This window comes from Magnetococcus sp. PR-3 (genome assembly GCF_036689865.1).
In the GTDB taxonomy this organism is placed as follows: Bacteria; Pseudomonadota; Magnetococcia; order Magnetococcales; family Magnetococcaceae; genus Magnetococcus.
This window is the reverse complement of sequence record NZ_JBAHUQ010000030.1, coordinates 1-57,671: the sequence shown is the minus strand read 5'-3', so window position 1 is coordinate 57,671 and position 57,671 is coordinate 1. Positions and strand designations below refer to the sequence as shown.

Here is a 57,671-nt window from a genome sequence, read left to right as displayed (position 1 = left end):
GCGCCAAGTAGATGGTTCCCGCATACGATTCAGGATCATGATTTTCATGATTGATGATCTCCAAGTTTATAGTACGGGCATGACCCGTCATGGTTAAGATGATCCTCGGAATAGATATCCCGGCAGGATGTAATCATTACGCAGCCAGGGCGGCCACAATCGACACCTACACGCTCCCGGCCTACAGCGACGTCATCAGCAGCATCCAGCCCAGTGCGCCTATTGCCGCCATGGTGGTCAGGATGACGTACAGGTCCTGTGGCCATCGCATTACTGTTCCTCAATGTAGGTATCAAACGCCTGTTCCAGACGCACGATGGTTGATGCCAGGGTACACGCTGCTTGTGCCTTTCCCGTCGAATCGGAGTGTTGATAATCAAAATCACCCATCAACATTTCCAACGCGGTGCTCAACACTGTAGGCAAAGTAGGAATCAACTGGGTCAATTCAGGCCCTGCAGATCCAGCAAGCCCCTGACGTACTTCAGCCATCAACTGTTCAGCGGTCATTCCTCACCCCCAGATTGTGAAAGCCATGTAGCCGGTCAGGGCATAGAGCCCCAACACCACGGACCAATGGGACATGACACGCCAGATTGGCATAGCAATCCACATCACGGGGTAGAACAGAACGGCAGCGAAACCAAACGATCCGGACATCTCAATACCCCCACGTAACGTTTTTGGGCTTATCAGGGTCAGAATCCACATGAATGAATCCACGATCTGAATCAATGCCCATCCGATTGAAGCCAGCCTGAATCAAGCCCAGCATGACCCGGAAACGGGTGTGGCTATCAGCAGCTTCGATATCCACAGCACAGCCTTTGGTGTGGCTGCTTCCCGGCTTTCCGCCTACAAAGGCGTTGTGCTTCTCACAGCGGTAGCCCGATGTGATTTTGAAGGGGACGCCCGCCAAATGCCGTGCATGGTCCAACTTCATGGCAAAATCGAAATCCATGGGGTGTTGACCACAGCAAGCACAGGCAAACTCATGCGGTTCGAAATGATTCAATTCGAAATCCATGGCTATACCCCCAAAAAGAAAGGCCCCGCCATAAAGACGGGGCCATCAGCCAAACCCAACGAAAGAAAGGAACATGCAAGCAGACAGGTAGATCACCCCAGAACGACAAAGCCCCGCACTCCAGAGGGAGGCGGGGCCTTCGCGTGATCGGTTGATCATGGGCAGGTTCTCATGGTTTTCTGCTAGCAGCAACCGCTTTTTTAGTCTTCACTTTGATAAGTTAGTTTTGCCACCTCAACGAGAGAGGCTGGCACAGTACCACGTTTCACTTGGTTGGAAAGGTATCGAGGAAGTTTCTCTGGCAAATAAACCTCCCTCATCCAGCGACGATATTCAGGCAAAGCAGACTCAGGGTAACAATTGGCTTCTTGAGGGTTTGATAAGGCTTGAGCAAAGTAGTCAGGATAGCTGTGATCGTATTTTTTTCTTTCTCCAAATTGCGCTGAAAGATTCTCATTTTTCCAATATTTACCCCACGCAATGCCTACACTAATATCGGGGACAAACTCAGGGCCAAAATTTGCCCCATTACGAATCAGATCAACCACTACATCCGAAATTTCCTTGAAAACACTAAAATAACCAGCAGGGATGTTTTGATAACCAGATGTTACCCTATCGTGAAATTGCTGCCATGCATCGGGAACAATTTTATTGGGATCATAACCCACCTGAGTATAAACAAATTGTCTCAAACTCTGGCGAGCCATGAGACGGTAATTACCCAAAGCAGTTTCATTGGGTGTTCTTGCTTCAAAAGCATAATGCTCCAATACAGCCATACACACAGAATCTGGATAGGCGTTATGCTTTCTATTGTCTACTTCAATAACTAAAAATGGCTTGCTTAGCACAACCCCCTGAGCCTTCAAGCTCTGCTTGACCTTCCAGGCAATTGTATTATCTGAAGCTGTTTCCCAGCTATCTGCCATTTTGATTATAGATGTCTTGCTGACACCGCATAGTTTAGCCAAGCCATTTTGATTCATATAGGCAGTGCCATCCTTCAGCACTCCCATTGTTACATCATCAAAATGAGCTTCCTTTTCTACTTTCAAATCTAAGGTGAGTTGAGTTTCTGTTGAAACATCTGTTGACATCAGAACCCCCATGTAAGCATGGTACCCAAACTGAATTGATTATCGCTCAAGTCATTGTTTTCATGTCATTCCGACAGGAACCCAAGCAGAAGATAAAACCATATTTCCATACAAACAACCTTTAGCCAAGGGATCTTATTGTCAACTGACACTTAAACCCCCTAACTCATTCAATCTTCCTTGCTTATTAAGCCATAGAGCCTCAAACAAAGCTTCTGCCCGAGACTCCCATTTCTGCACAGTACCTCTTGATAAAGACCATCGTTTAGTCAATTTGGCTTTGATGAGACGCTTAGCAACCAAGGCATGAGGCAATCTTTCTGACTTCCTTAGCTTGATGATTTCTGTCTCCAATGGATAAGCCTTACCCATAACCGTCAGAATTGTTTCTACAGCCTCAGCCACAGAATCTGGCGGCACCACATCCCCCTTGATCCCACTGCGCAGGTCCACCCCCACACGACAGCTATCCTCGATGATCCCAGTCATGGAGCGGCTATGCCCATGTGGTCCTGTCTTGCCTCTTGACCAATGCCCCCAATGATCCAAAGCTTCCATGGCCTGGGCCTTCAGATCCTCCATCTCTTCATCCATGCTCTACGCTCCCGATAACTCCGAACATTTGAGCTCTCCACTCAAATTGCTTCCAGATTGATCCCAGGCCCATTGGTGACATAATCCAGCAACGCCAGTGCATCCGCCTCGTTGTCATCGCCAGGGCTGAAGCCCCTACCCTTCGCTTCAGCAATCATCTCCTCTTTCCCGGCATTGCCTTTACCGGTCCAGTGCTTTTTGATCTGCCCCACCCCGACGCTGGTGTATGGGATTTGATGGTGTTCACACCAAGCGGTGACAGTGGCCAGCAGACCGCCATACTTGTGGGAAGCATCCACCCCTTTGTGATTTCGAACCTGCTCCACCACCACCATGTCCAGATCCCGGTATTGATCCTTCAATTCCGTCAGCCACTGGCGAAACCGCACGAAGGTGATACCGCCACCCTCAAACCGATCCAGTTTTTTGAATGCCACCGATCCGCTATCCACATTTCCAACCGACCCGTTGTGACTAATTGCCCAACCAAGTTTTGTTCCCAGATCCAATGCCAAGATTCCCATCTGCTTCGCTCCTCGTTTTTTGTTCTCATTCGTCGTTTGGGGATAACCCCTCTGGGTGGGAGCTTAGGTTCTCTCCTGGGGAGGGCCCCCAGCCCGACCCCAGGGAGAGCAACCGCCCCCTAATAGGGGGATGTCTTTATATCCCCCTATAGGGGGGGCTCCCAGGGGCGTTTGCATGCCACCCATAAACACCATATTTTCAACAACTTACAAACCAAACAAGCACATCACCCTAAAATTCTGCATGCCACCTGAATGTTTTCAATCACTTCCATGCCACTTTCTGCAAATATTCAGGGTGGGGTGGCACGCAGATTTGATTCTGCGTGCCACTGCATGCCACTTTGTTTATTTTCAATATCTTCTGCGTGCCATCTGTGCATTTTGTAAGGACATTTTCACCTACATCATGCTATTCACCCTCAATTCTGCGTGCCACTTTCTTTATTTTCAATACCTTCTGCGTGCCACCCCACCCTGTTATTCACCACCCCATGTATCGATAATCCTCAGCCCTTTCTTACGTGATTTACTACTTCCTTCACGATATTCCACCATGCCAATCACACCATTTGAGTAGAGGTCCATCATCGCTTCTTCATAGTCAGACTTGGTCCATTTCAGACCTTCGGCACCGCGCATATTGGGCATCAATGCGGGAGCGTATTGAGTGCGAGATTGAGGGCTGTTCGACATGTTGACACCATCATCAATGGCATCCTGCAGCAGCCTTAAAAAGTCCTGCTTACACGCTTCGTGTTCGGGGTCAGCCTGGGCTTGTGTGGCATCCTCCAGGATGTAAGACCAATCCTTCCAAATCAGGTCAATTTTCTCATCATCAGCCACTTCCTGGGCTGATGCCGCCGCCTTGGCCCCGTTGGCCTTCATCTTCATCAACCGGGCCTTATCACCCTTGATCTTCTTGAAGAACAGACGTGAGCGAACCGCCGCATTCCAGGCCGTGGACCCGCCATCCCCGCTGGCCTCGCCAGACTTGGACGGGTGCGCCAGGATCACCACAGCACAATCAAACTCTTTGGCAATGCTGGTAAACAGGCGCTTGATAAACTCATTCACCTGGGAGCGGTTATTCTCATTTCCACCAAAGGTGTCAGCAGCGGTATCCACAATCACGAGCAAGGGCCGATACTTGGCCACAGCAGCACGAAACTGCCGATAGACTTCAGTGGGTACCCCAACCCCATCCCTGTTATAGGTCATGAAGATATTGCTCTCGCCAACACGGGAAACCCATCGATGATTGGTCAGCTTCTCGTTTTTGATTCCATACCGGTTGTTGATGCCGTACTGGCGTCGATGCAGTTCTTCATGGTCGTCCTCACACATATACAGCAGGGTTCCACCGCGTTTTGCCTTTAGCCCAAAGACGGGCTCGCCAAGGTTAATGCAGGTGGCTATCTGCATCGCCAGAAGGCTTTTCCCGGCTCCACCACTGCCATAGAGCAGCGTGGTTTCACGGTGGGGAATCCACTGGTCCACGATCCATTGACGGGGTGGTGGACGGTCATCTGTGAGGGTGGCCACATCAAAGGCATCAAAAGCCACTGGGGCCGTTAAGGCTTGATCAAATAGCGTCTTGACTCTCTCCCACCCTTCAGAAACAGCCAGATCATTAAAATCCGTTGGGCGGGCTGAGAGATCCCGAAAGGGTGGGAATAGCGTTTCCCCACCCACAGCCTTGGCCGCTGCTTCTGCTTTCTCCCTGCCGGGGTTGATGGGCTTGCCATCCATACCGACTGTCCAGAGATCTTCATCACCAGCAATGATAATTCGGGATTCCGGGTGATTCCCTCGAAGGGCCTCAGCAACAGGCTTCAGGTTGCCTGCATTGAACGCCACCGCCACAGGAAGACCCGTTGTAGCGGCGATACTGCTACCGGTGGCATAGCCCTCACACACCACCATGGTCTGTCCGGCATCACCGATCTGAAACCAACAGCCGGACACCTCACCACCAGGCATAAATAGCTTCTTCTTTTCAGAGTCAGCCGGGATGGTCTGATAGGAACGAATCTCTCCCTGAGCATTGCGCATGGGAAGCAGCAAATCATCACCACGCGACAACAACTGCCCCATGGCTAAAACCTGCTTCCGCTCCAGGTAGGGGTGACTATGCGCTGGGGAGAGATAGGCCACCGTGTTTTGTGCCTCAACAGCTTTCTCTTCCCAGATCCGTAACTGCTCTTCATGGCGTCGGCGGCGGGCCTCCTCGATTCGGGCCTTGAAGGTTGCAGCCTGATCCATGGTCATCCGGCTTTCATCAATCGATGACCATGTGTGTTTATCCCCATAGCGCCAGCTACCCCAAGCTGCCGCCCACAGATCCAGATCCGCAAAAACCACTAGCCAGCCATTTTTCTCTCCAGGCTTATCGCCATGAATGCCATAACGGCGTAAAGCACCATCGGGGATGATGTCTGGATTGATCAGCCCAAAAGCTTCGAGTTCTTGATGAAGCTGGTGCTCTGGTATTTGTGATATTTTCGGTGCTATCGATGGTAACGGCACAAACGCCCCGCCTAGAGCTTGCGTAAGGTCAACCATGGGCGCGACCACTACTGTGCTTGATAGAGCCTGAGGTCATAGGTATAATTCCTCTGTTGTTATTGAAAACCGCCCCGCGTGTCAGCGCGATAAGGGCGGTTTTTATTGCCCGCCACACCCCTCTGGATGTGGCGGGCCACCCCTGCTACAGTTGTTGTTGCGACACAACCAGTCTTCAGCGGAGGCATATAATGGATAAATTTGAACAGCGTAGAGTTGTTTTGCTTGAGCTATACAAGGGGTGGCAAAACAATCCATCCTCTAAGTACGTTGACTATAATGATCTTCTATCCCGCTGCGGCTTCAAGAAACTTGAATTTGATCAAAGCGCATCATATCTCCATGAAGCAGGCTACATTGAATACGAACCCGTTCTTGGCTTGGACGCCTTCTTTAGCCATGCTCAAATCACCTTAAGCGGCATTGATTTAGTTGAAGAACCTAATGAGTTCAACCGCATGTTCCCGGCAATAGAGCAGAACATTGAGCAACACATTAATGTAAGCGGCTCCATGTCTGGCCCTATCCAGGGCGCAGGTGTAATTCATGGCAACTCAGGTGACGCGTCTTCAGCTAACTGCTTGGAACTTCTTCGCCAGAAAATCGAAGAGTCGTCCGAGATATCTGAAGATGAAAAACTGACTCTTTTGGGCTCTATCAGTCGCCTCACCGCCCATCCTGCTATTGCTGCTATGCTGGGCGGTATTGTCGCTGGTTTGCCAAGCTGATATCGGCGCTACACGAGTCAGTACAAAGACGGCTTCATGCTCTCCATATCCAACGGGCTTGGGGATGGGTTTGGGGCGAAACTCCATACCCATTTTCTGCCCTTTGTTATCCACAAAAGGCACAACGGCTACACCAACCAGCATGTGGGTTGGGCTGTTAAGATAGAGCATGCCGTCGACTCCAACAGATAGCGGCATAGTTACACGGCGCTCCCAGATTTTGATTTTATCCCGCCGCTCGGCTTCTGCTGCTTTCTCTCTGGCCTGCTTTAAAAGCCTATTCAATGGCTTTACCTTACTCATGGTTTCCCCTCCCCGAACACATCGGGGTGTAGTTGGCTTTGTGTATCGTCACTAAATGGCGCAACCCCACCGTCCATCAAATGGAGAAGGCTGGTACCAGTTACTGTGGCGATCCGCTTGGCTGCGTCCCATTGTTTGCATCGGCCATTCTCTTTCCAGCGAATCAGGGTGGCATGACTTGTTCCCGCCAATCTTGCTAGGCTAACGACACCCTCTGCTCTCTCAATTGCTATATCAATCTCATTCATGTGGTAACTCTCCCGACCATGCGAACGTTTTGTTCATTTTTGTACACGATACACTGAACACAAAGAATGTTCAAGAGAACCTTCAGTCCGTTCACTTTTGAACCGATCAGTGTTATTGTTTAGTAGTCCGCACTTTTTTTAGGGAGGGAATCATGGCTGCTGGTCGTGCGAAGAGATTGCAAGAGTTGCTTGTTTTTTTTGGCTGGAAGCCTGCTGAGCTTCATCGTCGTTCAAAGGTGAGTAAGGCAACGATTTCAAACCTGCTCAATTCTGACTACGACGGGACTAACTCCAATAAAGTAGAAAACATCAGCATGGCTTTTGGCATCAACCCTTACTGGATTGAACGTGGCCAGATAAATCATGAAGAGGTAGGGGTAGAGCAAGCTATAGAACATGCTCGAAAAGAGGGCCGGGAACCATCCCCACCTTTGAGTGAAGTTTTCAATGTAGGCACAAAGCTCATGGAAGTTGCGAACGCTCACAATCCAGATAAAAACACCGTTAAACTTCAGAACCATCCAATTCACGCCGATGGAGAGGTATATGGTTCATTAGAACCATGGGACTCCTCCACCCCATTAGGTGATGACGAGGTGATGGTGAAATTTTTTACGGAAACTGAATTATCCGCAGGTGGCGGTTCGATGGGAGGCCAAGAGAATGGCGGGCCAGCACTACGCTTCTCCAGTTCAACATTCCGGCGCACAGGTGTCGACCCAACAAATGCCGTCACAGTTAAAGTCACTGGCGACTCCATGGAACCCATGTTCTCTGATAACACCGTGATTGGTGTGGATGTTGGGCATAAGAACGTAGTGGACGGAAAGATCTACGCCTTCCGCCATGGGGACATGTTGAGAGTCAAATTTCTGTACCGAATCCCCAACGGTTTAAGGCTTGTAAGCCTTAACGAAGCAAAGCATCCAGAAGAAATCGTGAAGGGAGATGACCTCTTAGAGGTAAATATCATTGGTCGAGTGTTCTGGTCTTCAAGTCTGCATTTTTGACGTAGGATTTCTCCATAAAAATGGACAAAAGCTTCTAATTTTTGTACCTTCTACGGACTGAAAGCATGCTTTGTCGGCGTGACGAATGGCGAAGCCTCTGTTATAAAAACACAAATGCTCCCACACAGAACGGAGTCAGTCATGCCATCACTGGCTGAATTAGACACCCAAGAAAAGATTGAAGAATGCGCCCAGCGTGTTGTTGGTACCGCCATGGAAATGCTTGGCGAGCCTGTCAGCACAAACCACGGCGTAACAGATTTTAAAAAATACGCTCTCCAAGTAAAAAACCGAAAAAAAATAAAGCCTTCTTTCAATTGGTGCAAAGCTTACGATGACAAATATTCTAGAGCAGGAAGCTGAAGTCCTCAAAGGGGAAGAATTCGAGCTAATTGGGCTGGAACTATTTGGGTCATATATTGAAAACGCTCAAAAACTTGCTAACACTAAGAGCCTTGACGTTCATGAACTGGTTTTTAGTGAGCACGCATTCTCCGTTGCCATCCGAGAATGCACCAGAGACTTAAAAGCCTTCATTGGCAGGCGTAATCCTGAAACAGGCATTTCTCCGGCAAAACTAGCAGGAATAGCCCTGTTCAGACTTATTCGAGGCGACATCCTCTCCCCGCGCCAGTCCTTGATTGAGAATCCAGAAGCTTTTGACATCCATTACCAAACCGCAATAACCGTGGTATTTGATGTCCATCTCGAGATTGACCCTGACGACATCCCACAATCAGTTATGCTTGAGCTTCTCTACATCCTGCGCTGGCGGCACTACAATCAAGAGATGCTTGGCCTTGTGTTTGAAACTATATACACAATGAAGAACGCTAATTAAGTCCCCCCTTACGCTGAGCTTAAGATACTGACCCACAAGATGGGCAGCAGGTTCGTCAGAACCTTTTAGATTTTGAAGAGGGCCATGGTTTACACCATGGCCCTCTTCTTTTTGTGTGCCCCACCCCAATCCCCGCCATCGTGCGGGGATTTTTATTGCCATCACTCAGAATTATTCCTCCTATCCACTTACTTTTGTTCAAAAACATCAAAATTGAACAAAAGCACACCACTCACTATAAACCATTTGTTCAATTTTTATCTTGCCTTTCGTTCATATTTGAACGTATAGTTTGTTCAACTTAGTGAACAAACCAACTCACCATAACGGAACAGGTCCGCCCCGCGTAACACGGCAAACGGGGCATTCTTTTAAAAATTAATCAAGCAATGGGGAGCAAACCACATGTCACAGCCACAACCCACTGAACTGGATCAGGCCCTGTTTGAACTTCAGGAGGCCAAGAACGTTGAAAAAGTTGCCAAGGATGCCGTACTGGCAGCCGAGCAGCGGGTAATTGATCTGGCCGGCGTTAAGGAAGAGGGCTCACAAACCACCAAATCCACCTACTACAAGGTGACCACCACCGGAAATGTGCGGCGCTCCGTGGATCGTGAAGCCTGGGATAAGATCAAAGATCAGTTGCCAGAGAATGTCACTCCCTTTACCACCAAGGTTGAGGTAAACCGTACCAAGCTCAATGCTTTGAAAGACCACAACCCTGAGCTCTACACCCTTGCTGCTGGGTGTGTCACCAGCAAACAGGGGAAATCCTCGGTCAAGTTTGAGGCCCTGCCCCAAGAGGGTGGCGAATAATGGCCATCCAGATCACATCCACAGCCAATGCGGCTACTCATGGTCTCAAAATCCTGGTGTATGGGCAGGCTGGAGCTGGTAAGACCGTGCTTTGCCGCACCATGCCGGGCAAGAAGATCATCATCAGCGCTGAAAGCGGACTGCTCTCTTTGCGAGGAGAAGATATCCCCGTGATTGAGGTGAAAAGTCTGTCGGTTCTGACTGAGGCATTCAACTACCTCAACAGCCCTGAAGGCCAGCAATACGATTGGATAGCCCTGGATAGCCTATCTGAAATTGCAGAAGCGGTTTTGGCCAACGAGCTTAAGAACGCCAAGCACGCCATGCAGGCCTATGGGGAGACCCAAACCAAGATGCTCCAAACCATCCGGGCCTTTCGGGATCTGCCAGGACGCAACGTCTATATGTCGGCCAAGATGGAGCGCCAGAAAGATGAAGCAACCGGGGCTGTGCTCTATGCCCCCTCCATGCCGGGTAACAAACTGGCGCAACAGATTCCATACCTGTTTGATTTCGTCTTTGCTCTACGCTCTGAGCGGGATCAACAGGGCGTAACACAGCGCTGGATGCAGACCATGCAGGACATTCAATACATGGCCAAAGACCGCTCTGGATCTTTGGAGCCTTATGAACTGCCGGATCTGGCAGTCATCAACAGCAAAATTACGGGAGTTTGATCCATGGTAGGGTTACCGCAATATTTCGACGCCAGTACCGTCGAGCCCAATCAACCTTATGAGCCGATCCCCGCGGGGGATTATGTGGCCCAGATCACTAGCAGTGAAATGGTGGATAACAGCGCTGGCACTGGTCAATACCTGCAACTGGAATTCACTGTGCTCCAGGGTGAATGTGCAGGCCGCAAAGTTGTGGATCGGCTGAATCTGGTCAATCCCAATCCCAAGGCTGTGGAAATCGCCTACGGTGATCTGTCGGCCATCTGCCATGCCGTCAATGTACCGGGCGTTAATGACAGCATGGAGCTCCATGGAAAGCCATTGACTGTCAGCGTCAAAGTTAAATCCTACAAAGATGGCGATGAAACCAAATACAGCAATGAGGTAAAGGGTTACAGCCCCGCCGCTGGTGTTGGAGCCGTACCCCCTCAAGCCCAGCCCCAAATTCAACAACCACCGGCTCAACCAGCCCCCACGACACAAACGCAGACGCCTCCCCCTGCGCATCCGGGGGCTGGTGCTGGGCAACAGGCCGCTGCACCCAATTTTCAGCAGCAGTCTGCATCACCCCAGCAACAAGCCGGCGGTATGCCCCCTGCCCCGCCGCCCCAGCAAGCCGGGGCACCCGCTGGGGTTCCTCCCTGGCAACAACAACAGGGATAGGGGGATAGGATGGCCACGCTACCTGAACAGACCATCACCCAGCGCATCTATGCCGCGTGGGAACGCCGGGCTGGGGACGGGTTCCGCCCCCACCTGGGTGCTTCCATCATCGGTGATGATTGTGAGCGGGCAGCGTGGCTATCCTTTCGTTGGGCCACCTTGGAGAACAAAGGTGGGCGCATGTTGCGCTTACTGGATCGAGGTCAGCGAGAAGAAGCAGTCATCGTTGCCGACCTGAAACGGATTGGGGTCGATGTTCGAGAGGTGGATGCCACCGGCAATCAATACCGTGTTGAAGCCCACAATGGTCACTTCGGCGGCTCCATGGATGGTGTTGGGCATAGACTTCCAGAGATGGGGCGTGATTGGTTCTTGTTGGAGTTCAAAACCAGTAATGACAAGAATTTCAAAAAGCTGGTGAAGGATGGAGTTCGCAAAGCCAAACCAGAGCACTACGCCCAAATGCAGGTCTATATGAAGCTGGGCGGATTGACCAAGGCGCTCTATGTCGTAGTCAACAAGAATGATGACACGCTATATACCGAGGTGGTTGAACTGGATGAGGCTCATGCAGATTACCAGATCAGCAAGGCCCGTGATGTCATTGTAGCGATGGAGCCACCTCCAAGGCTTCATCTCGATCCTACTTGGTACCGCTGCAAACATCTGTGCAAACACCATGGGGTGTGCCACAGCGTGGCTGTGCCTGTACCCACCTGTCGGTCATGCACCTGGGGATCTCCCATGCTGGATGGCCATCACCAGGGATGGCAGTGCATGCGTAACAGCCATAGCCCAGTTTTGTTGGATCTACAGCAACAGAAGCATGGGTGTGAGCAGCATCTTTACGCCAAAGGAATCATAACCTGGGCTGAGAATATCGGGATCACCCAAAGTGGTGGTGTGACCTACAAACGGAATGATAACGGTGGCGTTTTCGTCAATGGCACAGAGAAAGGCGCATGGTCCAGCATTGAGCTATACAAAGGCTGTGGCGCTGCTGGGGTACCTGAGATTGAACAGTTAAAAGAAGGCGTTGGCGTAAGGGTGCTGAATTATGAAGAAGTATCTGACCCCGCCTGAACAGCGCAGGGCCATTGCACAGTTACAGGCAACTATCCAGGCCATACAGGACATGCCTACTGTGACACCCTGCTATGAATGCGATTTCTATCAAGCCAAGGTGGCTTTCTGTGATCACTGGCGCATGTCTGTTCCAGTGGATCACCGTGAGAAAGGGTGCGAGCAATGGATGGAGGCCATTCCATTTTAATTGAATGCAGTTGCGGCCACCGCTTTGAAATGCCCTTACCAGATAACTTTAAAGGGCCAGTGAGTTGCCCTAAAGAAACATGCGGAAGGACAGGACATGTCAAACGAGAACGAACAGATCAAAGCATCGGAAGTGACGGGAGAGCGGATGGAAAACCTACCGATGGAAGCTGGTCACTTCCAACAACTGGTAGGCCGTATCGAGCGCCTTGAAGAGGAAAAAAAAGGCATCGGCGAAGCGATCACCGACATCTACCAGGAGGCCAAAAGCCTAGGCTATGACCCAAAGGTGATGCGCCAGGTGATCAAGATCCGCAAAATGGATCGCCATGAGCTGGACGAACAGGAAGCCCTGTTGCACCTCTATCTCCAGGCTCTTGGTATGCGCTAAATAGAAACTCCCTCTCCCGCCAGTCAACGTGCAAACACTGGCGGGTTTTGGCCCGGCCTGTCTAGAGGTCATCATGCGGGCATGTCGGGCATTTTTTAAAGCATAAGACTTAACTTGTAAGGAAGCCACCATGAAACCACATAAGGACGAAATACAGAGGCGCACACGGGCACGCTTTGCCTATCTTCGCTTAGCGACCCCTTTAGCGCTCTGCCATCGCCCTAGGTTCCACATGGCTCGCTCACCCATTCGCCAGGAACTTCGGATGCCCCATACCCAGCACCACCCCAACCTCCCAATCCTTAGGGGTGCATGATGATTCAACCAGGATGGAACGGTGCCAAACGTGTCTTATCAATTTCAGGCGGCAAAGACTCAACCGCCATGCTGCTACACGCACTGGAACACGGGTACCACATTGATGCAGCCGTTTTTGCAGATACCGGGCTTGAGCATGAATTGACCCATGAATATCTGGACTACCTGGAGAGGGTCACAGGGGTGAGCATCCAAAGGGTAAGTGCGGATTTTTCCAAACAGATTGCCAGAAAGCGGGAAACGATAGCCAACAAATGGCCAGAGGAATGGAAACAGCCCTACCCAGGTTACTGGAGCAAGGCCAAAAAGACCATAACACCAAAACCTGACTGGCAACCAAGCAGCATCTATCAATGGCAACGTCATGGTGATTGGATCTGGCAAGCAGCACGGCCACCACTAAATGAAGAAGAGATTGAAAAAGCGCTTAAAACCGCTCTTGATATCCTTCACCCAAGCGGCAACCCGTTTCTAGATCTCTGCCTGTGGAAAGGTCGTTTTCCCTCACAAGGTGCCCGGTTTTGCACCGATGAATTAAAACGTGATCCAATCATGAAGCAGGTGGTTATACCCATGCAGGATAAAGGGTTTGCCGTTGATAGTTGGCAGGGCATCCGCTGGGAAGAGTCACCCAAGCGGGCCACGGATAACATGGTGGCGTGTCAAGGAGGTGGATACACGATCTACCGGCCCATTATCCACTGGAATGTGGAAAAGGTTATCGCAACTCACAAGCGCCATGGTGTAAAGCCAAACCCTCTCTATACCAAGGGCTGCAATCGAGTTGGGTGCCTGCCATGCATTAACGTCACAAAGGCCGAGATGGCCGAAATTGCCCGGCGCTACCCAGAACAAATCGACAAACTCACCAAATGGGAACGTCTGGTTGGACTTTCCAGCAAGAGAGGGATTTCCAGTTTCTTTGCAGTAGATAAGATTCCAGGCCCTCATCAAATAAATCATGGTCTAAAGATGCCAAATGTTCAGGATGTCGCCCGCTGGGCCATGACCGGCAAGGGTGGTTATAACATAGACATGTTCACGGCCACCGAGGAGCCACCCCAGTGCTCATCATCCATGGGTTTATGTGATTCTCCCACAGAGAGCGTCCAGTGGATCCAGTTTGCGGAGAACGCAGCATGAACGAACTCATCATTGATCTATTCGCCGGGGGTGGTGGTGCTTCCACCGGCATTTATCAGGCTTTGGGCCGTCATCCTGACATAGCGGTTAATCATGACCCCATTGCAGTAGCTGTGCATACGGCCAACTTAGGCATCCAACCCATGGAGAAAGCCGGATGACCCACGAAGATCTGGTGCTGTACGCAAAAAGGTACTTGCTTAAGAAAAAACGCATCCATGTAGTGATTACAGAGCAGTTCATCATTACAACTGAAAAGCCAGATGCCATGGGATACACCACAGGTCAGACCTACTTGATTGAATGCAAGGCTACTCGCAGTGATTTTCTAGCGGATGCAAAAAAGAAATTCCGACAAGAACCTGAACTAGGCATGGGCAGCTACAGGTTTTATCTATGTCCGGCAGGGCTCATACAAAAGCATGAACTCCCAGACGGCTGGGGCCTGCTTTGGGTGGAAGATAACGGAAGAATCAAAACCCTTAAAGCAAACGGCAATATGAGTGCCCCTTTCCAAAACAGGAAAAACACGTCTGCTGAGCACCAACTTTTACTGGCCTACACCAAGCGCCTGGTTAAAGCCTACGGCGTTCATGAAGCTGGAGAGCTAACCCCTATCGAAAAACTGCATGAAGAGATTTCCAGATTAAAACACCACATCAAACTTTTGGAGCATGGCTCCATGCATCAACCACAAGGTGTGCGATAGACCCCCTCTAAACCGGGTGGTTTTACATAGATCAAAAGGGGATTACAGATGGACGTGCCACGCAAATGGAGACCATCACACGGCACTCTTGGTGAAAGCTTTATAGCCGCGTGGTGCAACCCCTGCAAACATGATTGGCTATGCCCCATCCGAGGAGCCACATATCGCCATGATGTAGACCACCCTAATTACCCGGCAGAGTGGCAGACCACCGGAGATGAATTACCGATCTGTACCGCCCAGGAACTCAAAACGGAACTGTTGAATTAGGAGGACTTAACCATGTCGGTACAATACATCCGAGAAGCCTACGGCATCCCCTGCAAACGCGGTGGACGTGTGCGTTACAATGGCAAGTTTGGCACTTTAACCAGCTTCAGCAGCCGCGTACATATCCGCTTTGATGGCGAAAAACGTTCTAGGATATTCCACCCCAAAACCGATGGGCTGGAATACCTGGACCTACCCGGCCCCATCGTCGATGGCCACTCAGACAAAAGCGCCCAATACTGGGCCAAACAGTACGCCGCCAGCAAAGGGGCCTAACCATGGATAAAAAAATCATTCAACGGGTTAAGGCGTTAATGGCCATGGCCGACCCTAAAGGCGGCGCGTCCGCCAATGAGCAGGCGGTCGCCATGGCCAAAGCACAAACCCTTATTGAGCGCCACAGCCTGACCCAGACGCAGCTGGACGCCGCCGAAGTGTGCGAACACACAGCCGAGGCTAAGCGCCGCTATCAATACCCAGATTGGGCATGGATCCTTATCCACGCCATCAATAATGCCTTTGGCACAGACTGTTATACGCAAGGTCACGGCGACCCTTTAAAGTACCAAGTCCATTTTTATGGCCACGACCCTATGCCAGAGCTGGCCGGGTACTGTTTTGAGGTCCTTTACCGCCAAGCGTTCAAGGCGCGTCAAGCGTATGCCCGAACCAACTTAAAGCGCATTGTGCCCCACCATAAAGCGATGCGTGCAGACATCTACGCCGAAGGTTGGGCAAACACGGCTGTATCCAAACTGCACACACTACACCCCTCCCGCTCACAGCAGAGAGCCATGGATGCCTATAAGCAGGAGACCGGAGTAAACCCCTACAAGGAGAGACAAAAAGCCCCCACCCCTTGGCATGTGGCCAAAAACCAAAATCAGGACAGAACACAAGGCTACCATGACGGCCAGGCGGTGGAGATCAATCACGGGATTAGCGGTGTGGAAAACCGACACCCACAACTGACCCAGTAGGTTTCACGCCATGATAGACACCCGCCACACATCAAAGACAGGGATGTAATCATGAACATTGTAACTCTGTACTGCATTTGGTGTCGAAAGGTTCTGACTGATGACGAGAGAGAATATTATGGAAACAGATGTGAAAAATGCGAAGAAAAGTAGCATGACAGAATACAAGCTTGGAGGAAAGGCGCAAGCGATCAAGAGCTTGACCTTTTTTGCAGGTGATAATCTTTACGTGACCCGTGCCTGAAGTCCTAACCGCTTCATAAAAAGGCTATCCAGACAGCACCGCCAGTTGGCAATAGAACAGATCGATCCAAGAAATTGCGGAGAAACATAATGGGAAGCATGGAAGAAGCCATCCAACTATCAATGATCGAAGCACTTCAACAAAGCGGATTACTGAAGGAGCTAAAATCTTTGCGCGAAGAGGTTTCTCAGCTCAGAAAAACAACAGCGCACAATAGTGAAGATCGTGTAATCTCCAGCAGTGAACTGCAAAAACTGCTGGGTGTATCCCGAACAACTATAAATGAAATGCTCAGAACAGGGCGGTTACCCAAGCCTGTTCAACTTTCCAATTCCCGGAAAGGTTGGTCTATGAAGATGATTGAACGGTGGATTCAAACTGAGTCTGAAGGAGCTTCTCAACATACAGCCCCAGATCAGTGAGCATCATTTCAATTTCTTTATCAAAGGTTCTGACCACATAGGTGCGGCTCATATTTGTACGGCCTGAAACATGGTTTTGTAGCTTGTCTATAAGTTCATCACTATAACCCAGGTATGAAAGAATGGTTGACCCGGTTTTTCTTAAAGCATGCGGTGTCCATTTTTGCATATTGCTCTCCACCATCCGATCGGCAACAGACTGGTCAATTTGCCCAATGGTTCGGGTTTTATAGGCAGATCGATTTTTTAGGGCGGGGAAAAGATATACACGGTTCTTTTGTGCAGAGACATCACGCAAGACGGCCAAAGCTTGAGGACTTAAATAGACCCGGTGGGCAATACCGTTCTTAGCGATATCTGCGGGGATGGTCCACCACTCGCGCTCGATCTGACTCCAGGTCATTTGGCAGACCTCTCCCGGCCTCTGGGATGTAAGGAGAACCAGCCTTAAAATGTATTTGACCGATTCATGCCCCCAGTAGCTACCCCAAAACTTTACAATTTCTTCATCATTAAGATAACGTTGATTGCGTTTTTCTCGAATCGGCATTTTAAAGCGATAAACGGGCGAGTGTTCCAGATACCCACGATCAAGCCCCCAGTTCAAGATTGCTTTGAGCGTTGAGAGGGTACGGTTTGCCGCAACGGTCAGACCATCATCAAGCATGGCATCCAGCAATTGGTGGATATCGCCTCTTGTAATATCGTTAGGGGCCAACCTGCCAAGCTTGGGGTAGATGTGGTTTTTAAGGTGGCTTTCATAGCCTTTTTTGGTGGATGGCTTAAGGTTCTTTTTGCCGTGTGTTTCTAAGTATCTTTCAGCCATTATTTGGAAAGTACACAGGCTTTCTTCAGCTTTTTGTTTGGCTTCAGATTCACTTCGTTTTTTCTTAGGGTCTTCCCCTCTATCCAGCATCCCTCTAATTTCACGATGTAGTTCTCGGGCTCTGGCCAGCGTCAGGGCTGGATATTTTCCATGTGTAATCTGTACCGTTTTGCGGTCCTTTTGATATCGACTAACAAAAGAACAGGCCGGTATACCCTTCGCGTTGCTGCGAAATCGAACACCGAAACCTTCTGGTTCCATCAACCATTGTTTGTTACCCTGCTTGATAAATGCTCTGATTGCTTTATCCGTTATGCGCATTGATGCCCTCTGTTCGCCTGGGTATTTACTTTCGGCTTGGGCTACGGGCCGACAAACCACAAAAAGCCATTTGGGCTACGGTTTGGGCTACAGCTTTCACTGTACATAGAATACACCAGACGAACACACCCAAACAAGAAGCACGAAAGAAGCTACCTATCTACAGCGACTTAAACGCATATCTTGTACACACAGAACATATAATGTTCACAAAAAAATAGAGTATAAACCAATGGCGCTTCTGGATCTGAAAAAGATTCGCCTAGGCTACGGCGGTCCCCTCATTCTCGACGGTGTAGACTTTACCATCGAACCGGGCGAACGGGTATGTTTGGTGGGTCGTAATGGTAGTGGAAAAACCACCTTATTCAAAGTGATTGCTGGAGAAGTCCAACCCGATGAAGGTGAGGTTGCCCTATCAAAAGGCATAACCATTGCCCGCATGGTGCAGGATGTCCCTGGTGCTTTGGTTGGCAGTGTTTTTGACATCGTTGCTGGTGGTCTTGGGCAAACGGGAGAGCTTATTGCCAAATATCATCATGCCGTTGTACAGGGTCATGCTGAAGAGATGGCCTCACTGCATGACCAGTTGGAAACAACCCCTGAAGGGTGGAATGCCCAACAACGTATTGAAGAAGCTCTGTCCCGCCTAAATCTTGATGGTGATCAACTCTTTGCCAATCTATCTGGGGGGCTTAAACGGCGTGCCCTTATGGCCCGCGCTGTGGTATCTCAACCGGATCTGCTGCTTCTGGATGAGCCCACTAACCATCTGGATATCCCATCCATTGAGTGGTTGGAAGCTTTTCTTAAAAGCTACCGGGGCACACTCTTATTTATCACCCACGACCGGCGCTTCCTACGTCAACTGGCTACCCGCATTATTGAGCTAGATCGAGGTCAGCTAACCAGTTGGCCGGGTAACTATGATACCTACCTGCAAGGCAAAGCCGATCTCCTGGCTGCTGAAGAGAAACAGAATGCCCGTTTTGATAAGAAATTGGCCCAGGAGGAGGTTTGGATTCGCCAGGGTATTAAAGCCCGACGTACCCGTAATGAAGGACGGGTACGTGCCCTCAAGGCACTGCGCAAAGAGCGCCGTGCCCGCCGGGAACAATCTGGCAATGCCAAGATGCTTATTCAGGAGGCTGCACGCTCAGGGCGGCTGGTGGTGGAGTGTGAACAGGTCGGGTACAGCTATGACCAGACCCCCTACATTCGCGATCTAACCACAACACTGATCCGTGGAGATAAAGTAGGCATTATCGGCCCCAACGGCTGTGGAAAAACCACCCTTCTGAATCTGCTGCTGGGGAAACTCGAGCCACAAAGTGGCGATCTTAAACTGGGCACCCGCTTAGAGATCGCCTACTTTGATCAACACCGCGCCAGCCTTGATCCCAACGCCACGGTACAAGACAGTGTCGCCAATGGCCGTGACCGTTTGGATGTCAATGGCGAGAACCGCCATGTCATCGGCTACCTACAGGATTTTCTTTTCTCGCCAGAACGGGCCCGCTCCCCTGTCTCGGTACTCTCAGGGGGGGAACGTAATCGACTCCTGCTAGCCAAGCTGTTTGCTCAGCCCGCCAACATGTTGGTTTTAGACGAACCCACCAACGATCTGGACGCTGAAACACTGGAGTTGCTGGAATCTCATGTTGTCAACTTTAATGGCACGGTTCTGGTGGTCAGCCACGATCGGGAGTTTCTCAACAACGTGGTCTCTTCCACCTTGGTGTTTGAAGGGGATGCACGGGTTAAAGACTACCCTGGTAGCTACGATGATTGGTTAGATCAACGCCCTGAACAGGAAAAAGAGCCGGTTAAAAAGTCAGAACCCAAGGCAGCCACTAAAGAGAAAACCGCTAAAAAGCCCACCAAGTTGAGCTATAAAGACCAACGGGCACTGGATGCCTTACCGGGAGAGATCGAACAACTGGAAGAGGAAAAAATGGCCCTGGAGGAAGCTCTGGCCGATCCGCAGATCCATCAACGGGAACATGCGGAAAAAGCGGCTCAAACCTCAGCAAAACTGGCTGAGGTTGAACAGCTCTTAGAGGAAAAATATACACTTTGGGATAAGCTGGAGTCTCAAACCACCAACTAATACAGCCCACCCTTAATCGGTTGTACGCTGTTCAAACACTACCACGCGGTTGCGGCCCTCGGCTTTGGCTTGATACAGGGCTGCATCCGCTGCAGCAACCAACTCCGTGACGGTATCGATCTCTCCACCTGTCTGAGCGGTCCCCAGAGAGATGGTGATGGTTGACAAGGCTTTGCCATCCTCATCCATAATCGACATATCTGCAACCGCCGTACGCAGACGTTCTGCAATCATCCGTGCGGATGCATTGTCGGTATCGGGCAAGACCACCCCAAACTCCTCGCCGCCATAACGCGCGGCAATATCTCCAGGTCGCAGGTGATGACTAATGGCTTGGGCTAACATGACCAACGCCACATCACCACCTTGGTGCCCATGGGTATCGTTGTATTTTTTAAAATGGTCCACATCCAACATAATCAATGAGAGCGGTTTATGGCTGTGAACGACCCGGCGCATCTGCCTGTTCATACTCTCATCAAACCAACGCCGGTTATAAATACCGGTGAGAGGATCAACCTTCGCATAGGTCTCCAGCTTACGCTGGCGTTGGGCACCTTCAATGATAACCCGGTTGTTGTGACGCATGCGCTTAGAGAGAATATTCAATAAATTACACGCCACCCCATGCGAGGAGTGGATTAAGGACCACACACGATCTTCATCAATGGTTAAAACCTTAGCATCCCCTTCCGCTAAGACATAAGCAGAAGCCCGACCCTGATCAATAATGGAGAGTTCCCCCACACAGGTCCCAGCATCCAGAATCAACAAAGGTTCTGTATGGATATCCCCTAGGTGAATACGCACCTGCCCCTCAATTAAAATATAGAGCGCATCATTGGGGTGATCAGGTGAGATTAAAATTTCATCATGCTTTAGGGTAAAGACGGCACACTCTTCTAGAACATATGCGACAGACTCATACCCAACCCCCTGAAACATGTGAAGATTAGAATAATTCTCACCATGATATTTGGTCTTAGTCATACTCTGAAACCCCAGTTAAACACTTTAAAAAGATCCAAATAAAAAACATTTTCACAAGCTTACCCTAAAGAGGCAAGGACTCAACCGAAACATTTTCGGTCTTTCTTTTTCAAACACCTGTTTTAGACTTTCCCCGGTGTACTCCATTAGGCTTGTCGTAACTTTTTTTTAACACCAATCCATTGTCCTAATCCCATCATTTGGTACACTTGCAACACCTGTTAAATGACCATCATAAGGGCTGGTTGGCCAATGTCACTGCGCTATTCACTGATACTGCTGTTCTGTCTACTCGTGAATGTTATGCCTGTCACATCCCAGGCAGCAACAGATATGCCGATTATCCACCATGAACTGGTGGTCACGCTCTACCCGAACCGCCACCACATGGAGGTTCGGGATGCCATCCGCCTACCCGAAGCTTGGCAAGATAAAAAGCTACAGTTTTTGCTCTCTGATAAGCTGCGACTCTCTGCCTTGGGGGGGCGTACCATGACGGGTGTGGATCGTGTGGTTGATGCAACCCAGCAGAGTGGGTTTCACACCTATCAACTCAACCCCCACGTGCCTGATCCAAGTGAAGATGAGCCCGCCCCCATTCCCCAACTGGTTTTAAAATATAGTGGTTCAATCCAAAACCCCATGGTACAACGCGCCTCGGGCTATCGTGGTGGGTCTGCCACATCAGCCGGTGGCATTGGTCCAGATGGTATTTTTCTGGGTGGTGGTACAGGCTGGGTCCCTTACTTTGAAGGCACCTTAAACCGCTTTAACCTAACGGTTATTATGCCTGAAGGGTGGCGAAGCTTAAGCCAAGGTAAACCGCTAAGCCGTATGAAGGAACGGGGTCGCATCATTGAAGTATGGGATGCCCCAGCCCCGACAGAGGCCATATATCTGCATGCAGGGCGCTGGACACGGTACAAAAAAAAGGTCACGACCCGTCACAGTAAAAAAGAGCTTCTTCTTGCCGTACTACTACGCCAACCCGATGAAAAGCTGGCACAAAGCTATATTAAAGACACCTTAGACTACATCAACCTGTATGAAGACCTTATTGGTCCATACAGCTATGATAAATTTGTCCTGGCCGAAAATTTTTGGGAAACCGGTTATGGCATGCCTTCTTTTACCATGCTGGGCCCCAGGGTTATCCGTCTTCCTTTTATTCGGACATCCAGTTACCCCCATGAAATTTTACACAACTGGTGGGGCAACGGTGTTTTTGTCGACTATGAACAAGGGAACTGGAGTGAAGGCTTAACGGCCTATTTGGCGGACTACCTGCTACAGGAACATAATGAGCAAGGCTTACTCTACCGCCATACAACCCTCAGTAAATATGCTGGTTTTGTCCGAACTGAAAATGATTTTCCCCTTACCCATTTTACCAGCCGTCATGATGGTGCAAGCCAAGCCATTGGCTATGGAAAAGGTTTAATGTTTTTCCATATGTTACGCAGAACAGTGGGGGATAAATACTTTGTGCAGGGGTTAAGGCATTTTTACAAGAACAACCGATATAAAGCGGCTTCTTATGCAGACTTGCGCCGTAGCTTTGAACAGGTTGCGGGCATTGATCTTATGCCCTTTTTCACCCAGTGGACACAGCGCTCTGGCGCCCCTGATCTGCAGTTGGAGAAAGCATCCATCCAACGGGATGGACAAGGCTGGCGACTGGCCTTTTCTCTTCAACAAATGCAGGACAGCGCCTACCAGTTCACCATACCGGTTCAAGTCATTCTTGAAGGAGAACAGAAGCCTCGAGATATCTCTGTTCCTATGCAGGGGCTCACCCACCAGGTTGCCCGCTACTTCCCTAAACGCCCTGTACGTCTTGATATCGACCCCAGTTTTGACCTATTCCGCAAGCTGCACCCTGGAGAGATACCACCCACACTAAGTGCACTGTTTGGCCATCCTGAGATCCTGGCGGTTTTACCCACTAAAGGGGAAAAAGCAGAACTGCAAGCTTTACGTCAACTGGTTCATGCTTGGGGATTAAGTAGCATCAATGATGATCAGATAAAAAACCTGCCAACCAACCGTGGATTATGGGTTCTTGGTCAGCAAAATCGCTTTAGAGATCAAGCGTTGTCCCCTTTATCCGCACAAGGGGTCCGTTATCAACAGGGCCAATTACACTTGGCCGGTAAAAACTATGATCTGAATACGCACAGCGTGGTAACCATTACCCGCAAGGCAGACCACCCCATTGCTTGGCTAAGCCCCCGCCCGGATCAGATCAAGGCACTCATCCGTAAGCTACCCCACTATGGTGCCTATGGATATTTGGTCTTTGACCCACTGCGCAGTCAAAACCTGAAACGGGGAAAGTGGCCTCAGATGCAATTTCCACTCTCTGTTCAATTTGACCAACAAGGCACGGCAAAACCTGCCAACACAGCCCCACAGCGGAAAAAAGAGGTTGGCCTAGCCGCCCCCTAACAACCCGATCACCAACTAAATCTTATACAGAGGATGATGAACCGTATCGAGAGACTAACGCTTCCAGATCTGACTGACTTTACTAAAAAGCCCGGTAAGCCAAGAGTTTGCTTCTGTATTGTCCACGGGTTTATGCTGCTCTAACGCGGTATAAACGGGCATAATCCAAGCTTGGCTCTTAATTTTTTCTACCGGGGTACCATGGCTACGAAAAACCAAATTTTCATAACTGTTCAAGAGGCTTTGTAGCCCTTCTCGCATGCTATCCGGTTGCGTTAAAAAAGCATCGTACATCAGCATCAACGCCTGCTTGGCAATAGGCTCTACCGCCCCGAACTGCCCCACCAGCATCAGACACACGGCATATTGATGATGATTAACCGCAACAAAAGGTCGAATTATGTCCCCCTGCCCCTCTTGGTTTAGTAGGGGTTTACAGATCTCCACAGCCCGTCTGGCCATCTCCACAGCCTGCTTAAACTGCTTTTCCACCACCAGATGCTGGGCGAGACGTTGAAAATTACGCGCACGTCGCACATAATTTCTAAGCTCAACAACCGGCTCAACCATACGTTGGGTAAAGAGTTTTTCACCCCACATGGCGTAACTTTGGCTTCTTTGGTAGGCATCGACCTCAAACGCCATTTCAGCCATAATCGCCAGCATTTCCGCAAGCTTGCCCGCATGTTGTATTTCGCACTTAAACCCTTCCAGCGGCATGAGCGCACCGTGCAACTGCTCCAAACGTTGCGCCGTATCTTTTTCTGGTTGATGCTCAAACTGTTCTAACAGGCAATCTGCCAACGTTAAACGGGCTGAAAAGTGCAAAGCAGGGCCAATATGCTGCATTTTCTGTTGCTGCTCAACCAGTGTCTTTAAGCTCTCATAACGCCCCTCCTCATCCCCCAAACGCTGTTTTATGAGCGCCAACAGCTCTAAAGACCGCACCCAAAGGGGCTCTATGGATTGCGCCTGACGTTCAACGCATTGGGGCCAGAGATGACACGCTTTGTGCAACTCATCTTGGGCCTCTTGCAAACCCGACTCTTCACGTCCCAGCAAAGTCGCCAAATTGACCCGCTCCGTACCGAGCGTCGGCATAAACTGAGTCTGCCCCGCCAAGACTAAAGCATCAAATACCGCCACGGCCTTGTGGCGGTACTCAATGGCCAATTGCATAAGGCCCAAGGTACGGGCACAGTCAGATGCTTCACAATACCCCTGCCCCATATTAGGCCCGTAGACCAGAGGATCCATCTCATACAAAACAGCCAGCCGATCCGTACCAAATTGAGCCGACTCCATCGCTTTTTCACCAACCCCTTGGGTCACTAAAAGCTGAGCCTTGACCATGGCCATACGACCTTGGCCACTCAACCAAATTAAAGCCAGCTTCTCAGGAGCTTGGTCTGTATGTAGCTCAAACCAAGATTGAGCCTCCTCCATGGTTTCAAACGCGGCATCTTTGCGATCATCCTCAACCAAACTTTTGATCAAGGCTTCCCAACTCTCAAGCAAAGAGGCCCCATCCTCCACAGCTTCATCCCGAAGGACCCGCCGGATTAAGATATCTTTTAAATTACCCAGCGCATCTAGCGCCCCCTGGTTGTTACTCACCCCCTGGCAGAGCAGCCAACGGTTACGACAGACCTGAGGACCAATACGGTCCAACTCCTCTTCAGAGAGCTGAGCATAACCGGAGAGCAACAGCACCATCGCTTCGCCTGATACCTTGGCGGCCTCACTGTTACGGTTGGCATCTCTTAAAAAAAGGCTCAAACTATCCAGGGCTTGAACATGGGCTGGCAGATACGCTTCATCGCCCAACTCCAACACACCATACAACCCTACGGTACGCCGCATGGCGCGAATGGCTTCATGGGTTCGGCCTTGATTGGCCATCACCACACTCTGGTTGTGTAGTGCCATGACCAAGAGCGGGTTATACTCAGAGGGCTGCCGTTGAGCCAGTTGGTCATACAGCTCAACAGCTTCTGTCACACTCTGCAGGGCTAAGGCTTGGTCACCCCGTTCAAAGTTACTATCCGCCAACTGATAAATGGCAGAGGCCAGCCGCTCTTCATAAAGATGAGGGGCCTGCTTGCTAAGCTCTCTATAAAAATTAACCGACTCTTTCAGCAGCTTACTGCTTAATTCATGCTGCCCCAAGCGCTGCAGAGGTTTACTAAACTGCTCACACAGCTCTGCCATAAAAGGGCGATAAATCTCTGGTTCACGCACCATCATCTCTCGCGTAAGGATCAAAGATTTTTCACCTTCAGCCAGCGCTTCTTCATCCCGCCCCAGTTCAGCCAACAGGAATGTACGATTGCTGTGGGATTTTACCGTGTTGGCACCATGAAGGTGGGGATCACGTTGGTAGAGTCGATCAAACGCCTGAGCCGCACGACTCACCCATTCAAGTGCCTCCTCCATACGACCCGCTTCTTTGAGCACATTGCTGGTATTGTTCAAAGCCGCCGCATAGTCAGGTGCAAATTGACGTGGATGTATTTTGGCTAAACGCTCAAAGAGAGAAATCGACTGCGTGCAGTATTGAATGGCGGTTTCATGATCCTTAATCCCCCCTAAGGTCACGCCCAGACTGTTCAGTGCTCGGGCCCAACCTGAGGTAAACTGTTCAGGATCGCGACTGGCCAAGGATTCGAACAAAACTTTGGCTTGATCCTTAACACTAACCGCCTCTTCATAGTTACCCGCTTCCTCCAGCCGCAAGCCACAGGAGCTTAAGGCATCCGCCAGATCTGGCTCAAAGACCTCCGGCGCTTCATCTACCAGCGCTTCAAAGGTAATGACAGAACGCTGGGCATAGCTTAGCGCCTGCTCACTTTTTTGCAGATAGCTCAGCACATAGGCCAACATGTTGCAGTAGTGACCAAATGCTGGGAAGTAGGTATGGGCCACTTCACCTTTAACCACATCATCCAACCGATGCACCAAGTGGCTCAGGATGGTCTGCTCCAAATGACTGACCGGACCAAACCCAGATGGCATGCTATCCACCATATCCATCAGATCATTGAGGGGAAACTCGGGATCTAAAACCAACTCTTCTACCCGCTGTGCCAGCTGGGAAAAGCGTTGGTCATCCTGTTCACCGTGCAGGCAGAGCACCAGCTGCAACAGGGGCCATTTACCCCCCACATGCATGGTGGCTTTTAAAAGGGTTTTTTGATGATCCTGGGGCAGGTCTAGAAAATGTGTGGAGATAAAAGCCATGGCCACAGGCTCAGGCCCCAGAGGAGGTAGCCGTCCATCACCCGCCATGGGCCAGGCAAAAAAGTCCTTTAAGACATAACGTAACCGACGGGCCAACATACGTACCCGATCAGCCTCAATCCCCAAAGAGTCCGCCACCGGCACCATATGCTGCGTCAGTGTGGCTTCGGTTAAGCCGTTACAGAGGGTGTTAAAAAGAATCATCTGCAAAGATAACGCTTCCTGCTCCCCTTCTAACTGCCCCAATAGGTGTTGCCCTAAAGAGGCCCCTAAGGCACGTTCCGCTTTTAAAGGCTCATCCTCAAACAGCAGGCTTAATAGCGCCTCATCTGCTTCATGCCGGGCCATAACAAAAGCCGTCATCCATAAATAAAGAGGATCTTCCGCCCAATCCCGTTTAGACATAGCCTCTATCCAAGGTAAATTAGGCCGATAGCTCCCTAAAGAGTGCCCAGGGCTATAGTGGCTAACCAAGGATTTAAGCAAATTAAAGCGATTTTCAGGCTGCATAAAAACGGACGTGAGTGGCTCCGTCATGCTGTAATCAAAATACTGACTTAAATGCAAACGAGCGCGCCCAGCACTCTCCAACAGATCACGCCACCACCCCCAAGTAGGATCTCCATGATCGGCTAAAAACAGCACTCTTAAACGATAAGGAACTTGATCGGGATGCCGTGCCAACTCATAGAGCCAGCCACTTAGGGCCTCTGCCCGTTCCGGGGCCTGATCTACAACAATCAGTGTTGGACGATCCATCTGTACAGATGAAGGACGGTTTTTACCTTTTTGCCCCCCATCACTCTGCCAAAAGCCACAGCACCACTGTTCAGCAACCTGCTTACACAGTTCAGCAGCCATACGGGTTTTACCCGATAGCGACTCTCCAACCACCACACGCATGGAGATCTCTTCTGGCTGCTCCATCCACTGGCGTAAACCTTCAAACGTTTCTGAACTGAGAAAGGGCTGTGACCAGAGTAGCGCAGAGATACCGCACAGTGGATCCAGCTCTTCAATATCATAGAGATTAAGCGCACGATCCCCAATACGAACGCGCTGCAAACGAGGTGATGCAACGGTAACGGCTGAGGTTGATGGACTAACTAACTGCAGATGTGGAGGTTTAGACATAATGGGTCGACCCAAAGGCCTTCTTAAATAAAGAGAAGGACCACGTTGAGCCCCAAACTGGTTGAACGCCCCTATTAGGATAAGGGGACACATAGATTATTTGTCGACTGTTCCCAGTTTTAACAGAAACGGCCAGCCCTTTTACCCTCTAACCTCCACCGCCTAAGCCAACCGTGAACAGATAGGGATACCTTAGAGACGTAAATCAGCTCTATTTTACGCTTTTTAACGCCTGTTAATCCACTCATTTGCCTTAACCAAGGCTTCTTCTGGCGAAGCCGCACAAAAATCTGCCCCTAACTGCTGCCTTAACGGTGGAAAAAACGTAAATAATCCCCCCCCTACCAACACCTTTATGTGTGCGGTTTCATGGTTCTCCCTAAGTGTACGGATCAGGTCTCTTAAAGGTAATAGATGGTGGGACATGGTGGCCGATAGCGCCAATAAATCAGGCTGAAAATGGGCCAGTAAATTATGAATATTCTCCGTAGAGATATCACTTCCCAAATAACAGCTTCGCCAACCTTGCCAATAAAAAAGATCATGCACCATACGCAGACCAATTTCATGCTGTTCACGTATGGTACAGGCAGCAAGTAAAGAGCCACCATGGTGCGGGGCTGGCTCCACCAACCCATGTAAGCGACTCATGACAGCGCGTGTTGTTGTACTACAAAAATGTTCCATGGAAACTGAGAGCTGATTGATCATCCATAATCGCCCCACCTCCTGCTGAACAGGCATGAGCACATGAAAATAGATCTCTTGTGGATGCACACCATCTTTAAGCACCCGATCTACAAGCTGTTCGATCGCCCGAACCCGTTTAAACGACAGCAGGTGTTGTAGATAGTCTTGAGCATCTGCCAGATAGGGGTTATTGGGCTGAATGTAACTCTGTTCAGGGTTATCCGATACTAGACAATGCAGCCTTAGGTTTAACAGCACAACCAGCTTATGGTACACCGGTTCTGAGACAACCTCCTTGATAACCTGATCCATACCTTGCAAGTGAAGGGATAGTTCATCGGAGGGAAAACCCAGACGTTCATAACGAATAAGGCACCAACGCAGATAAGCCTGAAAAATGTCATCCACTTCCAAAACCAGCGCAAGAAACAGCTGGCGAAGATGTTCACGAATTTCATTTTCTAACTGAAATCCATTTTCTGCCGCTTGACTATACATCTGATGATCTTGAGAAAAAGTCTGCAGAACATCCATAGCAAGCAAAGGTATATGCTGGCGCAAGCGTTGAAATTGTGCCTCATTATCTGTGCGTTGTGGGAAGCTCTGGGTGACCATACGAGACACCTTAACCCTTCAATTTCACCCCATTCAACAATCTATATATCTTAGCATACCATTTCAACATAACCCTACTGGGCTATTTTCAATACTTTTTTCTCTCCAGCAAAAACCCAATCGTTACTTGGCCTGGGGCCTCAGATAAGCTATACAAAGGGAGACTTATATTTTTTGTTTCATACCATGACAAGTGTGGTTTTCATAGTAGCAGCGACGGGTGAGTCATGTCAGATCAAACGGTTGAACAGATTGTAGAACGGGCTGTGGCATCAGAGATGATCTCTGCCGATCAGTTACTACAGGTGATTGAAGCAAAACCTGATCATGTGGTCATTTTGGATATCCGCACCGAGGTGGAGTTTAAGGAAGGCATGATTGCCCATTCACTCAAATATCCCTTTGACCACAACCTGGAAAACCGGGAAGACACCGGCCCCTTTAGTGATGATTTTTTTAAACGCTGTAAACCAGCGGGTTTAGATGATCAAAAATGTTACATCCTACTGTGCCGTACTGGACCACGTACGGAAATTGCTGTGGAAGCTTTTGTGGATGCTGGTTTGGATGCCTGTGAGTTGGTTGGTGGTATTAATGGCTGGAAAGATCAAGGTTTATCCGTGCTGGATGGCACAACCAATGAACGGTTTAAGCCTTAGTTTTTTAAGGCCAAGGCAAAAGCCAAAAAGAGCGTACTCTGCTTGCTGTTAAAGTTATTATCCGACACCAGCAGCAGGGTACGCCGTCCATCTACCAAGGTCGGCCCCCAGGTCATACCCTCTTGGTTGTCCAGATATCCCACCGCACGCCTAACCTCAGGCCACTCTGTTATATTGGCCAAGAGCTGTTTTTTTCCATACTGAAGATGCTTGCCTTGTAAGTAGGCCATATCGTGGACATCTTGCGCCTCTGTCAGATCATACAAAACCAACCTAATCAATATATTGCCATCTTTATAGGGCCAAAGCCGCTCCAGCACCAACACCTGTGTATCATTGACCGCCAGTAGCGACACCACTGAGAGCTCTTTATCTTGATAAAAAGATTGGGGGTAGGCATAGGTTGCAACACTGTCATGTGTTTGTAGATCTAATTTAAGCAGCCGAATGTTGGTACCATCCCCCTTCAAAGGATGTTCCACAGCCAGTAAAGCGTGCTCTTTACCGAGTAAGGTTAGCCCTTCAAAAGAGCCATTATCCACCACCCGTCCAGCTTGACTTTGGTAATGCTCGGGAAGCTGCAAACGTACGGTTTGAACACCGTGAAAATCCATCATCCTAACTGCAGGGTCCAGCCCCAACAGGCGGTTTTGCGCTTCACTACTCCATAACAGTCTATTGTTGTATAGACGTATCTCCTCACCATCCACTTGGCCAAGACCAAAAGCGTGACCCGCTCGCTTTTGTAACGGGCGGACATCGCTGCAGTGTACTTGGTGGATGCCGCGCTGATCCAAATGGATCTTCATTTTATAAAAGCGTGGTGGGGCACGATACCCAGGATCATCACTCAACAGCCAGTAATGATTTTGTGTGGCATCATACTCCACACCTGAAATACCACCAAAAGGAGCCGTAGCCAGAGGCGTATTGAGTGAAGCACATATCCTGGTGTCGGTTTGAAGACGGCTAAAACCGAGAAAGGAGATCTGACCAAGAGAGGAGGCTTCCAGCGTTGAAAACCAACATAAACTTCCGATAAGAAAAAACAGAAAAGGCACTATACCTGACTCAATAGCTTACGTTGGGCATACTGGCGCACAACACCTAGAAGTTCCTGCTTTTTTATTGGCTTAATTAAATGTGCATCACACCCAGCAGCACGGCTTTTTTCATCATCACCGGTTAGAGCATAGGCGGTCAAGGCAAGAATAGGCGTACGTTTAGCCTGTTGCGCTTCTTCATGTTTGCGCATGGCACGGGTTGCACTATAGCCATCCATCACAGGCATTTGCAGATCCATAAAGACCAGATCATAAGCTTCCTGCGCAAATAATTTAACCGCTTCTGAGCCGTTGGCCGCATGGGTAATGTTGTGGGGGTGTTTTTTTAAATAGGTTTTAAAAAGCAGTGCGTTATCTGGTGAATCCTCTGTAAGCAAAATATTCAGTGCAACACGCGCCAGGGCCTCCGGGTCTACGTCCAACGCCGGTTCAAGCTCTTTACGATCAGGTTCATGGGCCATCACAGCACCAAGCGCCCCCATAAGCCGATCTCTTTTAACCGGCTTAATTAAACGCTGAATGGCCAATGACTCTGCCATTTCACGATCTTGTTCTCGGTCATGGGTGGCCAAAACAACAACAGGAAGCAATCCCCCACGGTTACGCAGGTCTCGCATCTGGTGCTCTATACGCCCCATTCCCCCATAACAATCTAGAACCAATGCCTGGTATGGGTGGAGCCCTTTTAGACCCTGAGTTAAGGCCTCTTCAAGCATCTCATGATTCGTAACCGCCGTCACATGACACCCAGCTTGGCGTAGGGCATGTTCCAACAGTGCGCGGTTATCACTGTGGCTATCCATGAGTAGCACACGCCGCCCATGTAGGGCATCCAGAGCAACTTCTGGTACCGCCTCAGCTTCTAACGCTGTGGTGGTGAAGTGGGCTGTAAAATGAAAAACACTCCCCTGCCCCAGCTCACTCTCCAGCCAAATTCTCCCCAGCAAAAGATCAACCAAGCGTTTGGAAATAGCCAACCCCAAGCCGGTACCGCCATGTTGCCGGGTTACAGAGGCATCCGCTTGTACAAAAGGATCAAAAATATGCGCCTGTTGGGTTTGGCTTATGCCAATACCACTATCTTCAACTTTAAAGTGCAACCAACCACCCGGATCTTCAAATCGCTCAACATCCACCATTAAATGAATGGAGCCCACCTTGGTAAATTTAACCGCATTCCCCAAAAGGTTCACCAGGATCTGACGTAGCCTTTTATAATCACTAATAATATACCGTGGCGCTTGAGAGGAGATTTCACAGGTCAAATGGACCCCTTTCTCCTTAGCACGCATGGTGAAAATTTCCACAGCGCCTTCAACCAAAGCAATAAGATCAAAGGGTTTATGGTCTAACTCTAGCTTTTCGGCTTCAACCTTTGATAGATCCAAAATATCATTGATCAGATCCAACAACGAAGATCCAGCCCGAGAAAAAATCTGCACATAACGGCTTTGATCAACATCCAGGTCGGTTTCCAACAGAAGATCAGCCATACCAATAATGGCATTCATCGGTGTGCGGATTTCATGACTCATATTGGCCAAAAATTCACTTTTAGCCCGGTTGGCTTGATCTGCTTTGTGACGGCTCGCTTCAAGCTCCTCCTCACGCTGTTCCAAAATACGGGTCTGTTCCAACAACTTATGTTCCCGCTGTACCGTATGGGTAATATCCTGAATTTGGATAAGGGCAAAACGCTCCCCACCTGTCATGCGCAGCGCATTAATCATAATCTGCTGGCTCATACGCGGCCCCTCATTGGGGGTAATATAGGGGGGAAACAGAGGAAAAGGTGTGGGGTTTAGCTTGTGGGATAAAACAGCGGGCAACCCCGTGCGCAGGGTTGTACCTATGGCACGTAGCAGACGACTACCCACCAGTTCAGGAAAAATGATTTGCAGGGTCCGGCCTTGAACCTCTTCCAGCTCCATGCCAGATGCTTTCGCCATCCAGCGGTTCCAGAATACAACGTTCTCATGGGCATCGACAAAGATGGTACCCACAGAGCCTTCGTTGAGTCCTGCTAGGATCAGCTGAGGATCCAGTCCGTGCATCCTTCCCCCTAACATCAATCGATACAAACCGATTGGGGTATTGGTTAAATAGTCTGCAACATATGATCGATCATACGTTTAAGATCTTCGACAGCCTCTGCATCCAACAGAAGGATAACATAACCTTTTATACTATTTTGCAGGGGCGTATTATCACCTGTTATAAAGTCCACGATGAGAAAAACCACCCGATCTTCTCCAGTGCACCCTTCATCAATATCCCCCACCATTTGAGCCGACAGGTTCAACAGTGCTTCGCCATGCCCTTTCATATACTCCGGCAGAGCAAACTCAAGCTCCAGGTTCATAATATTGGCAAAACTGCCCAAACATGCATTCAGAATAACATTCCCCACCTCCAGCAGACTCTCTTGCTCGAGTTCTGTAAGGTTTTCCAGGGGAACCTCTCCACCAAGTAGCGTACGGACCAACTCCAAACTTTTGGTTTCTGGATAAATAAGCAGAGCTGAACCGGCAAAATCCCCTTTAAACTGCTGACGAATGGCCGCAACTTGCCCTATGGCATGATCACGCAACATCCCCGCCGCTTTACTCCGGGGTAAGATCGCCATTTCAGGCACAGAGAGAAGCACTTCATCATTGACCATTTCGCCGAGGGCATCTGCAGCACGGCCAATACCAATATTAAAGAGCTCCTTCAGGGCATCTTGCTCAGCATTGTTTAATTGGATGACCACATGGCTACTCCATAGACCCTTATGGGTTGGTTATACCCATACTGCGCAACATATGTTGCAAACCATCATGTAAATGCTCTGCTGTCGTCAGATCCAAAAACATCATGATATTCCCTGAGACACAGGAGCTAAGCGCTTTGAAATGAATGGAGACCTGAATGACTTGATCCTGCTCTTGCTCAGGTCTACGCCGCTCCTCAGTCTGGTTTTCACTTTCGCGTGTTTCTAAACTGCGAACAATCTGTACCAGCATTTGCCGAGGATCTTCTACATACACTTCTGGAATGTGGCATTCCAACTCCATCTGTAAAAGGTTGGCCACACTCCCCATACACGCATTCAGTAAAATATTCCCAACCTCCTGAAGCATGGCGCTGTTATGTACGCAACCTTCAGGCTGTTGCTGATCGGTTCCCAACAGAGCCGTCCCTAACGCACGGATTGCCTCTCCAGGAAAAAACAGCATGGCATGTCCCTGTAGCTGAACATGCTCTCCTTGCAGACGATTAAAGCGTTGCTTAATACTACATGCAGACGGCCCTAACTCAGAAGCCAAACGATCAATGGCAGGACGTTTAGCCTGAATATTTAATTGGGGGATGGAGATCTCGATCTCTTCACCCAACAACGCACTGAGTGAGGCGGCTGCACGCCCCACACCGATGTTAAATGCTTCACCTAAAGCATCACGTTTCAGTGCGTCAAGGTCTACCATTCATCCTTCCAACTCGTTGACAACACCGGCCAGTTTTTCTTCAGAGATCGGTTTCATAATAAAACCTACCCCCATGGCCTCTGCACGCTGGCGCATACGATCTTGAATATTTGCTGTCACCAAATGAATGGACGTCGTTGGTTGCTGTTCCATTAACTGAGTTGCCAGCTCAATGCCGTTCATACCTGGCATATTATAGTCGATTAGCGCAAGATCGATGTCAGTTGCTTGAATCAGTGCCAAGGCTTCATCGCCCTCTTTAGCCTCAACAATCTCCCATTCAGGATGATTTTTTGTCAGGTTGTTGCGCATCATCATACGCGCCAAACTGCTATCATCCACGATGAGCACACGTTTTTGTGCCATCACATCAACTCCCACACTATGTTATGATACCTTTGCGTTAGACTGCCGCACCATACGGAACCTACCGTAAGTATAGCGGACCAACGCCTATGGTGTCATGGACGCAAGCCTGTAGCAAGCGGTTTGTAACACGATCTTCCCAATTCATCTTAAACATCATGGATATGCTCTATGGGTCAGCTTGAATTGCCTCAAGAGGTGTTTGATGAGTTTCTCAGTGAAAACCGAGAAGCACTAGACCTGATTGAACGAGAACTTCTACACCTTGAAGAGACACCTGACAGCCAGGAGCTGCTCAATAATATCTTTCGCCATATGCACACCGTTAAAGGTAATTGTCGCTTGGTTGGATTTGAGCGCTTGGAAACCTTGGGGCATCAGGCCGAGAACCTGCTGGATTTAGTTCGCAACCGTAAATTGGTGGTTGATGAAAAGGTCAGTACCTTACTCTTGGAGGTACTGGATGCTCTGCGTGATGCGTTGGACCGTATTGCCCATGAGAAGAGTGATGATGGCATGGTTTTTAGCCATCTGATCGGGCAACTTCAGCAAGCGGCACAGTCAGCTGACAATCGGCCAGAGGAAGTGGAAGTAGCATCAGATAGCACCGAAGAAGAGCTTGGTATTGAGCTGGATCTCTCCGACTCAATATCTGCCATAGAGCCCCCTCAACCTGCATTATCCACCAACGTTGAGGAGCTGGGGGAAAAAGCCGGCCTGCAGACCATTCGTCTTTCCATAGAAAAGCTGGATGGCCTAATGGATATGGTGGGTGAGATGGCCGCCAGTTTCAACCAAATGCGCTTTGGCGTGCTGCATGGCTCCGACCGGACCACACAAAATATGGAGGCGTTGGAGCAGCACATCCACACCTTGCAAGATGAGATCTTACAGTACCGTCTACAACCCATTGGACAAGTCTGGGAGACATACCACCGTCTCATCCGGGATCTCGCCGTCTCTACCGGTAAAAAAGTGATGCTTAACTTCTCTGGTGAGGAGACAGAGGTTGACCGTAGCATTCTTTTATCCGTTAAGGATTTTATGGTGCACATGCTACGTAATGCGGTGGATCACGGTATTGAAGATCCCCAAACCCGTAAAGAGGCCGGCAAATCTGTGGTGGGAAAAATTCAGTTGGAGGCCAGCCGACGCCATGGCTGGATTCTGCTGACCATTGCCGATGATGGTGCGGGATTGGATGTTGCCAACTTACGCCGTATTGCAATAGAGCGTGGTCTAATTGATCAGGAAGAGGCCTTAAACCTGAGCGACCAAGCCGCCTGTGAGCTTATTTTGCAACCCGGCTTTTCCACCCGGGGTGAAGTGAATGCCATCTCTGGCCGGGGAGCCGGTATGGATGCTGTCAGTGCCGCCATCCAAAAGGTGGGCGGGACATTACGGATCTATAATACACCCGGTCACGGCACCCGGTTTATCATTCGCATTCCTCAAACCATGGCCATCGTGCCCGCCTTGATCGTGCGTGTTGGGCAAAGCCGTTACGCCATCCCCCAAAATAGTGTTGTCGAGCTGATCTCTTATTATAGCGCCGAAGTCGCTGAGCATTTAGAGAACAAAATGCAAGCCCCAATGACCCGCGTTAGAGATCAGCTCCTGCCCCTGCTGGATCTAGAGATGGCACTGGAAGAACGCATACCACCCGAAGGTGAAGATGCGCTTGCCTACCTACAGCAACAAGAGACCTTACATCTGGTGGTTGTACAAGCAGAAGATCGCCGTTTTACCCTTCGGGTAAGCGATATTGACGAACCCGCTCCACTGGTGGTCAAACCCATGCCACAAGTGTTTAAAACTGTTCAAATGCTGGCAGGTTCGGCGGTCATGCCTGACGGCTCCATCTCCTTTTTGCTCAACATTCCAGAGCTAAGCCTGCTACTGGAAGACTAAAACAGATCAAAGCCAGCCTTAGACTTACACCAACACCATTGAGAGTGCATACGTAACACACTCCGACAAAACATCGGGGTCCGGGGTCTGCCCCAGGCCCCCAAACTGTAGATCTTTGTCCAACTACGCCCGTGATAAGAGTGGTTCAAACGGCGGATTCAAACCACTTTTGGCACGTACACGCTTTTGGGTCCACCCTATTTAAATACGACGCTTACCTTCCATACCCTCGACCCCTTTAGGATGCCATTGGAACAGATACCAATCACCTTCCAGTGGATAGAGACGAATATTCTCTCGAGCAAACAGCTTCTCAGCCCTGGCCAGATCATCTTCCAGATAGAGATAGCCAAAACTCCCTGCATTCTTCAGCTTCTGGTATGATGCCGTATAAAAGAGTACATGCCGCTTACCGGGTTCAAGCCAGCGAATTTTCAACGCCTTTAAGCCAGCATGCTGAAGTTGAGATTGCCAGTTACGCCAGATCTCACGGGAATAAACACCCGGTTTGACGGCAACACGATCACCGTTACGATCACGGGTGCTCTCAAATTTATTAACCGCAATAAAAGAGAAAGGAGGCTGAGGGCCTAAATGCTTTAACATGCCCTTAAATGCTTTTCGATTTTCGTGAAAATGCTCGGCCATTTGCTCCTGTTCTGGCATCCCAATACGCATAAAGTTAAAGGCCAAAAAGATCAAAGGGATCCCCAGCAGAAAAATAAGCTTCTTCCACTCTGGCCCTTCATGATCAGCCTCGAAATCCTTTTTGGACATACCTTTACTCCTTAAGACGCCAGCCGTGCTGGACGATCTGTACGGTTACACCAAATAACAGCAATAAAAAACCAACTGCAAAAGCCATGGCCAACACAGGATCTGTGGTTTGTAGACCCAAAATGGCATATCGGTAAAGCCCAACCAGATGGTAGATCGGGTTCCAAGTCGCCAAAGGCTGCCACCCATCCGGCAACATGGCTGCAGAGAAAAAGACCCCACCCAAATAGGTTAAAGGGGTAAGGACAAAGTTACTCACCAATGAGATATCATCAAAGGTTTTGCCCCAAAGCCCTGTCAGCATACCGACCAGGCCAAATATCCCAGCCAGCAGCGCCGAGACCAGCAGCAACAAGCCCCAATGTTTGATCTCAAAACTCAAAAAAAGCCGTGCGGCCAACAACACCACACACCCCACCATCAGCCCACGCACCATAGAACCTCCCATAATGGCCAGCACCATCTGTATGGGTTTCAATGGTAGCGCCACCAGATCCATGGGTAGCATGCCAATATAACGCATCTGAATAAGGGATGAACTGGCATTTTGAAAAGCGTGCTGCACAATCCCCATCGCCGCCAAACCGGGTATGAGAAAATGCAGGTAGCTGATGCCATCTGTCGGGCCAATACGGTGCCCCAACGCCCCACCAAATACCGCAAAGTAGAGCATGGCCGAAACAAGTGGTGCCCCCACTGTCTGCCCAAAAACCCGCATAAAACGATGACATTCCCGCTTAAACAGAGCCCACGTTCCCCACCAGCTACTGGGTTGCTCTTGATCCAATGGTTCCATGGTTTTAGCCCTCCTTGCCTGCGGTCAGATGAAGATAAACATCTTCCAGCCGGGGGGGCTCTAACCGTAGATCTCTGATGCCACGCCCCTGATCTGCTGCCCAAGCTAAGAGCTCAGGTAGGGCATCCTCCGCCAAGGTACCTTCCAACACCTCACCAGCCTCATCCCAAGCCATACCGGGTGGCAGTTGCTCAGGTTTACGGATACCCAACTGCCAATGGATAGCGGCCCGGCGCGCCCCAAAGGTACTTAACAGCTTATCCATGGGGTCACACGCAATGACCTGTCCATGGTTGATAATCGCCACACGCCCTGCCAGCGCCTGAGCCTCTTCCAAATAGTGGGTGGTTAAGATAACGGTCACCCCCTCTTGATGCAACTCACTGACAAAATCCCATAAATCCCGCCGTAAAGCGACATCAACACCAGCCGTTGGCTCATCTAAAATAATTAAAGGAGGTTGGTGGACCAGGGACTTAGCGACCGTCAAGCGACGTTTCATACCGCCAGAGAGTTGCCTGGTACGTTTATGGGCATGCTCTGCCAAGCCCAAGCGATCCAACAGACGGTCAATATGAGCATCAGCCTGACGAAAGCCATAGTAGCCAGCATGGTTAAGCAACACTTCACGAACTGTAAAAAAAGGATCCAACGCAATATCCTGAGGCGTTATCCCCACCAACCGCTTGGCGGTTAAGGGGTCCTCATGGAGTTTGGTTCCAAAAACAGCGACAGAACCCGCTGTAGCGGCCGTTATTTGGGCAATAATATTAATCAGTGTGGATTTACCGGCTCCATTGGGCCCCAGGATGGCAAACACCTCCCCAGCTTCAACCTGCAGTTCCACCCCTTTTAGAGCCTGAATGCCTCCTTGATACTGCTTAACTAAACCCTCAATCAGCAGTGCAGGAGGTTGTGTCAACTTCGTATTATTCATATCACATATCCACTTGGTGGCTTCAGCCCAACGACCAGCACGCACACCATATACCCCCGACCCATAACTGTCTATGAACCGGTCTCGGCCGATCAACAGCCTGTATCGAGAGATACATGGGTACCTTGTATGCCATCAACCTTTTAAAAAAGAGTCCACATCGTCCGGCAACTTACCCCAGGCATGACCCGTGTGCTGGCATCCTGTGCCGTGGCCTGCACGGTCGCCCTACCCTGTTCCTTGATTAGGCCCAGCAGCTTTTGGCCATGTTGGTTCGCATGCTGTTCCAGCTTGTGCTGCGTAGAACATGTATCTGAGCTACTGAGCATACCATCACTCAACACAGGAGGGGGAAACACCATGCCTGACCTTTTTGCGACCTGCTGCAATGGGTAGAGCAAGGGCTTAAGAAAAGCCCCTTTTCGAGCCAGAGGCCCCTTAGGACAGTCTCTTTGCGCCATCGTGATCGAAAGCAGCAGCGCCTTCCCTTGCATCTTTCCACCCTGATCACCGTAAGCAAAACCTTCAACAAACACATCATCCAGCCACTTTTTAAGCAGAGCAGGCATGGCAAACCACGAGGATGGAAAATGTAAAACAACCCGATCCGCTGCCAATAACGCACTCTGCTCAGCTTCTACATCAATTTGATAGTCAGGGTAGAGCTGATCTAACCGTTTAACACACAGGTCTAAAGCAGAAGATTCCAACACCTGAAGAATCATACGATGCGCATAGGATTGTTGAAGATCAGGATGACCAGAAATAATTAGCGTTTGAGCCATAATAAAAACCCTCCCATCTCATGAATCGAACAATTGATGTCCAGGGTAGCGGCTTAAACTGTTAGTATGTAGACCCTATATTTCACACAATCTGTTAGATAGAAACTAACAATCTTCAGGAGTAACAGCCATGAATGGCTCAACCTACCAACAGCTCAAGGTTTTTCATACCATTACACAAGAAGGGTCTATACGGGGGGCGGCGCGACGCTTGCACATGGCCCCACCATCGGTCTCCCACGCCCTGAAAACATTAGAAAAACATATGGGGTTACCACTCTTTATCCGCACGACCCGCAGGATCAGCTTAACCGAAGCGGGGGAGCAGTTACGTCTACGTACAGCTCCTGCACTTGAAGAGCTGACCGCAGCGATGGAGAGCGTGCATGATTTGGGTGAGACACCTGCGGGTAAGTTACGCATCACCTTACCCCGTTTTGCCTATAACTTTTTACTCAAACCCATTTTTGCCACGTTCAGCCAGCGGTACCCCCATATTGAGGTAGAGCTATCGGTCTCTGATGCCACCATCGATATTGTCGAAGAAGGGATTGATGTCGGCATACGTTTAGGAGATCGGGTAGAAGCTGGCATGGTTGCCAAGCCACTAACCCCACCCATGCGCGACGCCCTCTTTGCTGCCCCCCACTACTTACAATGCCACGGCACCCCTCAAAAACCGGCAGATCTCCATCACCACCACTTAATTTACTACCGGTATATTGCATCTAACCAACTGGCACCACTGGAACTGGTCATTGAGGGACAAGCCAAACGTATTGAAATACGCCAAGCTGTCATTGTGAATGATACTGATGTCATGGTGGATATGGCCAAACAGGGGCTTGGCATGGCAAGGCTGTTAGAGCCTGGGGTTCTCGCGGCCTTTCAAGAGGGCAGCTTAGTCCCTGTACTGGAACCGTACTGGAATACCCGTGCGGGTCTCAGTGTCTATTTTCCGCAAAACAGTCAAAAAGCCCGACGCATTCGGGTCTTAATCGACTTTCTAACACACCATGCCATCAAGGCATGGCCAAAGTACGCAAACAAAACGGGCTGAGACGATACACCGTCTCAGCCCGTTTATGCTTACTTAAAACAGCTTTGTTTGCTTAGCTGTTGTTCTTTTTTTTGCGCTCGCGACTGGCTTGCAGTTTTTCGCTCAAACCAACCTCTTCAGCCAACGCGCGGCGTCGTGCTGAGTAGTTAGGAGCTGTCATGGGAAAATCTTTAGGGAGATCAAACATCGCGCGATAGTCGGAAACATCCAACTTATGGGTACGGGTCAAGTGACCTTTCAATGCCTTGCAGGTCTTGCCACAAATCAAACAGGTTACACTATCTTCCTGTACAGCCTGATCTACAGGTACAGCTGGCTGTAACTTACTCAACCCCAGCGGCTCTTTCTTATTCAGCCCATCCACCCAACGGTCCAGATCTTCAGCGGTTGCTTCATCAATATCGGTAAGACTACCTTTTTGTGAAAGCTCTTCGAGTGAACTGAAAACCTCACCAATCAAACCCGTTAGCTGCTCGGCCTCAATGGGATTATTACTGACATAAGACTCGATAATGCCGGCTGTGGTTTGAATCAGATCCTTTGACATTTGTTTCTCCCTGTCTGCTTTTTTTCTTTGGATCATGGTAATACAGGTTTTTCCATGCCGTCTGCCAACGGACAACCTGCTTGGGGAAGGTGAATCATAACCTTGGAATCGCCATGGTTATTTATCGTTATCGTGGGCCATGGCGATTACCTCCACAGCCTGTGTGTGCAACCCTTGCCGCCAAACCAGCATGATCGCACCTTTCCCCGCCAGTCTCTATTTATAACGCAAGCTCAAACCGCATTCCAAGGAAGAAACCACACTGAATATCAGAAAAAAGTGAAAAACGGCGTCTACATTTCGACAGCCGTTTCGTATCGTGATTATCATTCGAAATAGAAAATGGCACTCAATAAGAATAGATGCCGTTAAACAGGGCAGTAACGCATACCTCTATGGACAAAGCAGAAGACAAATGGCGCCCCCCTTAACGGAGAGGTTACCCCCATACCCATCAGCCTAACTTTTCCGCGAAGATCATCCCCCAGACCATCACCCCCAACCCCACACTCATAAAAACAGCTGCAGAGCCTAAATCCTTGGCACGTTTGGCGTACGCATTCCATTCTAGCCCCTGCTGATCCACAACAGCCTCAACGGCAGAGTTTAACAACTCTGTAATCAACACAATAAACAGACTGCCGATCAATAAAGCACGTTCAACCGCCCCATCTCCAAGCAACATGCCCACCGGTACCATCATAGAGCAAAAAACCACCTCCATACGGAAAGCAATTTCATGATGCCATGCCGCTTGCAAGCCTTGCCAGGAGTATCCAGATGCCCGTATTAAGTGTAAAAAACCACTCTCTTCAGCCTGTTTCATGACCCAACGCCCTTCCATGAAATGGTAGTCAACATGGCAGCATAGCCGGTTTAGTCACCGCTGAATTTTTCTACGCAGCCCGGCCAGTATGAAATTAGCCCAGGATTACCTACCCATGAAGAGACTTCATTAAAAACCCGTATGCCGTGACAAAGAGTTCACATAAAAGATATTGGACATGCCTTTTTAAAGGGTTAACCGACGAGCCATAAACTCTTCATGGTTTTTGTTGTGCCGCTTGATCTTCTGCAATTTTTTTCTTAAAAAAGCGTATAAGCCAATAGATTTTAAGGGGTATGATCACTGCAGATCCCCATGCAATCCACATAATGGTTTCCATGTCCAACTTCATTTTTTCACCTTCATAGATTTATTAGGTACAAACACCTACTAAAAATCATACACTTCCACTTACGATCATGCATCGACAGTAGAACCTATACTCTATTAGATGGTACAACTTTTAAGAGTTCCAGCCCAACTTTTGATCCCCTTTAACTTTTGGATGGACCGTTTATCATGGCGACACAGTCAACTTATCTGCTTTGCACCGACCTGGACCGTACGCTTCTACCTAATGGTGATGTTCAGGAACAGCATGGCGCTCGCCAACGTTTTTCTGCGCTTGCCGCCCACCCATCCATCACCCTGGCCTATGTCTCTGGTCGGGATCGTAGCCGTATTGAAGAGGCGATCAAACGCTACCACCTGCCCATGCCCAATTATGCTGTGGCTGATGTTGGAACCTCCATTTATACCATTGAGCACTCAGAGTGGCAGCCACTACAGAGCTGGAATACCGTTCTGGCCAGCACTTGGACGCTCGATGTTAGACGGCAAATTCCAGAACGATTAACCGACCTACCCATATTGGCACAAACCGGGGATCGACAAGGTCGCTTTAAACAGAGCTATACCTCTGATCCCAACCTGGACAAGACTCCGTTGATTGAGGAGATCGAAAAACGTCTGCAGGGTTTGCCTATTGAACAGGTTTGGAGCCGGGATGATGTGACCGGAGAGAGGCTACTGGATATCCTACCAGCGGGTATTGATAAGCTGGCAGCCGTACGGATGCTCCAACAGCAGTGTCAGGTTGAGGACAACCACACTTTCTTTGCCGGTGACTCAGGCAATGATCTGGCTGTTCTCACAAGTAGCGTACCCTCTGTTCTGGTTGGCAACGCAGAAGAACAGGTCCAGGCCCAAGCCCGTAAACTTGCCCAACAAGCGGGGCACCTTCAAAGCTTACACATGGCACAGGCCTATTATGCCGATGGTATTCTTGAAGGTTTTCAAACTTTCTTTACCTTATCAAACAATGAATAGGGCTTAGCCCACACTTATTGGGCGCTCAAAGCCAAAAAGACACCGTCGCATACACTTTTGTTACCCAGGTGTGATGCAAGGGTCTTGCAGCTCCACCATACTCTCCCGCGATCAATAACATAAGCGGGGGAGCATCCCATGACTGATCAGCGGAACTGCTTTCATCTCAACACCATGGCAGGGGGAGATGGCAGGCATTTTTGGCAGCACATCCATATCCACTACGGCATCCACTACAAACGTCCCCAACAGGCCCTCACAGAAGAGCTCTTAGGGATCCAAATGCCCTTTAAGTGGCGCAAACGTTCCCTGGAAGAACGCCGTCAGATTGTCTACAAAAAACTTTCGCCACAGCGCATCATTGCCCAGTTAAAACAGCTACATCATACGGACCCCATAGATGTTGTGGGGTTATGTGAAGTCCTCCGTTCCCAACAGCCTCTTTATATAGAGGCGTTACGGTCAATGGGTTTTCAAACCATTCACACCGCATTGGGCCATAAAGCCAAGGGCATTAAAGATCATTTAAGTGTGGTGTTCGCCACCCGCGAACCGACAGAGTCTATTGCCATCCCCCACCCTTTTCCCTGGGCTAAAAAAATTGGTGGCGGAGGAGGTGCCGTTATGGCCCGAGGACTGGAGAGTGGAATCACCTATCTCTATGTGCACCTCTGTACCACAGAAAAACTCAGCCTCTACCAACAGCATCTGCAAGTATTGGCGCAAAATTTAAAATCTATCCCCAGCAACCAACCCATCGTTTTATTGGGGGATTTTAATATGCCCTTAAATAAATTGCAGATCACTGCACCCATTTTAGCCCAGTTCACCGACTGCATTAACCGCCCCACTTCACCCACCTTTTTACCCTGGTGGGACCGACGATCTGTGGACCATATACTTGCCAGAGGCCACCACCCAAAACAGCCTCAAGGCCATGTGATGGCCAAAACATTCAACTCGGACCATGCAGCCATAAGCACCACGGTGATCACTATGGGCTCATAAAAAATGAAACCAACTAGCCATTTATCCCCCTCCTTTTACAGAGCATCGAAAAACTGCCATGCATCATACCGATCCAACAAAAAACAGCCCAACCATCCGATCCTGCAAACGTATTCTCATCGCTACTGATGCTTGGGACCCACCCCAAGTCAATGGTGTGGCGTTGACCTATCAGGATACGGTCGCACAATTAAGCCTATGGGGAGACGTGCTTGAGGTCATTCACCCACGACGTTTTAAAAAGAAATGGTTTACGATCAAAGGGGATCATGTTGAGGTCGTTCGAGATCAAGGGCTTACAGCAGAGTTGATCGAACAGTTTGAGCCCGACCATATACATATTGCCACAGAAGGCCCAATCGGTTTAGCCGCTTACCGCTACTGTCGCAAGCACAGTCTCGCCTTTACCACCACATACCACACCCAGTGGCCTGAGTATGTGCATCGCCGTAGTCGGGGGCTCATTCCCACCAGCTGGGTCTACCCTTTAGTACGCCATTTTCATAATGGGGCTTCATGTATGATGGCAACAACACCACCCATGGCAGACCTTTTACGAGAAAAACAGTTTAATACACAGATCGCACTATGGATGCGGGGCGTTGACACAGCGCGGTTTAAGCCCAGAAAACCATTAGAATACCCCCCTGCTCTACAAGCGATCAAAGAGCCTATTTATCTCTATGTTGGCCGCCTGGCCAAAGAGAAAAATCTGGCCCCGTTTATACAAGCAGATGTTGAGGGGCTTAAGGTTTTGGTTGGGGAAGGTCCCGATGAAGAGCGATTGAAACGCCTTGGGGGAAAGACTCTTTTTACAGGGCTCAAACGTGGTGAAGATTTAGCCCGCTACTACGCTGCGGCAGATGTTTTTGTCTTCCCTTCACGCACCGATACATTTGGCAAAGTTCTTATTGAGGCACTTGCCAGCGGTACGCCCATTGCCGCTTTTAACCATATGGCCCCAGCTTATATTATAGGAAACTCTGGAGCAGGTGTTATGGATGATGATCTTAAGCTTGCCATGCAATCAGCGTTAAAAATTGACCCGAAACTCTGTTTAAAACGTGCAGCCGATTTCTCAACATCTCAAGCGACACAACAGTTCAGAGACAATTTGGTCCCCTGCCAAAAAGCCACCAACAACGGCAGAGCATAAGAGAGGTCCGGCAGACGGCTTCCGTTCGCGGAACCGTGCGCCGGAACCCTCTTAAAAAACCAACGACTAAAAGGTAACACCCGTGCCACCCAACCCACAATAACCACCTGGATTTTTGGCCAAATACTGCTGATGATAATCCTCAGCATAATAGAAAGTTGGCAAAGGCAAGATCTCGGTGGTGATCTCACCATGACCAGCCGCCTTTAGACGCTGTTGAAAGGCAGCCTTGGTTTGCTCCGCCAATGCCAGATCAGCGTCGCCTTCCATATAAAGCCCAGAGCGATACTGTGTACCGGCATCGTTACCCTGGCGCATACCTTGGGTAGGGTTATGCCCTTCCCAAAATTGATGCAGGAGATGTTCGAGGGAAATCTTTTTAGGGTCATAGACAACCAGCACCACTTCATTATGCCCGGTTTGATTGGCGCAGACCTCTTCATAGGTAGGGTTAGGCGTAAAGCCTGCAGCATATCCAACAGCGGTCATATGCACCCCATCCTGCTGCCAAAAACGCCGCTCTGCCCCCCAAAAGCAGCCCATACCTAACACCAGTTTGGACATACCTGGCCAAGGGCCTTGCATGGGGGTCTTTAAAACCAAATGTGTCGGTGAAACCGGCATCGACTGCGAACGCCCTGGCATGGCATCTTCAGGTGCGATCATGGTGACTTTTTTTTGCATAAACAACATGAACAACCCCTCTACCCACATAGGATGAATAAACAGAATACCCTTTTCAGACACCCTCTCTACCGCCGGGTTCCCTGCCCTTTAAGAATGACTTAAAATTGAGCCGCCAGTTTTTTTTGGGCACCTTTGTGGCCCTGCTCTGCCGCTTTGCTATACCACAGCTCTGCCTCTTTAGGATCTTTAGGCATATAGCGCCCTTTGCTGTAATACTCCCCCAGATCATATTGCGCTTCAGCCACACCCCGATCGGCAGCCTTCCTAAGCCAGGTAATAGCCTCCTGAGTACTACGCGCTTTACCCGACCTTGGTGAAAGCAACGCACGGGAGAGATTGTGCATACCTTGAGGGTAGCCACCCATGGCTGACTGTTTAAGCCAGCTTAAGGCTTCCCGCATGTTTCGACGCACAATTTTACCATTGGCCAGATAAACCCCCATGGCGTTCTGAGCAATAGGCAATTTAGCGACTGCGGCCTCCTTGATCAGCCCCAAACCTTTACGAATGTTACGGCGGTCTGATCGATCTCGAATGGTGATCATGCCTAAGCGATAGGTCCCCATACGATAACCTTTGCTGCTGGCCTTTACATATGCTTTACGTGCCCCACCCCAATCTTGTTTGGCTTCTGCCACGCGCCCTAATTGATAATAGAACCGACCCTCATTAGGATATTGGGCCACCGCATCCATACAGGCTTGATCTGCTGCGGGAATATCAAGTCCCTTGATTGACACCGCTGTTGCTACCCGGTCAGGATCTTCTGGTGATGCCGCCAGCTGATCACAAGCTGTAGGCTCAGATGAGGTAAGCGGTACCGATTGTGTCAACACTCTTTTGGGCGGTGGCTGACTGGCCACCGGTGGTTCAGGTGTCCGTTCAGATGATGGGGCCGGCGGGGAAATAAGAGTCGTTGGCTGCAGATTTTCAGACACTTCATCTGCCGCTTGCCGAACGTAGGGAACCTCCGAGGGCTGATCGGGCACCACAGCACGCAACACCATGAGCAGTGCAATCAACACCAAAGCCAGTGGTATCAGAGGAATACGAGAAGGTTGTGCCATAGCAAACACCCATCAGCCAAACATGAACAGATGATCCTTGCCAGCTTTTGCTACAAGCCTTTTCCACATCCTCTACAGCCAAAAGCGGGGCATGGATCCATTTCAAGAGAGAACTTATTGTTAAGAGTAACAATAACCCCCCCCCTGGGAAAGCACCCTTCTAAAATGGGCCTGCCCATTTTTTTATTCCATTTATCAAAATTCTCATGCAAATTGTGAGGATAGCTTTCGCATACACCTCATTTTTTTACATTTTAATATTCTGTTTTTCAGGAACGGATATTCCATGGCCCATACCACGAGCACCACAGGACCAAACTGGACAGAGACAGCCCGACAAGCTGTCGACAGCGCTGCTCTATTGTTGGATGCCGATCTAAAAGTTCAAGGGTGGAATCACACCATGATTGGGTGGCTCAACCGCCAACCTGAACTACAGAATATTCCTCTATTTGACCTTATAGCCCCTCAAGACCATGCTGCCATCAACCAAATCCTGATCGATCTTCGCGAGGGACGAAATTTTAGCGGTCACTTCTCTGATGTTACCTGGGTCGCAGCTCAAACTCGCCGTTCTGTCACCCTTCACTTCTCTATTATGGCGACTCAGAGACACTATCCAACCCTTATTCTGTGCCATCTTACACCTAACCAGGAAGATCCGCCTCTCTCGGTACAAAGCACCGAAAATGAACGACAGCTAAGAGAGCAAATTCAACGGTTAGAGCGTGCATTAAATGATAAAAACCATTTCTTTACCTTAATCCACCGTAACCTTCGTGAACCCTTGGCGGGCACCATCAACCTGTTAGAGGCCATACACGCCGAGCAACTGCTACCAGGCCCCCTTCAACAAGCTTGTGAGCAGGCCCAGGCAAATTTAGATAATCTACTTGAAATAGCAGAAGATCGCGACCGCCCCAGCCGCTTGCACCTGGATGCATTAAGTCCGGCCTTTGGCTTTATCAATGCGCGCCATTTAATTGATCAAGTCACCCGCAGCCTAAACACCCAGGCTGAAGAGCAGCATATTACCCTTAAAAATGAAATTGACCCGCTCCAACGGTTGCATGGCGACCCTTATTTGTTGGATGAAGCTTTCCGTCACCTCATTAACCTGGCCATAGAGCTGAGCAACGCTGGGGAGAGTGTGCCCATTCTCTTTGAGGAGGGTGGAATATCTATTCGCAGTTCAGGGCTGGCTAAACATATTGAGGCTCTATCCCGCCAGCTTCAACCCAGCTTGGTTGTGGACAAGCTGGCGACAGCCATGGAAAGTGACACATTATGCCAAGCGATCATTGCAGCCCATGATGGCGAGATCCGCTTACGGACATTGCCTGGCTCAGGAGGGGAAGTCGCCATTGTTCTGCCAGAGAGTGAACCTATTATTTTACTGGTGGATGATAGTGAAATAGAACGGATGCTACTACGCCCTGCCCTTGAACAGATTGGGTTGGATGTTCATGAAGCCAATGATGGCGCTGAAGCACTACAGATGATTGAAAAACAGCGCCCAGATCTTATTGTCTCAGATCTACGCATGCCAAAGCTCGACGGGTTTGAATTGCTGAGTAAACTGAAGGAAACCCCCGTGCATGAATCCATTCCCACCATTGTATTAACGGTGGATCAAGAGAGCGAAACCCGGACAGAAGCCTTCCACCTGGGTGCTGTGGATTTTGTCAATAAGCCCATTCAGTTCCATGATCTTATCCCTCGGATACGCCGTTTTTTAGGCTAGATCATTTTGCTTCTTCACCTAAGACCGATGCCTCTTAATAGGGAACCTGCAACATGTACGTGGACCTTTCACAACAGAGCCCTGGGGCCATCTATCATTTAATGACCCAAACGCTTATTCCGCGTCCCATTGCCTGGGTACTTAGTGAACACGAAAACGGTCGTCTGAATTTAGCCCCATTTTCATATTTTACCGGCATTGCCAGTGATCCCCCGCTATTGATGTTATCTGTCGGCAAAAAAGCGGATGGTTCACCAAAGGACAGTCGCCTAAACATTTTGCAGCGTAAGCACTTTACCGTACATATTCCTCACCCACACCAAGCTGATCTGGTCGAAGCCAGCGCAGCCCCCTTACAAGCAGGCGACTCTGAGATTGAGCAGCTCAACCTCTCCACAGTTCCCATGGCGCAGCATACCCTGCCCAGATTAGAAAACTGTGCCATTGCCTATGCTTGCACGCTTTACCGGGCTGATGAAATAGGCACCACCCCTCAAGCTCTGCTTTTTGGTCAAATACACCACATCTATCTTTCTGATGAGATCGCCACTCAGGATGCCAAAGGACGTATTGCAGTCAATGCACAGCAAGCAGAACCTTTAGCACGCTTAGGGGCTGGCTTTTACATGCATCCAGGCACACCGTTTAAAGCAACAAGAGATTAACCAGGGAACCTTGGGTGACGTACAGGCTCTGATAGAGGCATAAGTTCTAACTTTAACAAGGAATACCCATGGCTTTTATCAATGATGAGCTACCTGGTCAGGTCGAAGAAGTACTGGCCGGCACGGAATACAACCATATTAGCCCAGCCCATAAAGAGCAGCTTGTCGCGTTGATTCAGGACCGTCTTGGGCGCATGAAATGGGTCGATGAGCATGTGATTGCAACAGATTTAATGCTGCTGCAACATGAAAAACCTGAGCTCTTTGAACAGATGTGAGGAATGATCCACTACCACAGATCAACTTCTGCGGTCTCTCTCTGAATATCATCCAAGGCCCCTTGGGCAACCAACGCCTCAAAGTGACATGAGCGATTACGCCCATTGGCCTTGGCATAATAAAGTGCACGATCGGCACGTTCCATGAGTACCGTAGGGAAATCACTGGCGGTGACCATGGTATAACCAATGCTAACCGTTACCCGGCCTGCCTGGGGAAAGTCAAAACTTCCAATTTCTTCTCTAAAGCGGGTCAGCGCAGCCTGGGCTTTAGCTTCATCCACATCCAGTAAAATCGCAATAAACTCCTCCCCCCCAAAACGGAACAGCTTATCTGAATGACGAAACACACGGCGCATATGCTGGGCAAAAAGAATTAATACTTCATCCCCTATAGCATGGCCATAGTTGTCATTAATACGCTTAAAGAAATCGATATCAAAACTGGCTAAACATGCACCACCACCAGAGGTACGACCCGAATGCTCATTACTGGCACATTGGGCTAGAACGGTGGCTACCGTCTCATCAAAAGAACGACGATTAAGAAGTGACGTGAGCGGATCTTGATCCTTTTTGGCGATCAGCGATTGCAGGTTTAGAAAAAGTACTCCAACCAACTTCAATCCGGAAAAATCTACCCGAACCTCTTTATCAACATCGATAACCATAAGAGCTGCATGATTATGGTCCTGTATCAGAGGTAGGATGATACGGTTCATGGCACAGGGTTCAGACATCGCGTGCATGGTACACCGCCCACGATTCATGGCTTGTTCAGCCCCTGATAGAGACTCAAACTCATACTCCCGCCCAGCCAAATCGGTCGGGTCAATCAAGACCCGGCTAAGGGTCATCTCACCGGTATCCTCATTAGGAATATGTTCGGTATAAAGATCCCAAAATGCCAAGGATGCCTTGGGGTAAAACCGATGACAGACTTGATTTAATGCAGAGATCAAATCCAGGCGATTATCCTGCTGACTCATTAAATCCACGATCTCTGTATACCGCCGATCCATAAACACCCCGAGCAAAAACGACAACCATCTGATATCAGACAAAGGCGACATCATTGTTAAAATATGTATTAAGCATACCCTGGTTATCGCTTGCTATCCATAGGATTCCCCCCCACACCCTATTCGGAGCATCATGAAAATGGGTTGATTTTTAGTAGTCACTCTGCGAAGTTGACCATAAATCTCACCTTTTTCAATGATGATGTTTCTAATGAAGGCTGGCCCATGTCTGCGACGGTTTCCCAGTGGTTGATGCAATTAAACAGCGTATTAGAACAAACCCGCTGCCATCAACAAGGACAAGCATGTGACCAACACGCGGCTTACACAGCGGCTGCTGAACTGTTGATCAAACAACAGAAGAGAGATGGACAAGTCTGGTGGGTGGGTAATGGTGGTAGCAATGCTCTATGTAGCCATTTAAGCCAAGATATGATCAACAAACTGAATGTGCGTTCTCACACCTTTAGTGATGCAAGCTTAATAACCTGTATGGCCAATGATAATGGCTATGCATCTGTTTTTCTGGAACCTCTAAAAAAGTTGGCGCGACCTGGAGATCTTCTTATCGCCATATCCAGCTCTGGGAACTCAGAAAATATTTTATCCAGCAGCCAGTGGGCACTGGATCAGCAAATGGATCTCATTACCCTATCTGCTTTTCAAGCAGAGAATAAACTTTGGCAACTGCCAGCTCATGTCGGTTTTCATCTTCCTACTGAGCTGTATGGTCATGCTGAAGTAGGCCATGAAGCCGTCATGCATGCGATTATTGAGACACTTTGGCTCAACCAAAAAAAGGGGTGAGTGCTCTTGCTGGCTCTACGGGCAAGCCGTTAAAAACTTTAACCCGCCAAACAGAAAAACGGCACCACACAGAACGACTAAAAAGTTATTTTATTTGATCTGCAGCACCAATACAGATCTCTCCAAAGTCCATTCTGCGCTATGTAGCATGGCATAAAAGTAGATTCCCCTCCCCGCAAACACCCACAACAGTGTTCCAGTGAGCATTGTCGGTGGCCATAGCCAACCCTTTAGGCATGCTAGATCACCTAAAAGACAAAACAGGTCAGGCCAAGCGGGGCTCTACCCCACCACAAACACAAACATGCTCAGAACAGAATAAGCACGTTACCGTCTATATGTTTAGGGCTAATAGAGATCGACACCCAAAAACATAGAGAACCCCTGGTAGACACGACCAGTTAACTGATACCACTCAAGGGTTTGGTCCGCCCTAAACGGGGTTGTTTGCCATACTTTTTTGCAGCGAGCCAAGTGGTCAAAGGCAAGGCCAGTGTTAAGGCAAAACCACCACTCAGGGTACGTACCAACACTTCTTGAATGACCTGACTGTTTAAGCTCACCCATAACGGCAGAGACTGGTCATATAACGCTAAAATCAATAAAGGCAATCCGGCCCCAACATACGCAAGCGCCAAGGTGTTGATCATACCGATAAGATACTCTCGCCCAGCAATCAGTGAGGCTTGGTAGAGTTCAAAAGCCTCCATACGTGGATGAGCCAAGGCCAATTCCTCTACCACGGCCGCTTGTGCCCAGGTCACATCATCAAGCAGGCCAATACTCCCCAATAATATGGCACCTAAAAACAAACCACGCATATCCAGGTTTTTTAGCACCCCATAATCGCTGTATAGCCCAATCTCACTTCCAGCACCATCCAAACCTAAGATCCAGACAGAGACCCAGGAAAACAGCGCCGCACAAAGAAGTGCCAAAATAGCCCCTTGGGCCGCAATGGCACTACGCATTGTCACGCCATGTCCAACGGAAATAAGGACAACAACAAGCAAAATAGCTGTCCCTAAACTCAACCAAAAAGGACTCCAACCTTGCAGGAGCAAGGGGGTCATAAAGGCAAAAATTGTAGCGATACTAAAACCCAAAGCAAACAGAGCAAACGCACCGTGCATGCCACAAACAAGAGTTATAACCACAAGAAATATCACACCTATTAACCACCAACCATGCCGACGGTCTTGGTCGAAGTAGTGACATTGCAGGTTTTGACAACTCAAAATGACAGCATCTCCAACCTTAATATCTTGGGGAACGACATTTGGCTCAGCCTGACTCGAAAAAAGCTCAAACCCGGTCGGCACACCTTCTTCTTGTAATAGAGCTTTGACATGCCACCGCTGGCCCTTACCAGGTAGCTTCCCTGTTGGGGTAATCTCCACAACCACCGCAGTTTCGTACTGAACATCAGGGACAATCGGTACGGTTGCGGATGCTAAAGATACAGACATCAGCACAAGCCAAAAGCTAACCCACCCCAAAAAAACACGCATAAAGATACTCAACCTTATATACAAAGGGCCTTATTGACATTTTTCGCAAGACCAAGCCCTTCTTGATTCGAGGACACCATGACACAAAACGCTGAAGTTTATCATGTTATTTTCTAGGAACACTATCTTTGTCTCTAACCCGTCGTTTTCAACCGCTTTAACCGTACCCATCACTCTTCTGAGATCAAACCCATCAGGCCCTTTCTTGATCATTTAATATATATTCATATAGATAAATTTTAGCATTAAATATAAAGAGTTGCCTTAATAGCTATCTCTTTTGTTCACCTTCATCTCTTAACGTCCATTTATCTGAGCAAATCTCAGGCAAGCAAAATTCTTGAAGAGTATTCCTTACGAACACCGTCTCCCTATTCACTCCTATTCCAAAAAAGTACACAAATAGGTTTAAAACGTGCGGTAAACGCACGAGATCTCTTCCCGAAAAAATGTTCCTTCACCCCAAGATGTTAATCCTTATTTCTGGTTAAGAATACCTTTCTATCACAGCATTCCACGAACAAATCAGCCCCCCCCATTGACCCACCAACATCTATGTTGAAAGAGCCATTACAAGCGGGTTTTATGCGCAATGAACCTGTTTCACTCATCCATATCAAGAGCAGATATTGTCGCCATTACCTACTGACTAACGGCGCTCAAAACTCACGACAAACGCTTCCATATGCTGATGATATTTTTTATACGATCTCATTTTTGTTCCTATGGGTGAACGACATGAACAGATTGCTTTATATCGATAGATAACTTTCTTATATCAAACTTCATTTTCATCAACCCCATTCCACAGCGGCACCCATACAACTTTTGTTAACTTTTGCATTTCTATATTCAATTTTTCATATATCAAACGATCTTTCGCTGTTTTTCTTAATAAAAATGAAATAACGTTACATAGGAATAAAAAAACAGACATAATCCAAAGAGGTTTCTATACAAGAGCATACTTTTTTGTATTTTTTGCGTAAATAAGAGTGGCATCTACACAGCTCAGCAGAACAGTTCATCACTATGTGATTGTATTTTTTATGATTTGAAAGCAAGACTAATTACGTCAACAAACATATATAACAACATACTTTTGCTTACTTTATCATAAGTATATCTTATTCAAACTTGCATTAATCAATACAATCACAACAAAACAGCCTTATATGATGATAGAAATCGCTTAAACTTCTATACGAATAATGCCTATATACATATTAATTCTTTCTCAATAGCAGCCAATGGTGTAAAAAAAGGTTAAAATATGAGATTATGGGCAATGTAGAGCTAATGTGAGGGCTACTATGCTGTATACGAGTTTAACAAAGATTACACACTTTTACTGCACACCTCGATAAACACATAAGTTCACACATAAGATAGATCAATCGCATTAATGTGATTAATATGGAGATACACTTCAATATAAAACGATTAAGAGATCCTTCGTAAATGGTGTACAAACATCATTCTGACCATTAAGAAGAGAGCAAGCATATGAAAAATACATCTTATAATACAGACAGTAGCAATGAACAAAAATTAGACCAACAATCTCAAACTTCTGGTTTAGGGCTACGTATTGCACAAGTTGCAGAAGCCGTGGGAGGCAAAAAAAAGCTCTCAGAAATCATAGAAATTTCAGAAGCCCACCTATACCGCTATATTTCAGGAAAAAGCCAACCAACCGTCGGCCCCTTACTGGCCATTGCTAAAGCCGCCAACGTATCTATGGATTGGCTTGTAACCGGTACGCTCCACCCTTTATCCAACCAAATCCCCAACACCAACCCAAGTCAAAAGAACACACGAGGAAACAAACAGCGTGTTGCGGTCAAAGGATATCCAGAAATTGATGCCTTAATGCTACTCACGACACTGCAACTTTTAGAAGAGTATACCCAAACTCAGGGACTACATTTACGCCCAGGGGTCTTACACGATCTACTACTGGCTGTATGCAAACAGCATGTTGATCGTATGCGCGCCAATTCAGGTATTTTTGCCCCACAACACATGGATATCGAGTCCTTTAAAGAAACCATTCAACTGGCTATGTAAGAAACAACGGACCAGAACAAACCCATTCCTTTTTAAAAGATGCTGCCAAAAATGGAACCAGCAGGATTTAACACGCTCTAATTTATAACTAAACGATAGATATTCTGTATTTCCTGATAGACATTAACAATTTTCCTCTCTTATCTGATTCTTTTAGGTTTCTTATATGATGGTTCATGTCACAGATCTGTGACTATGCGCCCCCATCCTTTGAGCAAAGAATTTTTTATCATCTTTCATCCTAAGCGTGTTGATAGCCCAACGGGGAAGAGGTCAGCGTATCCAAACCTCTTGGGACGGTACCCCCCATACGTTTGCCTTGAAAGACGATATCCAGCTCTATGCTAACAACAGCCTTCCATGCCGTAGAGAAGAGAACCATGGCTTATAATGAAGTTGTATCTCTACCATCTACCCCCTCCCCTCAAAAGCAAGCCGTACTAACTGCTCTTATTATAACGCCTGAGCAATTGCCAGAAGCCCCTTCACCTTGGCCTTGTTTTTTGAATACGTTAGAAACTCTCATCCAAGAAGCTGGTTGGAGCTTACAACACATCTGTTTTTCTGAAGAGATGGATACAAAAACAAGATTTGATGTAGAGATCCATATCTACTGGGCATGCCACCAGACTTCGATGAACACCTACCCATTAAAAAAGAGAGATGCAACACACAACAGGTGGCATATTCAATTTAAATGTCAAACATGGTTGTTTGATCATGAGCAAGAAAAAGATCAAGACATTGAGGTCTCTGGCATCTCCACAAAAATGGCGGCGCAGAGTCTTTTTAAAACCCTGGAACAGTCCCTATGGCTGGAAGAACGCTTGCAACTAACGGATCAGGTAAATGGTATAACCCAAATCCTGCATAAAGCCGAACAACACCCACATAGCGGTCAGGACTTAACCGCGATAAAAAACATACATTTAACACTCGCAAGACTACATATTCAGCTACAAGAAATCGATCACGAGTTGATGGACTTAAGCCATAACAGTCAACACGCTTTCATACCGTCCTATTTTCTACCTGGGCACAATGCTCTTTTAAAGAATATTTGGGGGGAAGTACGTTATGGGATAAAGCGCTTTCAAAAACTACACACCTTATTGGCAGCCCACCTAAGCCATCTAAAAAAACAAGAACCTCACATGTCACTTTATACCTTCTTGATTACTCTTATCGACAAACTAGAGATAACAGCCCCTCGTCGTATGTTATGGTCCGACGCCTTTCATCAACTTCCTGATCTGCCCTGCTCAATGCTTACGACGAGAGAAGATGCCCTAACCTTAGTACTCAAAGTTCTTTTTCTTCACGCCAATGCCGAAGGGGGGCTTTCTATAGATGTTCAACGGAATAAGAACGCTGTCCTTCTTATACTCTCAGGCTGGTCTAAAGACATTCAATTTCCACACTCCAATCAATTAGATTTTCATGATGCTAGCCCACATATTCAACGTAAAGATCTCAAGAGCTATGGGCTTCATTATGGTATTGCTTTTTCACCAACATAACAATCACTTGCGCCAATACAACCTTATAGAACAAAGCATAGTAAGCCATTAATTCTATCGACCAAATCACACAACAAGCCTCCCCCCTCTTTGATCTTTTTTATATGTACCCCACCTTCAGACTATGTGACTATAAGCCTTTCACTCAACCTGTCACGCCTTTCTTCTATTGGCTTTACTCATGGCTCTACAGAGCAAACACAGTGAAACTGCGCTTAACATTTAAGTCTTCAACTTAATTATAGTGATCTTGTTTTACATATACCGCCTCACACCTATGCTTACACAATAAAAAACAATCTAACAAAAATATAAAAGGCACGGCTCATTTGCTAAACAAATATAATTATTCCTTAAAAAGTTTTATTTTTAATAGTCTGACCGTTTACATAT

General features: G+C 48.6%; 58 protein-coding genes (1 of these 58 running past the window's edge). 31 read left to right on the top strand and 27 right to left on the bottom strand.

All coding sequences use genetic code 11. From position 1 onward, the window contains the following. The 7 genes from V5T57_RS15550 to V5T57_RS15520 form a co-directional block, all read right to left on the bottom strand. Nucleotides 1-48, bottom strand: the 5' end (the start) of a protein-coding gene (locus tag V5T57_RS15550; RefSeq protein ID WP_332892164.1) for a hypothetical protein. The gene continues 126 nt to the left of window position 1, outside the view; only the first 48 of its 174 coding nucleotides appear in the window; its start codon is at nt 46-48; its stop codon lies off the left edge, out of view. Nucleotides 49-270: 222 nt separating this feature from the next. After that, a complete protein-coding gene (locus V5T57_RS15545) occupies nt 271-510 on the bottom strand; it encodes a hypothetical protein (protein WP_332892163.1) in 240 nt (79 codons plus the stop codon). A 151-nt stretch (nt 511-661) separates the two neighbouring features. After that, entirely contained in the window at nt 662-1,027 is a 366-nt protein-coding gene (locus V5T57_RS15540; protein WP_332892162.1) for a D-Ala-D-Ala carboxypeptidase family metallohydrolase, read from the bottom strand. A gap of 200 nt (nt 1,028-1,227) precedes the next feature. After that, nucleotides 1,228-2,127: a BstA C-terminal domain-containing protein gene (locus V5T57_RS15535; protein WP_332892161.1), complete on the bottom strand. Its 900-nt coding sequence runs from the start codon at nt 2,125-2,127 to the stop codon at nt 1,228-1,230. Nucleotides 2,128-2,268: 141 nt separating this feature from the next. Continuing rightward, nucleotides 2,269-2,721 (bottom strand): hypothetical protein, encoded by a 453-nt coding sequence (locus tag V5T57_RS15530; RefSeq protein WP_332892160.1) that lies wholly within the window; start codon nt 2,719-2,721, stop codon nt 2,269-2,271. Nucleotides 2,722-2,762: 41 nt separating this feature from the next. Beyond that, a complete protein-coding gene (locus V5T57_RS15525) occupies nt 2,763-3,245 on the bottom strand; it encodes a crossover junction endodeoxyribonuclease RuvC (RefSeq protein WP_332892159.1) in 483 nt (160 codons plus the stop codon). Nucleotides 3,246-3,725: 480 nt separating this feature from the next. Further along, nucleotides 3,726-5,810: an AAA family ATPase gene (locus tag V5T57_RS15520; RefSeq protein ID WP_332892158.1), complete on the bottom strand. Its 2,085-nt coding sequence runs from the start codon at nt 5,808-5,810 to the stop codon at nt 3,726-3,728. Nucleotides 5,811-6,001: 191 nt separating this feature from the next. Between V5T57_RS15520 and V5T57_RS15515 the strand changes: the two genes are divergently transcribed. Further along, nucleotides 6,002-6,538, top strand: coding sequence for a hypothetical protein (locus tag V5T57_RS15515; RefSeq protein WP_332892157.1), 537 nt, complete (start codon nt 6,002-6,004; stop codon nt 6,536-6,538). 299 nt (nt 6,539-6,837) lie between these two features. Here V5T57_RS15515 and V5T57_RS15510 read toward each other — a convergent pair whose 3' ends face one another. Beyond that, on the bottom strand, nt 6,838-7,089 hold the full coding sequence (locus V5T57_RS15510; protein ID WP_332892156.1) for a hypothetical protein: 252 nt from the start codon (nt 7,087-7,089) through the stop codon (nt 6,838-6,840). 152 nt (nt 7,090-7,241) lie between these two features. Here V5T57_RS15510 and V5T57_RS15505 point away from each other — a divergent pair, with 152 nt between their 5' ends. The 16 genes from V5T57_RS15505 (at nt 7,242) to V5T57_RS20990 (ending at nt 16,845) form a co-directional block, all read left to right on the top strand. Continuing rightward, on the top strand, nt 7,242-8,099 hold the full coding sequence (locus V5T57_RS15505; RefSeq protein ID WP_332892155.1) for a LexA family transcriptional regulator: 858 nt from the start codon (nt 7,242-7,244) through the stop codon (nt 8,097-8,099). 141 nt (nt 8,100-8,240) lie between these two features. Next, nucleotides 8,241-8,462: a hypothetical protein gene (locus tag V5T57_RS15500; RefSeq protein WP_332892154.1), complete on the top strand. Its 222-nt coding sequence runs from the start codon at nt 8,241-8,243 to the stop codon at nt 8,460-8,462. Beyond that, a complete protein-coding gene (locus V5T57_RS15495; protein ID WP_332892153.1) occupies nt 8,434-8,940 on the top strand; it encodes a hypothetical protein in 507 nt (168 codons plus the stop codon). Before V5T57_RS15500 ends, V5T57_RS15495 begins: the two co-directional genes overlap by 29 nt. A gap of 405 nt (nt 8,941-9,345) precedes the next feature. Next, complete coding sequence (locus V5T57_RS15490) at nt 9,346-9,756, top strand: DUF7173 family protein (protein ID WP_332892152.1); 411 nt, start codon at nt 9,346-9,348, stop codon at nt 9,754-9,756. Continuing rightward, nucleotides 9,756-10,433, top strand: a complete 678-nt coding sequence (locus V5T57_RS15485) for an ATP-binding protein (RefSeq protein WP_332892151.1) — start codon at nt 9,756-9,758, stop codon at nt 10,431-10,433. Before V5T57_RS15490 ends, V5T57_RS15485 begins: the two co-directional genes overlap by 1 nt. A 3-nt stretch (nt 10,434-10,436) precedes the next feature. After that, nucleotides 10,437-11,096 carry a DUF669 domain-containing protein gene (locus V5T57_RS15480; protein ID WP_332892150.1) on the top strand — a complete coding sequence of 220 codons (660 nt, stop codon included), beginning with the start codon at nt 10,437-10,439 and terminating at the stop codon, nt 11,094-11,096. A 9-nt stretch (nt 11,097-11,105) separates the two neighbouring features. Further along, nucleotides 11,106-12,179 (top strand): oxidoreductase, encoded by a 1,074-nt coding sequence (locus V5T57_RS15475; protein WP_332892149.1) that lies wholly within the window; start codon nt 11,106-11,108, stop codon nt 12,177-12,179. Next, entirely contained in the window at nt 12,154-12,369 is a 216-nt protein-coding gene (locus V5T57_RS15470; protein ID WP_332892148.1) for a hypothetical protein, read from the top strand. The genes V5T57_RS15475 and V5T57_RS15470 overlap by 26 nt, the downstream gene beginning before the upstream one ends. Before the next feature lie 147 nt (nt 12,370-12,516). Then, the gene (locus tag V5T57_RS15465) at nt 12,517-12,759 is read left to right on the top strand and encodes a DUF2312 domain-containing protein (protein WP_442918226.1); all 243 of its coding nucleotides are present in this window, start codon (nt 12,517-12,519) and stop codon (nt 12,757-12,759) included. Nucleotides 12,760-13,071: 312 nt separating this feature from the next. Then, complete coding sequence (locus V5T57_RS15460; RefSeq protein ID WP_332892146.1) at nt 13,072-14,220, top strand: phosphoadenosine phosphosulfate reductase domain-containing protein; 1,149 nt, start codon at nt 13,072-13,074, stop codon at nt 14,218-14,220. Then, complete coding sequence (locus V5T57_RS15455) at nt 14,217-14,381, top strand: hypothetical protein (protein WP_332892145.1); 165 nt, start codon at nt 14,217-14,219, stop codon at nt 14,379-14,381. Before V5T57_RS15460 ends, V5T57_RS15455 begins: the two co-directional genes overlap by 4 nt. Then, complete coding sequence (locus tag V5T57_RS15450; RefSeq protein WP_332892144.1) at nt 14,378-14,929, top strand: hypothetical protein; 552 nt, start codon at nt 14,378-14,380, stop codon at nt 14,927-14,929. The genes V5T57_RS15455 and V5T57_RS15450 overlap by 4 nt, the downstream gene beginning before the upstream one ends. 282 nt (nt 14,930-15,211) lie before the next feature. Next, nucleotides 15,212-15,475 carry a hypothetical protein gene (locus tag V5T57_RS15445; RefSeq protein WP_332892143.1) on the top strand — a complete coding sequence of 88 codons (264 nt, stop codon included), beginning with the start codon at nt 15,212-15,214 and terminating at the stop codon, nt 15,473-15,475. A 2-nt stretch (nt 15,476-15,477) separates the two neighbouring features. Further along, nucleotides 15,478-16,179: a DUF2786 domain-containing protein gene (locus tag V5T57_RS15440; protein ID WP_332892142.1), complete on the top strand. Its 702-nt coding sequence runs from the start codon at nt 15,478-15,480 to the stop codon at nt 16,177-16,179. A 118-nt stretch (nt 16,180-16,297) separates the two neighbouring features. Further along, nucleotides 16,298-16,423: a hypothetical protein gene (locus V5T57_RS15435; protein WP_332892141.1), complete on the top strand. Its 126-nt coding sequence runs from the start codon at nt 16,298-16,300 to the stop codon at nt 16,421-16,423. An 89-nt stretch (nt 16,424-16,512) separates the two neighbouring features. After that, a complete protein-coding gene (locus V5T57_RS20990; protein ID WP_442918224.1) occupies nt 16,513-16,845 on the top strand; it encodes a helix-turn-helix transcriptional regulator in 333 nt (110 codons plus the stop codon). Here V5T57_RS20990 and V5T57_RS15430 read toward each other — a convergent pair. Then, entirely contained in the window at nt 16,772-17,992 is a 1,221-nt protein-coding gene (locus tag V5T57_RS15430; RefSeq protein WP_332892140.1) for a tyrosine-type recombinase/integrase, read from the bottom strand. The two genes, V5T57_RS20990 and V5T57_RS15430, sit on opposite strands and share 74 nt — an antisense overlap. A gap of 232 nt (nt 17,993-18,224) precedes the next feature. Here V5T57_RS15430 and V5T57_RS15425 point away from each other — a divergent pair, with 232 nt between their 5' ends. Then, entirely contained in the window at nt 18,225-20,102 is a 1,878-nt protein-coding gene (locus V5T57_RS15425) for an ATP-binding cassette domain-containing protein (protein ID WP_332892139.1), read from the top strand. A gap of 12 nt (nt 20,103-20,114) precedes the next feature. Here V5T57_RS15425 and V5T57_RS15420 read toward each other — a convergent pair whose 3' ends face one another. Then, nucleotides 20,115-21,092: a diguanylate cyclase gene (locus tag V5T57_RS15420; RefSeq protein ID WP_332892138.1), complete on the bottom strand. Its 978-nt coding sequence runs from the start codon at nt 21,090-21,092 to the stop codon at nt 20,115-20,117. Between the two features lie 252 nt (nt 21,093-21,344). On the opposite strand from V5T57_RS15420, the gene V5T57_RS15415 reads away from it, so the two are divergent. Continuing rightward, nucleotides 21,345-23,540: a M1 family metallopeptidase gene (locus V5T57_RS15415; RefSeq protein ID WP_332892137.1), complete on the top strand. Its 2,196-nt coding sequence runs from the start codon at nt 21,345-21,347 to the stop codon at nt 23,538-23,540. Nucleotides 23,541-23,594: 54 nt separating this feature from the next. On the opposite strand, the gene V5T57_RS15410 is transcribed toward V5T57_RS15415, so the two are convergent. Together V5T57_RS15410 and V5T57_RS15405 are read right to left on the bottom strand one after the other, a co-directional pair. After that, the gene (locus V5T57_RS15410) at nt 23,595-27,914 is read right to left on the bottom strand and encodes a tetratricopeptide repeat protein (protein WP_332892136.1); all 4,320 of its coding nucleotides are present in this window, start codon (nt 27,912-27,914) and stop codon (nt 23,595-23,597) included. A 225-nt stretch (nt 27,915-28,139) separates the two neighbouring features. Continuing rightward, nucleotides 28,140-29,219 carry a cobalamin B12-binding domain-containing protein gene (locus V5T57_RS15405; protein WP_332892135.1) on the bottom strand — a complete coding sequence of 360 codons (1,080 nt, stop codon included), beginning with the start codon at nt 29,217-29,219 and terminating at the stop codon, nt 28,140-28,142. A 227-nt stretch (nt 29,220-29,446) separates the two neighbouring features. Here V5T57_RS15405 and V5T57_RS15400 point away from each other — a divergent pair, with 227 nt between their 5' ends. Then, nucleotides 29,447-29,878: a rhodanese-like domain-containing protein gene (locus V5T57_RS15400; protein WP_332892134.1), complete on the top strand. Its 432-nt coding sequence runs from the start codon at nt 29,447-29,449 to the stop codon at nt 29,876-29,878. Here V5T57_RS15400 and V5T57_RS15395 read toward each other — a convergent pair. Genes V5T57_RS15395 through V5T57_RS15375 form a run of 5 tightly spaced genes read right to left on the bottom strand, consistent with a single transcriptional unit; the run spans nt 29,875 to nt 34,775 of the window. Next, the gene (locus V5T57_RS15395; protein WP_332892133.1) at nt 29,875-30,939 is read right to left on the bottom strand and encodes an esterase-like activity of phytase family protein; all 1,065 of its coding nucleotides are present in this window, start codon (nt 30,937-30,939) and stop codon (nt 29,875-29,877) included. The genes V5T57_RS15400 and V5T57_RS15395 overlap by 4 nt on opposite strands. Continuing rightward, nucleotides 30,939-32,996: a response regulator gene (locus V5T57_RS15390; protein WP_332892132.1), complete on the bottom strand. Its 2,058-nt coding sequence runs from the start codon at nt 32,994-32,996 to the stop codon at nt 30,939-30,941. The genes V5T57_RS15395 and V5T57_RS15390 overlap by 1 nt, the downstream gene beginning before the upstream one ends. A 44-nt stretch (nt 32,997-33,040) precedes the next feature. Further along, a complete protein-coding gene (locus tag V5T57_RS15385) occupies nt 33,041-33,694 on the bottom strand; it encodes a chemotaxis protein CheC (protein ID WP_332892131.1) in 654 nt (217 codons plus the stop codon). A gap of 19 nt (nt 33,695-33,713) precedes the next feature. Further along, complete coding sequence (locus tag V5T57_RS15380; protein WP_332892130.1) at nt 33,714-34,409, bottom strand: chemotaxis protein CheC; 696 nt, start codon at nt 34,407-34,409, stop codon at nt 33,714-33,716. Further along, nucleotides 34,410-34,775, bottom strand: coding sequence for a response regulator transcription factor (locus V5T57_RS15375; protein ID WP_332892129.1), 366 nt, complete (start codon nt 34,773-34,775; stop codon nt 34,410-34,412). A gap of 171 nt (nt 34,776-34,946) precedes the next feature. On the opposite strand from V5T57_RS15375, the gene V5T57_RS15370 reads away from it, so the two are divergent. Then, on the top strand, nt 34,947-36,686 hold the full coding sequence (locus tag V5T57_RS15370; protein WP_332892128.1) for a chemotaxis protein CheA: 1,740 nt from the start codon (nt 34,947-34,949) through the stop codon (nt 36,684-36,686). A gap of 201 nt (nt 36,687-36,887) precedes the next feature. Here V5T57_RS15370 and V5T57_RS15365 read toward each other — a convergent pair whose 3' ends face one another. The 4 genes from V5T57_RS15365 to V5T57_RS15350 form a co-directional block, all read right to left on the bottom strand. Further along, nucleotides 36,888-37,463, bottom strand: coding sequence for a hypothetical protein (locus tag V5T57_RS15365; protein ID WP_332892127.1), 576 nt, complete (start codon nt 37,461-37,463; stop codon nt 36,888-36,890). 4 nt (nt 37,464-37,467) lie between these two features. Beyond that, nucleotides 37,468-38,259: an ABC transporter permease gene (locus tag V5T57_RS15360; RefSeq protein WP_332892126.1), complete on the bottom strand. Its 792-nt coding sequence runs from the start codon at nt 38,257-38,259 to the stop codon at nt 37,468-37,470. A 4-nt stretch (nt 38,260-38,263) separates the two neighbouring features. Beyond that, entirely contained in the window at nt 38,264-39,196 is a 933-nt protein-coding gene (locus V5T57_RS15355) for an ABC transporter ATP-binding protein (protein ID WP_332892125.1), read from the bottom strand. A 143-nt stretch (nt 39,197-39,339) separates the two neighbouring features. Beyond that, nucleotides 39,340-39,981, bottom strand: coding sequence for an NAD(P)H-dependent oxidoreductase (locus V5T57_RS15350; protein ID WP_332892124.1), 642 nt, complete (start codon nt 39,979-39,981; stop codon nt 39,340-39,342). 130 nt (nt 39,982-40,111) lie between these two features. Here V5T57_RS15350 and V5T57_RS15345 point away from each other — a divergent pair, with 130 nt between their 5' ends. Beyond that, the gene (locus V5T57_RS15345; RefSeq protein ID WP_332892123.1) at nt 40,112-41,041 is read left to right on the top strand and encodes a LysR substrate-binding domain-containing protein; all 930 of its coding nucleotides are present in this window, start codon (nt 40,112-40,114) and stop codon (nt 41,039-41,041) included. 52 nt (nt 41,042-41,093) lie between these two features. Here V5T57_RS15345 and V5T57_RS15340 read toward each other — a convergent pair whose 3' ends face one another. Together V5T57_RS15340 and V5T57_RS15335 are read right to left on the bottom strand one after the other, a co-directional pair. Further along, on the bottom strand, nt 41,094-41,588 hold the full coding sequence (locus tag V5T57_RS15340) for a Ros/MucR family transcriptional regulator (protein WP_332892122.1): 495 nt from the start codon (nt 41,586-41,588) through the stop codon (nt 41,094-41,096). 454 nt (nt 41,589-42,042) lie between these two features. Further along, on the bottom strand, nt 42,043-42,414 hold the full coding sequence (locus V5T57_RS15335) for a diacylglycerol kinase (RefSeq protein ID WP_332892121.1): 372 nt from the start codon (nt 42,412-42,414) through the stop codon (nt 42,043-42,045). Nucleotides 42,415-42,933: 519 nt separating this feature from the next. On the opposite strand from V5T57_RS15335, the gene V5T57_RS15330 reads away from it, so the two are divergent. The 3 genes from V5T57_RS15330 to V5T57_RS15320 all read left to right on the top strand — a co-directional run bounded on the left by V5T57_RS15330 (nt 42,934) and on the right by V5T57_RS15320 (nt 45,907). Continuing rightward, nucleotides 42,934-43,743, top strand: a complete 810-nt coding sequence (locus tag V5T57_RS15330) for an HAD-IIB family hydrolase (protein WP_332892120.1) — start codon at nt 42,934-42,936, stop codon at nt 43,741-43,743. A gap of 138 nt (nt 43,744-43,881) precedes the next feature. Further along, nucleotides 43,882-44,751 (top strand): endonuclease/exonuclease/phosphatase family protein, encoded by an 870-nt coding sequence (locus tag V5T57_RS15325; protein ID WP_332892119.1) that lies wholly within the window; start codon nt 43,882-43,884, stop codon nt 44,749-44,751. Nucleotides 44,752-44,809: 58 nt separating this feature from the next. After that, entirely contained in the window at nt 44,810-45,907 is a 1,098-nt protein-coding gene (locus V5T57_RS15320; RefSeq protein WP_332892118.1) for a glycosyltransferase family 4 protein, read from the top strand. Nucleotides 45,908-45,973: 66 nt separating this feature from the next. Here V5T57_RS15320 and msrA read toward each other — a convergent pair whose 3' ends face one another. Continuing rightward, nucleotides 45,974-46,621 (bottom strand): peptide-methionine (S)-S-oxide reductase MsrA, encoded by a 648-nt coding sequence (gene msrA, locus V5T57_RS15315; RefSeq protein ID WP_442918225.1) that lies wholly within the window; start codon nt 46,619-46,621, stop codon nt 45,974-45,976. Nucleotides 46,622-46,692: 71 nt separating this feature from the next. Then, complete coding sequence (locus V5T57_RS15310) at nt 46,693-47,661, bottom strand: tetratricopeptide repeat protein (protein ID WP_332892116.1); 969 nt, start codon at nt 47,659-47,661, stop codon at nt 46,693-46,695. Nucleotides 47,662-47,947: 286 nt separating this feature from the next. On the opposite strand from V5T57_RS15310, the gene V5T57_RS15305 reads away from it, so the two are divergent. The 3 genes from V5T57_RS15305 (at nt 47,948) to V5T57_RS15295 (ending at nt 50,348) form a co-directional block, all read left to right on the top strand. After that, nucleotides 47,948-49,405, top strand: a complete 1,458-nt coding sequence (locus V5T57_RS15305; protein WP_332892115.1) for a response regulator — start codon at nt 47,948-47,950, stop codon at nt 49,403-49,405. Between the two features lie 53 nt (nt 49,406-49,458). After that, nucleotides 49,459-50,070 (top strand): flavin reductase family protein, encoded by a 612-nt coding sequence (locus V5T57_RS15300; protein WP_332892114.1) that lies wholly within the window; start codon nt 49,459-49,461, stop codon nt 50,068-50,070. A gap of 68 nt (nt 50,071-50,138) precedes the next feature. Further along, nucleotides 50,139-50,348: a hypothetical protein gene (locus tag V5T57_RS15295; RefSeq protein WP_332892113.1), complete on the top strand. Its 210-nt coding sequence runs from the start codon at nt 50,139-50,141 to the stop codon at nt 50,346-50,348. 11 nt (nt 50,349-50,359) lie between these two features. Here V5T57_RS15295 and V5T57_RS15290 read toward each other — a convergent pair whose 3' ends face one another. Next, nucleotides 50,360-51,412 (bottom strand): GGDEF domain-containing protein, encoded by a 1,053-nt coding sequence (locus tag V5T57_RS15290; RefSeq protein ID WP_332892112.1) that lies wholly within the window; start codon nt 51,410-51,412, stop codon nt 50,360-50,362. Nucleotides 51,413-51,595: 183 nt separating this feature from the next. Between V5T57_RS15290 and V5T57_RS15285 the strand changes: the two genes are divergently transcribed. Continuing rightward, nucleotides 51,596-52,177 (top strand): SIS domain-containing protein, encoded by a 582-nt coding sequence (locus tag V5T57_RS15285; RefSeq protein WP_332892111.1) that lies wholly within the window; start codon nt 51,596-51,598, stop codon nt 52,175-52,177. 401 nt (nt 52,178-52,578) lie between these two features. Here the strand turns inward: V5T57_RS15285 and V5T57_RS15280 are convergent, their stop codons facing one another. Further along, nucleotides 52,579-53,646 (bottom strand): YibE/F family protein, encoded by a 1,068-nt coding sequence (locus tag V5T57_RS15280; protein WP_332892110.1) that lies wholly within the window; start codon nt 53,644-53,646, stop codon nt 52,579-52,581. Nucleotides 53,647-55,194: 1,548 nt separating this feature from the next. On the opposite strand from V5T57_RS15280, the gene V5T57_RS15275 reads away from it, so the two are divergent. Together V5T57_RS15275 and V5T57_RS15270 are read left to right on the top strand one after the other, a co-directional pair. Beyond that, a complete protein-coding gene (locus V5T57_RS15275) occupies nt 55,195-55,758 on the top strand; it encodes a helix-turn-helix domain-containing protein (protein WP_332892109.1) in 564 nt (187 codons plus the stop codon). Nucleotides 55,759-56,138: 380 nt separating this feature from the next. Continuing rightward, on the top strand, nt 56,139-57,278 hold the full coding sequence (locus tag V5T57_RS15270; RefSeq protein ID WP_332892108.1) for a hypothetical protein: 1,140 nt from the start codon (nt 56,139-56,141) through the stop codon (nt 57,276-57,278). Nucleotides 57,279-57,671: the final 393 nt, after the last annotated feature.

Coding starts and splice junctions, on each gene's coding strand:
- V5T57_RS15545 (WP_332892163.1), bottom strand. CDS start 510: ATGACCGCTGAACAGTTGATGGCTGAAGTACGTCAGGGGCTTGCTGGA.
- V5T57_RS15540 (WP_332892162.1), bottom strand. CDS start 1,027: ATGGATTTCGAATTGAATCATTTCGAACCGCATGAGTTTGCCTGTGCT.
- V5T57_RS15535 (WP_332892161.1), bottom strand. CDS start 2,127: ATGTCAACAGATGTTTCAACAGAAACTCAACTCACCTTAGATTTGAAA.
- V5T57_RS15530 (WP_332892160.1), bottom strand. CDS start 2,721: ATGGATGAAGAGATGGAGGATCTGAAGGCCCAGGCCATGGAAGCTTTG.
- V5T57_RS15525 (WP_332892159.1), bottom strand. CDS start 3,245: ATGGGAATCTTGGCATTGGATCTGGGAACAAAACTTGGTTGGGCAATT.
- V5T57_RS15520 (WP_332892158.1), bottom strand. CDS start 5,810: ATGGTTGACCTTACGCAAGCTCTAGGCGGGGCGTTTGTGCCGTTACCA.
- V5T57_RS15515 (WP_332892157.1), top strand. CDS start 6,002: ATGGATAAATTTGAACAGCGTAGAGTTGTTTTGCTTGAGCTATACAAG.
- V5T57_RS15510 (WP_332892156.1), bottom strand. CDS start 7,089: ATGAATGAGATTGATATAGCAATTGAGAGAGCAGAGGGTGTCGTTAGC.
- V5T57_RS15505 (WP_332892155.1), top strand. CDS start 7,242: ATGGCTGCTGGTCGTGCGAAGAGATTGCAAGAGTTGCTTGTTTTTTTT.
- V5T57_RS15500 (WP_332892154.1), top strand. CDS start 8,241: ATGCCATCACTGGCTGAATTAGACACCCAAGAAAAGATTGAAGAATGC.
- V5T57_RS15495 (WP_332892153.1), top strand. CDS start 8,434: ATGACAAATATTCTAGAGCAGGAAGCTGAAGTCCTCAAAGGGGAAGAA.
- V5T57_RS15490 (WP_332892152.1), top strand. CDS start 9,346: ATGTCACAGCCACAACCCACTGAACTGGATCAGGCCCTGTTTGAACTT.
- V5T57_RS15485 (WP_332892151.1), top strand. CDS start 9,756: ATGGCCATCCAGATCACATCCACAGCCAATGCGGCTACTCATGGTCTC.
- V5T57_RS15480 (WP_332892150.1), top strand. CDS start 10,437: ATGGTAGGGTTACCGCAATATTTCGACGCCAGTACCGTCGAGCCCAAT.
- V5T57_RS15475 (WP_332892149.1), top strand. CDS start 11,106: ATGGCCACGCTACCTGAACAGACCATCACCCAGCGCATCTATGCCGCG.
- V5T57_RS15470 (WP_332892148.1), top strand. CDS start 12,154: ATGAAGAAGTATCTGACCCCGCCTGAACAGCGCAGGGCCATTGCACAG.
- V5T57_RS15465 (WP_442918226.1), top strand. CDS start 12,517: ATGGAAAACCTACCGATGGAAGCTGGTCACTTCCAACAACTGGTAGGC.
- V5T57_RS15460 (WP_332892146.1), top strand. CDS start 13,072: ATGATGATTCAACCAGGATGGAACGGTGCCAAACGTGTCTTATCAATT.
- V5T57_RS15455 (WP_332892145.1), top strand. CDS start 14,217: ATGAACGAACTCATCATTGATCTATTCGCCGGGGGTGGTGGTGCTTCC.
- V5T57_RS15450 (WP_332892144.1), top strand. CDS start 14,378: ATGACCCACGAAGATCTGGTGCTGTACGCAAAAAGGTACTTGCTTAAG.
- V5T57_RS15445 (WP_332892143.1), top strand. CDS start 15,212: ATGTCGGTACAATACATCCGAGAAGCCTACGGCATCCCCTGCAAACGC.
- V5T57_RS15440 (WP_332892142.1), top strand. CDS start 15,478: ATGGATAAAAAAATCATTCAACGGGTTAAGGCGTTAATGGCCATGGCC.
- V5T57_RS15435 (WP_332892141.1), top strand. CDS start 16,298: ATGGAAACAGATGTGAAAAATGCGAAGAAAAGTAGCATGACAGAATAC.
- V5T57_RS20990 (WP_442918224.1), top strand. CDS start 16,513: ATGGGAAGCATGGAAGAAGCCATCCAACTATCAATGATCGAAGCACTT.
- V5T57_RS15430 (WP_332892140.1), bottom strand. CDS start 17,992: ATGCGCATAACGGATAAAGCAATCAGAGCATTTATCAAGCAGGGTAAC.
- V5T57_RS15425 (WP_332892139.1), top strand. CDS start 18,225: ATGGCGCTTCTGGATCTGAAAAAGATTCGCCTAGGCTACGGCGGTCCC.
- V5T57_RS15420 (WP_332892138.1), bottom strand. CDS start 21,092: ATGACTAAGACCAAATATCATGGTGAGAATTATTCTAATCTTCACATG.
- V5T57_RS15415 (WP_332892137.1), top strand. CDS start 21,345: ATGTCACTGCGCTATTCACTGATACTGCTGTTCTGTCTACTCGTGAAT.
- V5T57_RS15410 (WP_332892136.1), bottom strand. CDS start 27,914: ATGTCTAAACCTCCACATCTGCAGTTAGTTAGTCCATCAACCTCAGCC.
- V5T57_RS15405 (WP_332892135.1), bottom strand. CDS start 29,219: ATGGTCACCCAGAGCTTCCCACAACGCACAGATAATGAGGCACAATTT.
- V5T57_RS15400 (WP_332892134.1), top strand. CDS start 29,447: ATGTCAGATCAAACGGTTGAACAGATTGTAGAACGGGCTGTGGCATCA.
- V5T57_RS15390 (WP_332892132.1), bottom strand. CDS start 32,996: ATGCACGGACTGGATCCTCAGCTGATCCTAGCAGGACTCAACGAAGGC.
- V5T57_RS15380 (WP_332892130.1), bottom strand. CDS start 34,409: ATGGTAGACCTTGACGCACTGAAACGTGATGCTTTAGGTGAAGCATTT.
- V5T57_RS15375 (WP_332892129.1), bottom strand. CDS start 34,775: ATGGCACAAAAACGTGTGCTCATCGTGGATGATAGCAGTTTGGCGCGT.
- V5T57_RS15370 (WP_332892128.1), top strand. CDS start 34,947: ATGGGTCAGCTTGAATTGCCTCAAGAGGTGTTTGATGAGTTTCTCAGT.
- V5T57_RS15365 (WP_332892127.1), bottom strand. CDS start 37,463: ATGTCCAAAAAGGATTTCGAGGCTGATCATGAAGGGCCAGAGTGGAAG.
- V5T57_RS15360 (WP_332892126.1), bottom strand. CDS start 38,259: ATGGAACCATTGGATCAAGAGCAACCCAGTAGCTGGTGGGGAACGTGG.
- V5T57_RS15355 (WP_332892125.1), bottom strand. CDS start 39,196: ATGAATAATACGAAGTTGACACAACCTCCTGCACTGCTGATTGAGGGT.
- V5T57_RS15350 (WP_332892124.1), bottom strand. CDS start 39,981: ATGGCTCAAACGCTAATTATTTCTGGTCATCCTGATCTTCAACAATCC.
- V5T57_RS15345 (WP_332892123.1), top strand. CDS start 40,112: ATGAATGGCTCAACCTACCAACAGCTCAAGGTTTTTCATACCATTACA.
- V5T57_RS15340 (WP_332892122.1), bottom strand. CDS start 41,588: ATGTCAAAGGATCTGATTCAAACCACAGCCGGCATTATCGAGTCTTAT.
- V5T57_RS15335 (WP_332892121.1), bottom strand. CDS start 42,414: ATGAAACAGGCTGAAGAGAGTGGTTTTTTACACTTAATACGGGCATCT.
- V5T57_RS15330 (WP_332892120.1), top strand. CDS start 42,934: ATGGCGACACAGTCAACTTATCTGCTTTGCACCGACCTGGACCGTACG.
- V5T57_RS15325 (WP_332892119.1), top strand. CDS start 43,882: ATGACTGATCAGCGGAACTGCTTTCATCTCAACACCATGGCAGGGGGA.
- V5T57_RS15320 (WP_332892118.1), top strand. CDS start 44,810: ATGCATCATACCGATCCAACAAAAAACAGCCCAACCATCCGATCCTGC.
- msrA (WP_442918225.1), bottom strand. CDS start 46,621: ATGTGGGTAGAGGGGTTGTTCATGTTGTTTATGCAAAAAAAAGTCACC.
- V5T57_RS15310 (WP_332892116.1), bottom strand. CDS start 47,661: ATGGCACAACCTTCTCGTATTCCTCTGATACCACTGGCTTTGGTGTTG.
- V5T57_RS15305 (WP_332892115.1), top strand. CDS start 47,948: ATGGCCCATACCACGAGCACCACAGGACCAAACTGGACAGAGACAGCC.
- V5T57_RS15300 (WP_332892114.1), top strand. CDS start 49,459: ATGTACGTGGACCTTTCACAACAGAGCCCTGGGGCCATCTATCATTTA.
- V5T57_RS15295 (WP_332892113.1), top strand. CDS start 50,139: ATGGCTTTTATCAATGATGAGCTACCTGGTCAGGTCGAAGAAGTACTG.
- V5T57_RS15285 (WP_332892111.1), top strand. CDS start 51,596: ATGTCTGCGACGGTTTCCCAGTGGTTGATGCAATTAAACAGCGTATTA.
- V5T57_RS15280 (WP_332892110.1), bottom strand. CDS start 53,646: ATGTCTGTATCTTTAGCATCCGCAACCGTACCGATTGTCCCTGATGTT.
- V5T57_RS15275 (WP_332892109.1), top strand. CDS start 55,195: ATGAAAAATACATCTTATAATACAGACAGTAGCAATGAACAAAAATTA.
- V5T57_RS15270 (WP_332892108.1), top strand. CDS start 56,139: ATGGCTTATAATGAAGTTGTATCTCTACCATCTACCCCCTCCCCTCAA.